The sequence below is a fragment of the Lederbergia sp. B243.17 genome, assembly GCF_057657925.1.
In genome coordinates this window covers 1-55755 of record NZ_JBWBKF010000029.1, presented here as the reverse complement: position 1 = coordinate 55755, position 55755 = coordinate 1, and the positions used below count along the sequence as shown (strand labels likewise).

72 protein-coding genes (1 of these 72 only partly in view) are annotated in these 55755 nt (G+C 41.8%); 65 read left to right on the top strand and 7 right to left on the bottom strand.

What is annotated here, in order from left to right; genetic code table 11:
- The 29 genes from rplP to rpsI all read left to right on the top strand — a co-directional run.
- On the top strand, positions 1 to 193 hold the end of the coding sequence (gene rplP / locus AC0TWI_RS04550; protein WP_488125153.1) for a 50S ribosomal protein L16. It extends 242 nt beyond the left edge of the window; 193 of the gene's 435 nt are visible here — the last part of the coding sequence; the start codon falls outside the window, past its left edge; it ends in the stop codon at positions 191 to 193.
- A complete protein-coding gene (rpmC, locus tag AC0TWI_RS04545) occupies positions 183 to 386 on the top strand; it encodes a 50S ribosomal protein L29 (RefSeq protein WP_488125152.1) in 204 nt (67 codons plus the stop codon). The genes rplP and rpmC overlap by 11 nt, the downstream gene beginning before the upstream one ends.
- 19 nt (positions 387 to 405) lie before the next feature.
- On the top strand, positions 406 to 669 hold the full coding sequence (gene rpsQ, locus AC0TWI_RS04540) for a 30S ribosomal protein S17 (RefSeq protein ID WP_488125151.1): 264 nt from the start codon (positions 406 to 408) through the stop codon (positions 667 to 669).
- Positions 670 to 712: 43 nt separating this feature from the next.
- On the top strand, positions 713 to 1081 hold the full coding sequence (gene rplN, locus AC0TWI_RS04535) for a 50S ribosomal protein L14 (RefSeq protein ID WP_488125150.1): 369 nt from the start codon (positions 713 to 715) through the stop codon (positions 1079 to 1081).
- A gap of 38 nt (positions 1082 to 1119) precedes the next feature.
- Positions 1120 to 1491, top strand: a complete 372-nt coding sequence (rplX, locus tag AC0TWI_RS04530; RefSeq protein WP_488125149.1) for a 50S ribosomal protein L24 — start codon at positions 1120 to 1122, stop codon at positions 1489 to 1491.
- 25 nt (positions 1492 to 1516) lie between these two features.
- On the top strand, positions 1517 to 2056 hold the full coding sequence (gene rplE, locus AC0TWI_RS04525; protein ID WP_488125148.1) for a 50S ribosomal protein L5: 540 nt from the start codon (positions 1517 to 1519) through the stop codon (positions 2054 to 2056).
- 24 nt (positions 2057 to 2080) lie between these two features.
- Positions 2081 to 2266 (top strand): 30S ribosomal protein S14, encoded by a 186-nt coding sequence (gene rpsN, locus AC0TWI_RS04520; RefSeq protein ID WP_488125147.1) that lies wholly within the window; start codon positions 2081 to 2083, stop codon positions 2264 to 2266.
- Between the two features lie 29 nt (positions 2267 to 2295).
- Positions 2296 to 2694 (top strand): 30S ribosomal protein S8, encoded by a 399-nt coding sequence (rpsH, locus tag AC0TWI_RS04515; protein ID WP_488125146.1) that lies wholly within the window; start codon positions 2296 to 2298, stop codon positions 2692 to 2694.
- A 30-nt stretch (positions 2695 to 2724) separates the two neighbouring features.
- Entirely contained in the window at positions 2725 to 3261 is a 537-nt protein-coding gene (rplF, locus tag AC0TWI_RS04510) for a 50S ribosomal protein L6 (protein ID WP_488125145.1), read from the top strand.
- Positions 3262 to 3294: 33 nt separating this feature from the next.
- On the top strand, positions 3295 to 3657 hold the full coding sequence (gene rplR / locus AC0TWI_RS04505; protein ID WP_488125144.1) for a 50S ribosomal protein L18: 363 nt from the start codon (positions 3295 to 3297) through the stop codon (positions 3655 to 3657).
- A 21-nt stretch (positions 3658 to 3678) separates the two neighbouring features.
- Positions 3679 to 4179 (top strand): 30S ribosomal protein S5, encoded by a 501-nt coding sequence (rpsE, locus tag AC0TWI_RS04500; RefSeq protein WP_488125143.1) that lies wholly within the window; start codon positions 3679 to 3681, stop codon positions 4177 to 4179.
- 13 nt (positions 4180 to 4192) lie between these two features.
- Positions 4193 to 4375: a 50S ribosomal protein L30 gene (gene rpmD, locus AC0TWI_RS04495; RefSeq protein WP_488125142.1), complete on the top strand. Its 183-nt coding sequence runs from the start codon at positions 4193 to 4195 to the stop codon at positions 4373 to 4375.
- A gap of 29 nt (positions 4376 to 4404) precedes the next feature.
- Entirely contained in the window at positions 4405 to 4845 is a 441-nt protein-coding gene (gene rplO, locus AC0TWI_RS04490; RefSeq protein WP_488125141.1) for a 50S ribosomal protein L15, read from the top strand.
- Positions 4845 to 6137, top strand: a complete 1293-nt coding sequence (gene secY / locus AC0TWI_RS04485) for a preprotein translocase subunit SecY (protein ID WP_488125140.1) — start codon at positions 4845 to 4847, stop codon at positions 6135 to 6137. Before rplO ends, secY begins: the two co-directional genes overlap by 1 nt.
- 66 nt (positions 6138 to 6203) lie before the next feature.
- Positions 6204 to 6857: an adenylate kinase gene (locus AC0TWI_RS04480; RefSeq protein WP_488125139.1), complete on the top strand. Its 654-nt coding sequence runs from the start codon at positions 6204 to 6206 to the stop codon at positions 6855 to 6857.
- Positions 6854 to 7600: a type I methionyl aminopeptidase gene (gene map, locus AC0TWI_RS04475; RefSeq protein WP_488125138.1), complete on the top strand. Its 747-nt coding sequence runs from the start codon at positions 6854 to 6856 to the stop codon at positions 7598 to 7600. Before AC0TWI_RS04480 ends, map begins: the two co-directional genes overlap by 4 nt.
- Before the next feature lie 15 nt (positions 7601 to 7615).
- Positions 7616 to 7951: a KOW domain-containing RNA-binding protein gene (locus AC0TWI_RS04470; protein WP_488125137.1), complete on the top strand. Its 336-nt coding sequence runs from the start codon at positions 7616 to 7618 to the stop codon at positions 7949 to 7951.
- Positions 7929 to 8147 (top strand): translation initiation factor IF-1, encoded by a 219-nt coding sequence (infA, locus tag AC0TWI_RS04465; protein ID WP_163241668.1) that lies wholly within the window; start codon positions 7929 to 7931, stop codon positions 8145 to 8147. The genes AC0TWI_RS04470 and infA overlap by 23 nt, the downstream gene beginning before the upstream one ends.
- Before the next feature lie 35 nt (positions 8148 to 8182).
- Positions 8183 to 8296 carry a 50S ribosomal protein L36 gene (gene rpmJ / locus AC0TWI_RS04460; protein ID WP_003156543.1) on the top strand — a complete coding sequence of 38 codons (114 nt, stop codon included), beginning with the start codon at positions 8183 to 8185 and terminating at the stop codon, positions 8294 to 8296.
- 19 nt (positions 8297 to 8315) lie between these two features.
- Positions 8316 to 8681, top strand: a complete 366-nt coding sequence (gene rpsM, locus AC0TWI_RS04455; RefSeq protein ID WP_488125136.1) for a 30S ribosomal protein S13 — start codon at positions 8316 to 8318, stop codon at positions 8679 to 8681.
- Positions 8682 to 8706: 25 nt separating this feature from the next.
- Positions 8707 to 9096, top strand: a complete 390-nt coding sequence (gene rpsK, locus AC0TWI_RS04450; RefSeq protein ID WP_488125135.1) for a 30S ribosomal protein S11 — start codon at positions 8707 to 8709, stop codon at positions 9094 to 9096.
- 178 nt (positions 9097 to 9274) lie between these two features.
- On the top strand, positions 9275 to 10219 hold the full coding sequence (locus AC0TWI_RS04445; RefSeq protein WP_488125134.1) for a DNA-directed RNA polymerase subunit alpha: 945 nt from the start codon (positions 9275 to 9277) through the stop codon (positions 10217 to 10219).
- Between the two features lie 51 nt (positions 10220 to 10270).
- Complete coding sequence (rplQ, locus tag AC0TWI_RS04440; RefSeq protein ID WP_488125133.1) at positions 10271 to 10633, top strand: 50S ribosomal protein L17; 363 nt, start codon at positions 10271 to 10273, stop codon at positions 10631 to 10633.
- Positions 10634 to 11042: 409 nt separating this feature from the next.
- Complete coding sequence (locus tag AC0TWI_RS04435) at positions 11043 to 11882, top strand: energy-coupling factor ABC transporter ATP-binding protein (protein WP_488125132.1); 840 nt, start codon at positions 11043 to 11045, stop codon at positions 11880 to 11882.
- On the top strand, positions 11858 to 12727 hold the full coding sequence (locus AC0TWI_RS04430; protein ID WP_488125131.1) for an energy-coupling factor ABC transporter ATP-binding protein: 870 nt from the start codon (positions 11858 to 11860) through the stop codon (positions 12725 to 12727). Before AC0TWI_RS04435 ends, AC0TWI_RS04430 begins: the two co-directional genes overlap by 25 nt.
- The gene (locus tag AC0TWI_RS04425; RefSeq protein ID WP_488125130.1) at positions 12724 to 13524 is read left to right on the top strand and encodes an energy-coupling factor transporter transmembrane component T family protein; all 801 of its coding nucleotides are present in this window, start codon (positions 12724 to 12726) and stop codon (positions 13522 to 13524) included. The genes AC0TWI_RS04430 and AC0TWI_RS04425 overlap by 4 nt, the downstream gene beginning before the upstream one ends.
- Positions 13525 to 13537: 13 nt before the next feature.
- The gene (truA, locus tag AC0TWI_RS04420; RefSeq protein ID WP_488125129.1) at positions 13538 to 14284 is read left to right on the top strand and encodes a tRNA pseudouridine(38-40) synthase TruA; all 747 of its coding nucleotides are present in this window, start codon (positions 13538 to 13540) and stop codon (positions 14282 to 14284) included.
- 160 nt (positions 14285 to 14444) lie between these two features.
- Complete coding sequence (gene rplM, locus AC0TWI_RS04415) at positions 14445 to 14882, top strand: 50S ribosomal protein L13 (protein ID WP_488125128.1); 438 nt, start codon at positions 14445 to 14447, stop codon at positions 14880 to 14882.
- 19 nt (positions 14883 to 14901) lie between these two features.
- The gene (gene rpsI, locus AC0TWI_RS04410) at positions 14902 to 15294 is read left to right on the top strand and encodes a 30S ribosomal protein S9 (protein WP_488125127.1); all 393 of its coding nucleotides are present in this window, start codon (positions 14902 to 14904) and stop codon (positions 15292 to 15294) included.
- 244 nt (positions 15295 to 15538) lie between these two features.
- Here rpsI and AC0TWI_RS04405 read toward each other — a convergent pair whose 3' ends face one another.
- Entirely contained in the window at positions 15539 to 16246 is a 708-nt protein-coding gene (locus AC0TWI_RS04405; RefSeq protein ID WP_488125126.1) for a M23 family metallopeptidase, read from the bottom strand.
- Between the two features lie 385 nt (positions 16247 to 16631).
- On the opposite strand from AC0TWI_RS04405, the gene AC0TWI_RS04400 reads away from it, so the two are divergent.
- Positions 16632 to 17411, top strand: coding sequence for an alpha/beta fold hydrolase (locus tag AC0TWI_RS04400; RefSeq protein WP_488125125.1), 780 nt, complete (start codon positions 16632 to 16634; stop codon positions 17409 to 17411).
- Between the two features lie 228 nt (positions 17412 to 17639).
- On the opposite strand, the gene AC0TWI_RS04395 is transcribed toward AC0TWI_RS04400, so the two are convergent.
- Positions 17640 to 18164, bottom strand: coding sequence for a GNAT family N-acetyltransferase (locus AC0TWI_RS04395; RefSeq protein WP_488125124.1), 525 nt, complete (start codon positions 18162 to 18164; stop codon positions 17640 to 17642).
- 424 nt (positions 18165 to 18588) lie between these two features.
- Here AC0TWI_RS04395 and AC0TWI_RS04390 point away from each other — a divergent pair, with 424 nt between their 5' ends.
- The 11 genes from AC0TWI_RS04390 (at position 18589) to AC0TWI_RS04340 (ending at position 25623) form a co-directional block, all read left to right on the top strand.
- Positions 18589 to 19509, top strand: coding sequence for an ankyrin repeat domain-containing protein (locus tag AC0TWI_RS04390; protein ID WP_488125123.1), 921 nt, complete (start codon positions 18589 to 18591; stop codon positions 19507 to 19509).
- 9 nt (positions 19510 to 19518) lie between these two features.
- Positions 19519 to 19644 carry a hypothetical protein gene (locus tag AC0TWI_RS04385; protein ID WP_488125122.1) on the top strand — a complete coding sequence of 42 codons (126 nt, stop codon included), beginning with the start codon at positions 19519 to 19521 and terminating at the stop codon, positions 19642 to 19644.
- 49 nt (positions 19645 to 19693) lie between these two features.
- Entirely contained in the window at positions 19694 to 20011 is a 318-nt protein-coding gene (locus AC0TWI_RS04380; protein ID WP_488125121.1) for a hypothetical protein, read from the top strand.
- Between the two features lie 33 nt (positions 20012 to 20044).
- Entirely contained in the window at positions 20045 to 20437 is a 393-nt protein-coding gene (locus tag AC0TWI_RS04375; RefSeq protein ID WP_488125120.1) for a DUF6508 domain-containing protein, read from the top strand.
- Positions 20438 to 20511: 74 nt separating this feature from the next.
- Positions 20512 to 20688: a hypothetical protein gene (locus AC0TWI_RS04370; RefSeq protein ID WP_488125119.1), complete on the top strand. Its 177-nt coding sequence runs from the start codon at positions 20512 to 20514 to the stop codon at positions 20686 to 20688.
- A 389-nt stretch (positions 20689 to 21077) separates the two neighbouring features.
- The gene (locus AC0TWI_RS04365) at positions 21078 to 21764 is read left to right on the top strand and encodes a DUF1963 domain-containing protein (RefSeq protein WP_488125118.1); all 687 of its coding nucleotides are present in this window, start codon (positions 21078 to 21080) and stop codon (positions 21762 to 21764) included.
- Between the two features lie 556 nt (positions 21765 to 22320).
- Complete coding sequence (locus AC0TWI_RS04360; protein WP_488125117.1) at positions 22321 to 22800, top strand: hypothetical protein; 480 nt, start codon at positions 22321 to 22323, stop codon at positions 22798 to 22800.
- 49 nt (positions 22801 to 22849) lie between these two features.
- Positions 22850 to 23653, top strand: coding sequence for a hypothetical protein (locus AC0TWI_RS04355; RefSeq protein WP_488125116.1), 804 nt, complete (start codon positions 22850 to 22852; stop codon positions 23651 to 23653).
- A gap of 74 nt (positions 23654 to 23727) precedes the next feature.
- Positions 23728 to 24168 (top strand): DUF6678 family protein, encoded by a 441-nt coding sequence (locus tag AC0TWI_RS04350; protein WP_488125115.1) that lies wholly within the window; start codon positions 23728 to 23730, stop codon positions 24166 to 24168.
- A gap of 92 nt (positions 24169 to 24260) precedes the next feature.
- Positions 24261 to 25184 carry a DUF7638 domain-containing protein gene (locus AC0TWI_RS04345; protein ID WP_488125114.1) on the top strand — a complete coding sequence of 308 codons (924 nt, stop codon included), beginning with the start codon at positions 24261 to 24263 and terminating at the stop codon, positions 25182 to 25184.
- A gap of 37 nt (positions 25185 to 25221) precedes the next feature.
- Entirely contained in the window at positions 25222 to 25623 is a 402-nt protein-coding gene (locus AC0TWI_RS04340; protein WP_488125113.1) for a hypothetical protein, read from the top strand.
- Positions 25624 to 26039: 416 nt separating this feature from the next.
- On the opposite strand, the gene AC0TWI_RS04335 is transcribed toward AC0TWI_RS04340, so the two are convergent.
- Entirely contained in the window at positions 26040 to 27005 is a 966-nt protein-coding gene (locus AC0TWI_RS04335) for a glycine-rich domain-containing protein (protein ID WP_488125112.1), read from the bottom strand.
- Positions 27006 to 27211: 206 nt separating this feature from the next.
- On the opposite strand from AC0TWI_RS04335, the gene AC0TWI_RS04330 reads away from it, so the two are divergent.
- Complete coding sequence (locus tag AC0TWI_RS04330; protein ID WP_488125111.1) at positions 27212 to 27907, top strand: DUF4274 domain-containing protein; 696 nt, start codon at positions 27212 to 27214, stop codon at positions 27905 to 27907.
- A gap of 109 nt (positions 27908 to 28016) precedes the next feature.
- The gene (locus AC0TWI_RS04325) at positions 28017 to 28697 is read left to right on the top strand and encodes a hypothetical protein (RefSeq protein WP_488125110.1); all 681 of its coding nucleotides are present in this window, start codon (positions 28017 to 28019) and stop codon (positions 28695 to 28697) included.
- 169 nt (positions 28698 to 28866) lie between these two features.
- On the opposite strand, the gene AC0TWI_RS04320 is transcribed toward AC0TWI_RS04325, so the two are convergent.
- Together AC0TWI_RS04320 and AC0TWI_RS04315 are read right to left on the bottom strand one after the other, a co-directional pair.
- Entirely contained in the window at positions 28867 to 29955 is a 1089-nt protein-coding gene (locus AC0TWI_RS04320) for an SMI1/KNR4 family protein (protein ID WP_488125109.1), read from the bottom strand.
- A gap of 3 nt (positions 29956 to 29958) precedes the next feature.
- Positions 29959 to 30249 (bottom strand): hypothetical protein, encoded by a 291-nt coding sequence (locus AC0TWI_RS04315; protein WP_488125108.1) that lies wholly within the window; start codon positions 30247 to 30249, stop codon positions 29959 to 29961.
- A gap of 221 nt (positions 30250 to 30470) precedes the next feature.
- Here AC0TWI_RS04315 and AC0TWI_RS04310 point away from each other — a divergent pair, with 221 nt between their 5' ends.
- From AC0TWI_RS04310 to AC0TWI_RS04300, 3 genes are all read left to right on the top strand, one after another.
- Complete coding sequence (locus AC0TWI_RS04310; RefSeq protein ID WP_488125107.1) at positions 30471 to 30851, top strand: Imm10 family immunity protein; 381 nt, start codon at positions 30471 to 30473, stop codon at positions 30849 to 30851.
- Between the two features lie 238 nt (positions 30852 to 31089).
- Positions 31090 to 32151 carry a suppressor of fused domain protein gene (locus AC0TWI_RS04305; protein ID WP_488125106.1) on the top strand — a complete coding sequence of 354 codons (1062 nt, stop codon included), beginning with the start codon at positions 31090 to 31092 and terminating at the stop codon, positions 32149 to 32151.
- Positions 32152 to 32209: 58 nt separating this feature from the next.
- Positions 32210 to 34474 carry a hypothetical protein gene (locus tag AC0TWI_RS04300; RefSeq protein WP_488125105.1) on the top strand — a complete coding sequence of 755 codons (2265 nt, stop codon included), beginning with the start codon at positions 32210 to 32212 and terminating at the stop codon, positions 34472 to 34474.
- A 196-nt stretch (positions 34475 to 34670) separates the two neighbouring features.
- Here AC0TWI_RS04300 and AC0TWI_RS04295 read toward each other — a convergent pair whose 3' ends face one another.
- Positions 34671 to 35432 (bottom strand): DeoR/GlpR family DNA-binding transcription regulator, encoded by a 762-nt coding sequence (locus tag AC0TWI_RS04295; protein ID WP_488125104.1) that lies wholly within the window; start codon positions 35430 to 35432, stop codon positions 34671 to 34673.
- A gap of 367 nt (positions 35433 to 35799) precedes the next feature.
- On the opposite strand from AC0TWI_RS04295, the gene AC0TWI_RS04290 reads away from it, so the two are divergent.
- The 7 genes from AC0TWI_RS04290 to AC0TWI_RS04260 all read left to right on the top strand — a co-directional run bounded on the left by AC0TWI_RS04290 (position 35800) and on the right by AC0TWI_RS04260 (position 42903).
- Complete coding sequence (locus AC0TWI_RS04290) at positions 35800 to 36891, top strand: alcohol dehydrogenase catalytic domain-containing protein (protein ID WP_488125103.1); 1092 nt, start codon at positions 35800 to 35802, stop codon at positions 36889 to 36891.
- 35 nt (positions 36892 to 36926) lie between these two features.
- Positions 36927 to 37970: an ABC transporter ATP-binding protein gene (locus AC0TWI_RS04285; RefSeq protein ID WP_488125102.1), complete on the top strand. Its 1044-nt coding sequence runs from the start codon at positions 36927 to 36929 to the stop codon at positions 37968 to 37970.
- A 3-nt stretch (positions 37971 to 37973) separates the two neighbouring features.
- Positions 37974 to 38852, top strand: a complete 879-nt coding sequence (locus tag AC0TWI_RS04280) for a carbohydrate ABC transporter permease (RefSeq protein ID WP_488125101.1) — start codon at positions 37974 to 37976, stop codon at positions 38850 to 38852.
- Positions 38853 to 38940: 88 nt separating this feature from the next.
- Complete coding sequence (locus tag AC0TWI_RS04275; protein WP_488125191.1) at positions 38941 to 39717, top strand: carbohydrate ABC transporter permease; 777 nt, start codon at positions 38941 to 38943, stop codon at positions 39715 to 39717.
- A 35-nt stretch (positions 39718 to 39752) separates the two neighbouring features.
- Positions 39753 to 41060 (top strand): ABC transporter substrate-binding protein, encoded by a 1308-nt coding sequence (locus AC0TWI_RS04270; RefSeq protein WP_488125100.1) that lies wholly within the window; start codon positions 39753 to 39755, stop codon positions 41058 to 41060.
- A 14-nt stretch (positions 41061 to 41074) separates the two neighbouring features.
- Positions 41075 to 41842 (top strand): glycerophosphodiester phosphodiesterase family protein, encoded by a 768-nt coding sequence (locus AC0TWI_RS04265; RefSeq protein ID WP_488125099.1) that lies wholly within the window; start codon positions 41075 to 41077, stop codon positions 41840 to 41842.
- A complete protein-coding gene (locus AC0TWI_RS04260; protein ID WP_488125098.1) occupies positions 41839 to 42903 on the top strand; it encodes a phage baseplate protein in 1065 nt (354 codons plus the stop codon). Before AC0TWI_RS04265 ends, AC0TWI_RS04260 begins: the two co-directional genes overlap by 4 nt.
- 177 nt (positions 42904 to 43080) lie before the next feature.
- Here the strand turns inward: AC0TWI_RS04260 and AC0TWI_RS04255 are convergent, their stop codons facing one another.
- Complete coding sequence (locus tag AC0TWI_RS04255; RefSeq protein WP_488125097.1) at positions 43081 to 43434, bottom strand: YkgJ family cysteine cluster protein; 354 nt, start codon at positions 43432 to 43434, stop codon at positions 43081 to 43083.
- 811 nt (positions 43435 to 44245) lie between these two features.
- Between AC0TWI_RS04255 and AC0TWI_RS04250 the strand changes: the two genes are divergently transcribed.
- The 12 genes from AC0TWI_RS04250 (at position 44246) to AC0TWI_RS04195 (ending at position 55609) form a co-directional block, all read left to right on the top strand.
- Complete coding sequence (locus AC0TWI_RS04250) at positions 44246 to 44512, top strand: YesK family protein (protein WP_488125096.1); 267 nt, start codon at positions 44246 to 44248, stop codon at positions 44510 to 44512.
- A 440-nt stretch (positions 44513 to 44952) separates the two neighbouring features.
- Positions 44953 to 45324 (top strand): DUF956 family protein, encoded by a 372-nt coding sequence (locus tag AC0TWI_RS04245; RefSeq protein WP_488125095.1) that lies wholly within the window; start codon positions 44953 to 44955, stop codon positions 45322 to 45324.
- Between the two features lie 153 nt (positions 45325 to 45477).
- Entirely contained in the window at positions 45478 to 46455 is a 978-nt protein-coding gene (locus AC0TWI_RS04240; RefSeq protein WP_488125094.1) for a mannose/fructose/sorbose PTS transporter subunit IIA, read from the top strand.
- 32 nt (positions 46456 to 46487) lie between these two features.
- Positions 46488 to 47288: a PTS mannose/fructose/sorbose transporter subunit IIC gene (locus AC0TWI_RS04235; RefSeq protein WP_488125190.1), complete on the top strand. Its 801-nt coding sequence runs from the start codon at positions 46488 to 46490 to the stop codon at positions 47286 to 47288.
- Between the two features lie 19 nt (positions 47289 to 47307).
- The gene (locus tag AC0TWI_RS04230) at positions 47308 to 48219 is read left to right on the top strand and encodes a PTS system mannose/fructose/sorbose family transporter subunit IID (RefSeq protein ID WP_488125093.1); all 912 of its coding nucleotides are present in this window, start codon (positions 47308 to 47310) and stop codon (positions 48217 to 48219) included.
- A 135-nt stretch (positions 48220 to 48354) separates the two neighbouring features.
- Positions 48355 to 49371, top strand: coding sequence for an oxidoreductase (locus AC0TWI_RS04225; RefSeq protein WP_488125092.1), 1017 nt, complete (start codon positions 48355 to 48357; stop codon positions 49369 to 49371).
- Between the two features lie 145 nt (positions 49372 to 49516).
- Positions 49517 to 50029 carry a sigma-70 family RNA polymerase sigma factor gene (locus tag AC0TWI_RS04220; protein WP_488125091.1) on the top strand — a complete coding sequence of 171 codons (513 nt, stop codon included), beginning with the start codon at positions 49517 to 49519 and terminating at the stop codon, positions 50027 to 50029.
- Positions 50022 to 51065: a DUF4652 domain-containing protein gene (locus AC0TWI_RS04215; RefSeq protein ID WP_488125090.1), complete on the top strand. Its 1044-nt coding sequence runs from the start codon at positions 50022 to 50024 to the stop codon at positions 51063 to 51065. Before AC0TWI_RS04220 ends, AC0TWI_RS04215 begins: the two co-directional genes overlap by 8 nt.
- A 267-nt stretch (positions 51066 to 51332) precedes the next feature.
- A complete protein-coding gene (locus AC0TWI_RS04210) occupies positions 51333 to 52382 on the top strand; it encodes a DUF418 domain-containing protein (RefSeq protein ID WP_488125089.1) in 1050 nt (349 codons plus the stop codon).
- Positions 52383 to 52552: 170 nt separating this feature from the next.
- A complete protein-coding gene (locus AC0TWI_RS04205; protein ID WP_488125088.1) occupies positions 52553 to 53308 on the top strand; it encodes an ABC transporter ATP-binding protein in 756 nt (251 codons plus the stop codon).
- Entirely contained in the window at positions 53309 to 55234 is a 1926-nt protein-coding gene (locus tag AC0TWI_RS04200) for an ABC transporter permease (RefSeq protein ID WP_488125087.1), read from the top strand.
- Between the two features lie 15 nt (positions 55235 to 55249).
- A complete protein-coding gene (locus AC0TWI_RS04195) occupies positions 55250 to 55609 on the top strand; it encodes a YxeA family protein (RefSeq protein WP_488125086.1) in 360 nt (119 codons plus the stop codon).
- The last annotated feature ends 146 nt before the right edge of the window (positions 55610 to 55755 follow it).

The window sequence follows — 55755 nt, the reverse complement described above, 5'->3', positions numbered from 1 at the left end:
ACGGATGGGTTCCGGTAAAGGGGCACCTGAAGGCTGGGTTGCAGTTGTAAAACCAGGCAAGATCATGTTTGAAATTGCCGGTGTATCTGAAGAAGTAGCACGCGAAGCACTACGCCTTGCAGCTCACAAGCTTCCGGTAAAGTGCAAGTTTGTTAAACGAGAAGAAATTGGTGGTGAACGAAATGAAGGCTAATGAAATCCGTGAATTAACCACTGCCGAAATTGAACAAAACGTAAAATCCCTGAAGGAAGAACTATTTAACCTTCGCTTCCAATTAGCTACTGGACAACTTGAAAACACAGCTCGCATCCGCGAAGTACGCAAGGGCATTGCCCGTCTTAAAACTGTTATTCGTGAAAGAGAGCTAGAAGTTAACAACCGATAATTGAGAGGAGGTTTGCAGGATGAGCGAACGCAACCAGCGCAAGGTTTACACTGGACGTGTTGTTTCTGACAAAATGGATAAAACCGTCGTAGTTATGGTTGAAACATACAAGAAACATTCACTTTACGGCAAACGCGTTAAATATTCAAAGAAGTTCAAAGCACATGATGAACAAAACGAAGCAAAAATCGGCGATGTAGTCCGCATTATGGAAACTCGGCCGCTATCAGCAACAAAACGTTTTCGTCTTCTCGAAGTCGTTGAGAAAGCTGTTATTATCTAATTGATTAGTTTCGGATGATGTTTTCCGAAAGGAGGTAAACAAGATGATTCAACAGGAATCCCGTTTGAAAGTAGCTGACAACTCTGGTGCCCGTGAGGTTTTGACAATCAAGGTGCTTGGCGGATCAGGACGCAAGACCGCTAACATTGGTGATGTGATCGTTTGTACAGTGAAACACGCAACACCAGGAGGCGTTGTCAAAAAAGGCGACATCGTCAAAGCGGTTATCGTCCGCACAAAGAGTGGTGCACGCCGTGCAGATGGCTCTTATATCAAATTTGATGAGAATGCTTGTGTAATTATCCGTGATGATAAAGCTCCTCGTGGAACTCGTATCTTCGGACCTGTAGCGCGCGAACTTCGTGACAACAACTTCATGAAAATCGTTTCTCTTGCTCCAGAAGTTCTTTAATACTATTTTGACTCGGTTATTCAAGGAGGTGCGACCAGATGCACATTAAAAAAGGTGACAAAGTAAAAGTGATCACTGGCAAAGACAAAGGAAAAACAGGTACTGTTTTGGCTGCCTTCCCTAAAAAAGAGCGTGTGCTAGTTGAAGGAATCAACGTCGTTAAGAAACATGCGAAACCTTCCCAAGACAACCCTCAAGGTGGAATCATCAGCAAAGAAGCAGCTATCCACGCTTCCAACGTTATGGTGATTGACCCTAAAACTAATGAGCCGACACGCGTAGGATACAAGAAAGTCAAAGTTCTCGTTAAAGTCGATAACGAGAAAAAAGAAGTGTACAAATCTGTACGTGTATCCAAAAAGTCCGGCGAAATTTTAGATAAAGATATGGAAAAAAAGATCATTAAGTAAAGAAAGATGAAGGGAGGTACACAGTATGAACCGCCTAAAGGAAAAGTTCCAAAAAGAAATCACTCCTGCTCTCATGAGCAAGTTTAACTATAAATCGGTCATGGAAGTACCGAAGCTCGAAAAAATCGTAGTAAACATGGGTGTCGGCGATGCCGTTCAAAACGCGAAGGTACTTGACAACGCAGTTGAAGAACTAACACTCATCACTGGTCAGAAGCCAGTAGTCACTAAAGCGAAAAACTCAATCGCAGGGTTCCGTCTACGTGAAGGAATGCCGATTGGCGCGAAAGTTACTCTTCGCGGCGAGCGCATGTATGAGTTCTTTGATAAATTGGTCTCTGTATCACTTCCACGTGTACGTGACTTCCGCGGAATCTCGAAAAAAGCTTTCGACGGCAGAGGCAACTACACGCTGGGTGTCAAAGAACAACTCATCTTCCCTGAAATTGATTATGATAAAGTGAGCAAAGTTCGGGGCATGGACATTGTCATCGTAACAACAGCAAACACTGACGAAGAAGCTCGTGAACTACTGACTGCGTTTGGAATGCCATTCCAAAAGTAATCGATAAAAAAGGGAGGCTAAATCGTGGCTAAAAAATCAATGATCGTGAAACAAAAACGTACGCCAAAGTATAAAGTGCAAGAATATACACGCTGCGAACGTTGCGGCCGTCCACATTCTGTGATTCGCAAATTTAAACTTTGCCGTATCTGTTTCCGTGAACTTGCATACAAGGGTCAAATTCCTGGCGTCAAAAAAGCCAGCTGGTAAGACCGAATTTGGGAAGGAGGTAAATATAAATGGTTATGACTGATCCAATTGCAGATTTGCTTACTCGTATCCGTAACGCAAATATGGTCCGTCACGAGAAATTGGAAGTTCCTGCTTCCAATATCAAAAAAGACATTGCAGAAATCCTCAAGCGTGAAGGTTTCGTCCGTGACGTAGAATATATTGAAGACAACAAGCAAGGCATCATTCGTATTTTCCTTAAATACGGTGCCAACAATGAACGGGTTATTACTGGCCTGAAACGCATCAGCAAGCCTGGTCTGCGTGTATATGCTCAAGCAACTGAAGTGCCGAAAGTACTTAACGGACTTGGCATCGCACTTGTTTCTACTTCTCAGGGCGTATTGACTGACAAAGAAGCTAGAGCGAAGCAAGTCGGCGGCGAAGTACTAGCGTACGTTTGGTAATATTCTTCTAAAGAACGGAGGTGCAATGAAATGTCTCGTATAGGTAAAAAACCAATTGAAATTCCAAGTGGCGTAACCGTTACTCAAAACGGCCAAACTGTAACAGTGAAAGGGCCTAAAGGCGAACTGACAAACACGTTCAATGCTGATATGCAAATCAACATTGAAGACAACGTGATTACGATTGTCCGCCCATCCGATGCGAAAGAACACCGTTCTATCCACGGAACAACTCGTTCACTTCTTTCAAACATGGTAGAAGGTGTCTCCCAAGGTTTTGAGAAGTCCCTTGAGCTTGTCGGTGTCGGTTACCGTGCACAAAAACAAGGCAAGAAACTCGTATTGAACGTAGGGTACTCCCATCCGGTCGAATTCGAACCTGAAGAAGGCGTGGAAGTTGAAGTTCCTGCCAATACAAAGATCATTGTCAAAGGCTATAACAAGGAAAAAGTCGGTGCACTTGCATCCAACATCCGTGCGGTACGTCCTCCAGAGCCATATAAAGGCAAAGGAATCCGTTACGAAGGTGAAGTTGTTCGCCGCAAAGAAGGTAAAACAGGTAAATAATGCCGCTTAGGCACCGAAAGGAGTGACTCGTAAATGATCACTAAGCAGGATAAGAACAAGGTACGTAAGAAAAGACATGCACGTGTACGTTCTAAACTGAGCGGAACTGCTTTGCGTCCACGTCTTAACGTGTACCGTTCCAATAAAAACATCTACGCCCAATTGATCGATGATGAAAAAGGCGTAACAATTGCAAGTGCTTCAACACTTGATAAAGAATTGAACCTCGAGTCTGCTGGCAATGTAGATGCTGCTCAAAAAGTTGGGGAGCTCGTCGCTAAGCGTGCAGTTGAAAAAGGAGTTTCAAGTGTAGTTTTCGACCGCGGAGGCTATCTATACCATGGCCGCGTTAAGGCTCTTGCTGATGCAGCGCGTGAAAACGGACTTGTATTTTAATAAGAAGGAGGGACATACAATATGCGTCATATTGACCCAAATAAACTGGAACTTGAAGAACGCGTAGTAACGGTCAATCGTGTTGCTAAAGTTGTTAAAGGTGGACGTCGTTTCCGCTTTACGGCTCTAGTAGTCGTGGGTGACAAGAATGGACATGTCGGATTTGGTACAGGAAAAGCACAAGAAGTTCCTGATGCGATCCGCAAAGCCATCGAAGATGCTAAGAAAAACCTTGTTGCAGTGCCAACAGTGGGTACAACAATCCCGCATGACATCATCGGTCGTTTCGGCGGCGGACAAATCTTGTTGAAGCCGGCTTCTGAAGGTACAGGTGTTATCGCAGGCGGACCTGTCCGTGCGGTACTTGAATTGGCAGGTATTGCTGATATCACTTCTAAATCCCTTGGATCTAGCACACCGATCAACATGGTGCGTGCTACAATCGAAGGAATCAAGAACCTGAAGCGTGCTGAAGATGTAGCGAAATTGCGTAATAAAACAGTTGAAGAACTGTTAGGTTAAGGAGGGAATGACCATGGCAACAAAACTCGCAATCACCCTCAAAAAAAGCTTGATCGGACGTACAGAAGGCCAGCGTGAAACTGTGAAGGCATTGGGCCTGCGCAAACTTCACCAAACAGTGGAACATGAAGACAATGCCTCAATCCGCGGCATGATCGAAAAAGTTTCCCATCTGGTTTCCGTTAAAGAACAATAATTAATTTTCAACATAAGGAGGTGCCAACAATGAATCTTCATGAGTTAAAACCTGCTGAAGGATCTCGCAAAGAACGCAACCGTGTTGGCCGAGGCATCGGTTCCGGTAACGGAAAAACAGCCGGAAAAGGCCATAAAGGTCAGAAAGCCCGTTCAGGCGGCGGTGTTCGCCTTGGTTTTGAAGGTGGTCAAACACCACTTTTCAGACGTTTGCCAAAACGCGGCTTTACGAACATCAATCGCAAAGAGTTTGCAATTGTGAACCTTACTGAGCTAAATCGCTTTGAAGACGGTACAGAAGTAACTCCAGAACTTCTTATCGAAACTGGTGTTGTACGTAATCAGAAGTCAGGTATTAAAATTCTTGCTAACGGCAACATCGAGAAAAAGCTGACTGTTAAAGCTAACAAATTCTCCTCTGCTGCTATTGAGGCAATTGAGGCTGCCGGTGGTAAAACTGAGGTGATTTGATGTTCCGTACGATCTCCAATCTTATGCGCGTGGGTGATATTCGACGAAAGATCCTATTCACCCTCTTAATGCTAGTAGTATTTCGAGTAGGTGCGTTTATCCCGGTTCCCGGTGTAGACGCCAACGTACTCAAAATGCAGGATCAGGCGAGCCTGTTTGGATTCATGAATATCTTTGGCGGCGGCGCGTTGAAAAACTTCTCCATCTTTGCTATGGGGATCATGCCGTACATCACAGCATCGATCATCGTCCAGTTATTGCAGATGGACGTCGTGCCGAAATTCACAGAGTGGTCCAAACAAGGAGAAGTGGGGCGCAAGAAGCTTGCTCAGTTCACGCGCTACTTCACCATCATACTTGCTCTCTTCCAATCAATGGCAATGGCATTCGGTTTTAACCAAATGACTCAATTGCAGTTGATTAAAGATCCCGGCTTCTCTACGTATGCAACCATTGCAATCGTATTGACGGCTGGTACAGCTTTCCTCATGTGGCTTGGTGAGGAAATCACCTCCAAAGGGGTGGGCAATGGAATATCCATCATTATCTTTGCCGGTATTGTTGCTGGTATTCCTAGTGCTGTAAACCAAATCTACGCTCAACAACTTCAGGGAGCAGGCGACCAACTCTTTTTGAAGATTGTCGTTTTGCTTTTAATCGTTTTGGCTATCATTGCGATTATTGTTGGGGTCGTATTTGTTCAGCAAGCTTTGCGTAAAATTCCGATTCAGTATGCAAAACGAGTGGATGGCCGCAGCCCTGTTGGCGGACAATCGACTCACTTGCCATTGAAAGTAAACGCGGCTGGAGTTATTCCAGTTATTTTTGCGAGTGCCTTTATTGTTACTCCGCAAACGATCGCGACTTTTTTTGCGTCAGGTGAGACGGCAAGTAAGATTCAAGGAATCTTCGACCATTCCAAGCCAATCGGCATGCTTGTTTTCGTAGCACTGATTATCGCTTTTACGTATTTCTATGCTTTTGTTCAAGTGAATCCTGAACAGGTGTCTGAAAACTTAAAGAAGCAAGGCGGATACATTCCGGGAATCCGGCCGGGTAAAAACACACAAGAGTATTTAACACGGGTTCTATACCGTCTAACTTTTGTCGGTGCCATTTTCCTTGCAGGCATTTCCATCCTTCCGGTTTTCTTTGTTAAGTTTGCCGGACTTCCGAGTTCAGCAACAATCGGCGGAACGAGCTTGTTGGTTGTCGTCGGGGTTGCGCTTGAAACAATGAAACAACTGGAAGCCCAGCTGGTGAAGCGTCACTACAAAGGCTTCATTAAATAATCGAGATGGTTTTAGGAACAATCAGCTTGTTCCTGAAACCCATTGAGATGCTCGGGGGCGAAACGATTGAATCTAGTACTCATGGGTCTTCCCGGTGCCGGGAAAGGCACACAGGCAGATAAGATTGTAGAAAAGTATGGAATACCTCATATTTCTACAGGAGATATGTTCCGTGCTGCCATCAGCGAAGGCACCCAGCTCGGTTTGAAAGCCAAGTCTTTCATGGATAAGGGCGAATTGGTGCCCGATGAAGTTACAATCGGCATCGTTCGTGAACGACTGGATAAGGAAGATTGCCGCCAAGGGTTTCTGCTGGATGGTTTTCCAAGAACCGTCGCGCAGGCAGAAGCACTTGAGGACATTCTCAGCCAATTGAACAAGAAAATCGATTACGTCATCAATATCGAAGTGGATCAAAGCATTTTGATGGAGAGGCTGACAGGCCGCAGGATCTGCCGAAACTGCGGAGCCACTTACCATCTTGTCTTTAACCCGCCGGCTGTTGATGGAACGTGTGACCGGTGCGGAGGCGAACTGTATCAGCGTCCAGATGACAATGAAGAAACAGTTCAAAACCGCCTTGATGTGAACATGAAACAGACAAAACCGCTTCTGGACTTTTATCAAGGCAAAGGCTATTTGCGAAATATCAATGGCCAACAGCATATCGATGAGGTATTTGCAGACGTCGACCAGCTTCTTGAGGGGCTGAAAGGATGATCATTTGCAAAACTCCTCGTGAACTTGAAATCATGAGAGAAGCCGGCAGGATTGTTGCTTTGACACATCAGGAACTGCAAAAGCATATCAAGCCGGGAATCACGACAAGAGAGCTTGATCAAATTGCCGAGAAGTTCATTAAGCAGCATGATGCCTATCCGTCATTCAAAGGATATAACGGCTTCAAAGGCAGTATTTGTGCATCTGTTAATGAGGAGCTCGTGCACGGGATACCGGGTGACCGCGTATTGCATGCAGGAGACATCATTAGCTTGGATATTGGGGCCAAGTACAACGGATACCACGGCGATTCGGCTTGGACATATGCAGTCGGAGAGATCAGTGAGGACGCACAGAAACTGCTGGATGTCACAGAGAAGTCTCTCTATATCGGCCTGGAAGAAGCCAAGCCGGGTGAACGTCTTTCAAATATATCCCACGCAATTCAGTCCTATGTGGAACCGCATGGCTTCTCGATTGTCCGAGAGTATGTCGGACATGGGGTTGGGCAAGACTTGCATGAAGCTCCGCAAATCCCCCATTATGGACCGCCCAATAAAGGACCCCGTCTTCGACCGGGCATGGTGCTGGCTGTTGAACCGATGGTGAATGCAGGCAGCCGCTATGTCAGAACGCTGGCGGATAATTGGACTGTCGTTACAGTGGACGGAAAGAATTGTGCGCACTTTGAGCATACTGTAGCCATTACGGAAGCAGGTTATGAGATTTTAACAAGAATTTGAGCGCAGGTGATCCCTTTGAACGAGTCTGATTCGGCTCCCCGTATCGGTCAAGTTGTCCTTGAAAATAAAGGAAGAAACGCTGGGCAGTTCTCAGTTATCATCCAATCCATTGATCAACGGTTTGTTCTTATTGCTGATGGTGATAAAAGAAAGTTTGATAATCCAAAGAAGAAGAACATCCAGCATCTTGTGTGTTACGACTATGTATCTCAAGAAGTGCAAAGCAGCATACTCGAAACTGGACGGGTTACAAATGGCAAGATTCGCTGGGCGCTCACCAAGTTTGCGGAGGATGAATTGAAAGAACGAGAGAAGGGAGACGGATTTAGTGGCGAAAGACGATGTAATTGAAGTAGAAGGCACGGTAGTTGATACTTTGCCAAACGCGATGTTTAAGGTAGAATTAGAAAATGGCCATACTGTTCTTGCCCATGTATCCGGCAAGATCCGCATGCATTTCATACGCATTTTGCCTGGAGACAAAGTAACAGTGGAACTTTCTCCTTATGACCTGACACGCGGCAGAATCACCTATCGCTTTAAATAAACAGGCACTCCGGACTACTAAGGAGGTTATAAACAATGAAAGTCAGACCATCAGTGAAGCCCATCTGCGAGAAATGCAAAGTCATCCGCAGAAAAGGGAAAGTAATGGTTATTTGCGAAAACCCTAAACACAAACAAAAACAAGGATAAGAGGAGGTGCACCTATACAATGGCACGTATTGCTGGTGTAGACATTCCGCGTGAAAAGCGCGTAGTCATTTCATTAACTTACATTTACGGAATCGGCAAAAACACTGCTTCCAAAATCTTGGCTGCAGCCGGTGTCTCTGAAGATACTCGCGTTCGCGACCTGACAGATGACGAGCTGAACAAAATCCGTGATATTATTGACACTTACAAAGTTGAAGGGGATCTTCGCCGTGAAATCTCCCTGAACATCAAACGCCTGATGGAGATCGGATCATATCGTGGTCTTCGCCATCGCCGCGGCCTTCCTGTTCGTGGTCAAAACACTAAAAACAATGCTCGTACTCGAAAAGGTCCTCGTAAAACGGTAGCGGGCAAGAAAAAATAATAGGTAAAGGAGGTTATTTGTTACCATGGCACGTAAAACTAATACTCGTAAACGTCGTGTGAAAAAGAATATCGAAACTGGTATTGCACACATCCGTTCTACTTTCAACAATACAATCGTAACGATCACAGACTCTCAAGGAAATGCACTTTCTTGGTCTTCAGCCGGAGCACTTGGATTCAAAGGTTCACGTAAATCCACTCCATTCGCAGCACAGATGGCTGCTGAAACAGCTGCAAAGACATCTATGGAACATGGCTTGAGAAGCCTTGAAGTAACCGTTAAAGGTCCAGGAGCCGGCCGTGAAGCTGCAATCCGCGCATTGCAAGCAGCTGGTTTGGAAGTTACAGCGATCAGAGATGTAACTCCAGTTCCTCATAACGGATGCCGTCCGCCAAAACGTCGTCGTGTATAATTATTCCGGTGTATAAAATGTGTATGGCCTGTCTATAATGGGGTATTATATACATTTATGCGTAACGGAGTAAATTCTTCATCCAGTTGTTGCACAAATGGGATTGTAACATGGGGAATTTCAGCTGTTTCCTTGCGGGAACCTGGAGTTTCGACGTTTTGAAGGAGGGTATATTTGAATGATCGAAATTGAAAAGCCAAAAATTGAAACGATTGAGATCAGCGATGATGCCAAATATGGAAAATTCGTTGTCGAACCACTAGAGCGTGGGTATGGTACAACTTTGGGTAACTCCTTGCGTCGTATCCTGCTATCGTCACTCCCTGGTGCGGCCATCACTTCCATCCAAGTGGAAGGTGTCCAGCATGAATTTTCAACGGTTGAAGGCGTCGTCGAAGATGTTACCACTATCATCCTTAATCTTAAAAAGCTTGCGTTAAAAGTGTATTCTGACGAAGAGAAGACATTGGAAATCGACGTTCAAGGCGAGGGTGTCGTCAAGGCATCTGATATCATGCATGACAGTGACGTGGAAATCTTGAATCCTGACCTGCACATTGCGACACTTGGCAACAATGCCAACTTCCGCGTGCGGATGTCAGCAAGACGCGGACGCGGCTATACGCCTGCCGACCACAACAAACGTGATGACCTGCCAATCGGCGTTATTCCAATTGATTCCATTTATACACCTGTATCGCGCGTCAACTATCAAGTTGAAAACACGCGTGTCGGACAGAGCACAAACTACGATAAGCTATCACTTGATGTTTGGACAGATGGAAGCATTGGTCCGAAAGAAGCCATTTCTCTTGGTGCAAAAATCCTGACGGAACACTTGAACATCTTTGTCGGCCTGACTGATGAAGCACAAAACGCTGAAATCATGGTTGAAAAAGAAGAAGACCAGAAGGAAAAAGTACTGGAAATGACGATTGAGGAACTTGATCTTTCCGTTCGTTCCTACAATTGTTTGAAACGTGCCGGAATCAACACAGTCCAAGAGCTTGCAAGCAAGACAGAAGAGGACATGATGAAGGTCCGCAATTTAGGAAGAAAATCCTTGGAAGAAGTCAAAGCGAAGCTTGATGACCTTGGTCTCGGCCTGCGCAAAGACGACTGATAAGATGACAGACAAATACTAAACATATCAACAAAAAAGGAGGGAAACTTGATGTCTTATAGAAAACTAGGACGTACGAGCTCTCAACGTAAAGCCCTGCTTCGCGATCTAACTACAGACCTGATCATCAGCGAACGCATTGAAACAACAGAAGCACGCGCGAAGGAACTTCGCTCCGTTGTTGAAAAAATGATTACACTTGGTAAACGCGGTGACTTGCATGCACGCCGTCAAGCTGCAGCATATGTCCGCAATGAAGTTGCCAACGAAGAGACAAAGCAAGATGCAGTTCAAAAGCTTTTTGCTGATATTGCTCCTCGTTATGCAGAGCGCCAAGGCGGTTACACTCGCATCATGAAGGTTGGCCCACGCCGCGGCGATGGTGCACCTATGGTGATTATCGAATTGGTATAAGATTGTAAAGGCTGAAAGGGCAGGGCAGTTAGTTTCCCACTGACGGCTTATGCCCTTTTTTCCAAATGACGGTGTTGAAAACTGCACCTGGCCATCCGTTGCAGCGGCTGGACAGGCCACAGCCTGGCAGGAGGGCCGCGTCCCGCGGATTCCGGCCGACACCGAAACATTTTCAAATAGACGTAAAAGCTAAAAAGAGCGTTACGATAGGCATCCGGTATATGGGTGATCCTGTCTAGCTCCATGCACCTCCTCCCTCACGGAAAAGTTGAGAAAATCCCGGCAGATTGTAACGGATTGGAAGCGAAGATTCGCCTTTGCTTCTTGGAGTGAGGTGCAGGCTTTTTTTCTATTTATAGGGGTTTTTTAGCAGGAGAAGAGCAGAGCAGAGTAGAGAGGGGGAGAGGACATGGAGGCAGAAATGATAACGCTTCAGGATGTCACGTTTAAGTATGAAGGACAACATACATATGCGCTTCAGGACGTATCTTTCTCCGTTAAAGAGGGGGAATGGCTCGCCATCGTCGGGCATAATGGTTCAGGCAAGTCAACGCTTGCCAAAATCTTAAATGGCCTGCAGTTTCCTGAAAAGGGAGAAGTCAGCATTAAAGGTATCAAACTTGGTGAAGAAACGGTCTGGGATATCCGGAGGTTGATTGGCATGGTTTTTCAAAACCCGGACAATCAATTTGTCGGGACGACTGTACAAGATGATGTGGCTTTTGGCCTGGAGAATAACGGGGTTCCTCACGAGCTTATGGCAAAAAGAGTGCGAACTGCGCTTGAACGGGTCAGGATGGAGGACTTTCTTGACCAAGAGCCGCATCATCTTTCCGGCGGACAAAAACAGCGTGTCGCAATAGCGGGTATAATCGCGCTGCAGCCGAAGGTGATCATTTTGGATGAAGCGACTTCGATGCTGGACCCTCTTGGCAGAGAAGAGGTCCTCGGAACGATCAGGGAATTGATGCGCGAAGAAGCAATTTCGGTCATTTCGATTACGCATGATCTGGAGGAAGCAGCAAAGGCTGACCGGATCATTGTAATGAACAAAGGACAGGTCTACAGAGAAGGGAGCCCGAAAGAAATTTTCCGGATGGGCAAGGAACTGACAGACCTGGGTCTTGATATCCCTTTCCCGGTGAAGATGGGGAATGCCCTGCAGGAAGCTGGTCTGGAATTGCCGGGTACGTATTTGACAGATGAAGAGTTGGTGAATGAATTATGGACATTGCACTTCAGCAAGTAGAATATAAGTATTCAGCAAATACCCCATTCGAGCATCTTGCCTTGCAAGACATTAACCTGACGATTCCAAGCGGTACATTTCTGGCGATCATCGGCCATACAGGCTCGGGCAAGTCGACGGTTTTACAGCATCTCAATGCACTATTGAAACCGACAAGGGGACAGGTAGTGATTGGAGACCGTGTTATCGATTCGCAAAAGAAGGAAAAAAACTTGCGGCCGATCCGGCAAAAGGTCGGCATCGTCTTCCAATTCCCCGAACATCAATTATTCGACGAAACCGTTGAGAAAGATATTTGTTTTGGTCCGATGAACTTCGGCGTCAAGGAGGAAGAGGCAAAGGAGCGGGCAAGAAGGCTGATTGCGGAAGTGGGCCTGCCAAATGACGTTCTGGACAAGTCACCCTTTGATTTATCCGGGGGGCAAATGCGCCGGGTGGCAATCGCCGGGGTGCTGGCGATGGAGCCGGAGGTACTCGTCCTTGACGAGCCGACCGCAGGATTGGATCCAAGGGGCCGTACAGAGATTATGGATATGTTTTACCGTCTTCATAAAGAAAAGGGCCTGACGACGATTCTCGTGACCCACAGCATGGAGGACGCAGCCAAATATGCGGATGAAATTGCGATCATGCAAAAAGGCCGGGTCAAAATGGAGGGAAAACCGAGGGAGATTTTTTCTAAGCCAACTGAATTGCTTGAGCTTGGTTTGGATGTTCCGGAAGTGGTCAGGTTCCAGTACATGATAGAAAAAAAACTTGGCCGCGCGCTCGGCAAAACATGCCTGTCGATAGAGGAAATGACCGCCGCCCTGACAGACTTCAAGAAGAGGGGTGAGGGCCAATGATGGAAAAGATGATATTCGGCCGCTACATCCCGGGAAACTCGGTCATCCATCGGCTTGATCCCCGCGCCAAGCTTATCTTTGTTTTCGGCTTTGTTATCGTTATTTTTCTGGCGAATAACCCATGGGCATACGGAGCGTTGCTGCTCTTCGTGCTGCTGATCATTGCCATGTCGAAACTCAATCTCAAGTTTTTGATCAATGGATTGAAGCCCGTCATCTTTCTTGTCTTGTTCACGTTCATCCTGCAGCTGTTTTTTAACAAAGGGGGAGACTTGATTTTCTCACTCGGCCCGATTCATATTTTTGAAGATGGGTTGAGACAGGCGATATTCATCTCTATTCGAATCCTGCTGCTCATCTTTGTCACGTCGCTGCTTACGTTGACAACGACGCCGATCACATTGACGGACGGACTGGAAAGCCTCATGAACCCATTGAAAAGGGTGCGTTTCCCTGTCCATGAGCTTGCGTTGATGATGTCGATCTCCCTCCGGTTCATTCCGACTCTGATGGATGAGACCGACAAAATCATGAAGGCGCAAATGGCGAGAGGGGTCGAGTTTTCAAGCGGACCGATCAAGGATCGGATCAAGGCCATCATTCCGCTGCTCATTCCCCTGTTTGTCAGTTCATTCAAACGGGCTGAAGAGTTGGCGACAGCGATGGAAGCACGCGGATACAGGGGAGGAGAAGGCAGGACCAAGTACCGGCTGCTCACCTGGTCCGCTAAAGACACGGCTGCCGTCGCGTCGATCGTTCTGATGGCAATCCTCCTCATTTATTTGAGGACAATTTGAGGTGGTTGCAGATATGCAGCGTTATAAAGCAATCGTCGCCTATGACGGATCTGCGTACTCCGGCTATCAAATTCAGCATAATGGCCGCACCGTACAGCAGGAGCTGGAAAAGGCGCTTGGAAAAATGCACAAGACGGACCAGATTAAAGTGACCGGTTCGGGAAGGACAGACGCAGGGGTGCACGCGAGAGGGCAGACGATCCATTTTGATTCGCCCCTCCGTCTTCCGTCAGAACGCTGGATAAAGGCGCTGAACGGCCTGCTCCCTGATGACATCTCCATCCGGTCTGTCGAGAAGGCCTCAGAAGGCTTCCATGCGCGTTTCGATGCGAAAGGGAAGACATACAAGTACTTCGTATACACAAGCGCTGCAAGGGACCCTTTCCGCTGCAGGTACGCGTCCCATTATCCGCATCCGCTCGATTTGGAGAGGATGCGGCAAGCGGCAGTTTTATTGACGGGAACACATGACTTCACAAGCTTTTGTTCCGCCAAGACGGAAATGGAGAATAAGGTCCGGACCGTCTATGAGATCTCGATCGAAAGGGAGAGAGACGGCATTGCGTTCACATTCAAGGGAAACGGCTTCCTATACAATATGGTAAGGATCATCGCCGGCACCCTTCTGGACGTCGGAGGCTGGCGAACAGAGCCTTCTGCCGTTATGTCGATGTTAGAGGCAAAAGACCGCGCGGCAGCGGGAAAAACGGCGCCGGCGAACGGGCTTTTCCTCTGGGAAGTCGACTACGGAGAGGAATGACAACTTATCCGCGTGTTTTTCAATTTTCTCTTGACTTTACTTGTCATAAAGGATAAGATATCCTATGGTATTGTTTTTAACCCCACGATAAGCCCCGGAAACTTATTGTGATGAAAATAAATACGAACATGAAATTTTTTACTTTTTGGGAGGGTACTAAATGCGTACTACGTATATGGCAAAAGCCGGCGAAATCGACCGCAAATGGTTGGTTGTAGACGCTGAAGGCAAAACACTTGGCCGTCTGGCTTCTGAAGTGGCGTCCATTTTGCGCGGCAAACATAAACCAACTTTCACTCCGCATGTTGACACTGGCGATCACGTAATTCTTATCAATGCAGAAAAAATCGAATTGACAGGCAAGAAATTGACTGACAAAATCTACTACCGTCATTCAGGCTATGCAGGCGGTTTGAAAACAAGAACAGCTCTGGAAATGCGTACGAAGCAACCTGAAAAAATGCTCGAATTGGCTATCAAAGGCATGCTTCCTAAAGGTTCCCTTGGACGCCAAATGTTCAAGAAACTGCATGTTTACGCTGGCGCTGAGCATCAGCACCAAGCACAAAAACCGGAAGTATACGAACTTCGCGGATAATTAAAGGGAGGGCATTATATTGGCACAAGTTCAATACTATGGTACAGGTCGCCGTAAAAGCTCTGTTGCCCGCGTACGTCTAGTACCAGGCGAAGGCCGTATCATCATTAACGATCGTGAAGTAGAAGACTATATCCCATTCGCCGCTTTGCGCGAAGTAATCAAACAGCCGCTTACAGCTACAGAAACTGTCAGCAGCTACAATGTTCTTGTAACCGTCAAAGGAGGCGGCTACACAGGACAAGCAGGAGCAATCCGCCACGGCATCGCTCGTGCATTGCTCGAAGTGGATCCTGAATACCGCACAACTCTTAAGCGCGCAGGATTGCTTACACGTGACCCACGTATGAAAGAACGTAAGAAATACGGACTTAAAGGCGCACGTCGTGCACCACAGTTCTCAAAACGTTAATCAACGTTTACAAAGTATTTTCAAAAAAAAGCATCGGCATCTTGCCGGTGCTTTTTTTCTAGCATTGTTTCTAAATAATAATTCTGTGTAGTTTGAGCATTAATGTAACCTAATCGATTAGATACATAAGTAATATTAATATCTTGAGCAAATAGAAATAATGCATGTGTATATATCAATCCATAAAATGTTATTTTATCAATGGTTAATGTCCCTAATAGTTTATTTTCCTGACGGTACCCCTTTATGGAGTTTCATCAGATTTTTGAAATCTTATCCTATCCTTATTAGTTGGTATCCCATTACTTACTTTTTCCCATATACCGTTTTTAAATAATTCGTATCTTTCAAAAGCAAATGGCAATCCGTTTGCAGCAGCTATATCACTACTATCCATAAGTTGAAAATGCAGATGTGGAGCAAAGGAGTTACCTGAATGACCAACTCTCCCAATAACCTCTCCTTTTTTTACATGTTGACCGACTGAAACCTGAATGGACCCTGTTTGAAGGTGGACTAATGCAGCATATACATTGTCGCTGCATTTTATAATGATATAGTTGCCAGCAACGGATTGTATATCATCTTTCTTAGGGTCAAAATAACGAGCATTTTTATAAGCGTTAGAGATATCTGAAAGCAATTTTGTGCTTGTTCGTTCTTTATAACCATCCTCTGCTTGGACAATGATCCCTTCGCAAGGAGCATATACATCTTGCCCCCAACAATAAAATTCATCTAAGGGAACTCCAAAAAGTAGATATTGCGCCAAACTAACGCGATAGGCGGGCCAACCCTTTCTTTCCCAATCCACTTGTACAAAGTCATAAGCATATCTTGATCCTAACTTATTTGTGCCGTGACTCGGAATTTTTGTACCTGGGGTGTTAGGAGAGTGCCATTCTCCTCTCAAAGGGAACTCTACAATTAGCGGCTCACGCGCATCAATCATCTCATATCCCTCCTTCGCCGATTATTTACATAAGAAAATGACAAGTGCTACAAGGGCAGATCCCAGCGCAGTCACACGATTGTTTAGGGTTGAAACTCAAGGGCCTTTTCATCTTTTTTATTTTTCCAGTTATATTTCTTTATATTTCCATATTAACATCAATACTCTTTTATTCGAACTGTTTAATAATTTATGGTTGGTATGTAACTCCTTTCCGTTTTAGTGATGACTTCATCACTCTATATGTCGTTTATTTTAATGTATTTCTCCATTATTTGAGTAGTTACCCGTCCTTGTTGACTTTACATCTAGGATAGGTGCTCATCTATGTTAACTAAAAAGAATATCTTACTAATGAAATCATATAAACCAGGGAGGAATCTTCATGGGGTACTTTGTTACTGTAGAGCCAGGGGTAAATTTATATGTAGAAGATATTAACCCGGGGGGAAATAAGACCATTGTATTTTTACACGGCTGGCCGTTAAGCCATAAACAGTTTGAATATCAGTTTAATGTTCTTCCTGCCATGGGCTATCGCTGTATTGGTATAGACTGGAGGGGCTTTGGAAAATCGGATAAACCTATGAGCAGCTATACTTTTAACAGACTTGCAGATGATATCCGCATAGTAGTGGATTTACTTCAAATAGACAATTTTACTCTTGTGGGTCACTCTACCGGCGGGGCTATCGCAATTCGATACATGTCCCGTCACAACGGTTCAGGGGTATCAAAGCTTGTACTTGTTGATGCGGCTGCTCCAACTGGATTTACCGCAGAAACTGCTAATAAATTTCTTAAAGAAAACGTAAATGATCGACCTAAAATGATGCAGGATGTAACAGATGGCTTTTTCTTTCAGTATATAACGAAACCATTTTCGGACTGGTTTCTACAAATGGGATTACAAGCAGCCAGCTGGTCGACAGCTGCGATTATCATTACATTAAGAGATGAGAAGTTGTATGCAGATCTTCCAAAAATTAATGTTCCTACGTTAATCATTCACGGCATTCATGATAAAGTTATTCCATTTTCACAAGCTCAGGTACTGAATGAGAAAATAAGAAATTCACAGCTTGTTCCGTTTCAATATAGTGGTCATGGTGCTTTCTGGGAAGAACGGATTAAGCTTAACCAACTATTGACTCAATTTATTTAGTTACACTTTGATCAAAACCAAATATGTCCTTGTTTTTCAAAAGGCACAGTAACCTTAAGCACAAACCATGGGGTAAAAAGAAAAGGATAGATGGTTCCATCTATCCTTTTTGTACAAAATATGACCTCATTCGTCATGGTCTCAGTAAGTACATATGGCAAGTCCTTATCTGACAGGCTTACGGTCTCGTTATATATTGAATGAGCTTATATTTCTATCCAGAAGTTCCTATTCCACAAAGGATCCCGGTATTTTCTCATCTAGTTTTTTTATAGCCAACATCGAATTATTATCCTGAATGATGCCTGTATCTATGAAACCAAATGAAGCGTATAATCTTTTAGCTTTAACATTATTTGTCCGGTAAAAGAGGACTGCATACTCTGCTTCCCCATCTGGCATTGTTTTAATATCCATCAACATCTTTTCAAAGGCAAGTTTGCCATATCCTTTTCCCTGATGACTTTTATCAATCATCATATGCCAAATAAAATAGCTCTTTTTCCCGTAAAAAACTTCATTTTCAAATGATTCATGATCCAACGTATCATAAACATACATCAAAAATCCAACCGCAACCTCATCGGCATAAATAGCAAAAGGAGACGCCGGTATGCCATCTGTGTTCAACATATGAGCGTCTGCAAAGCTTCTGAGATTCGTAGTTTCTATAAAGTCTTTTTGATTGTCTTCAACTTCAAGTGCTATTACTTCCTCAATGTTTTCCCTGGTTATTTTTCGTAATTCAATCATTTTTTTCCTCCCCTCAGAAAAGCCATTTCGACACATGGCCTTAAACACTCCGAACTACATTTCCAATATTCTAAAAATGTGATACGCAAAATATTCCCAATGCTAAACTATTCTTCTAATCTCTATTCCGCAAAATGCCCCGTTTGCTGTATACTGACTCAATTATTTCCATATTACATCAACTCCTTTTTATTTGAAATGAAATTCATGTATAAGCTTTTATTAATTGTATGGAACTGTACACCATTTACAATTTGATGTTTCCTATAGAAGCATCCTGCTCCGGTTTCAGACTTAGGGACTAAAATGAGCCTTTGTCTTTTTTTTGACAGGAGGATAGGTTTTTGGCATGTTGTACCTGATCTATTTGATAATATAGAAAGATCTAGTGATAAAGTGAAATCTGGGTTAGGAGAGATAGCGTATGGGAAGGAAAAGAAAAACCCTACCAAAAAACTTCGATGAACTGATTAAAGCAGGCGACATATCAGCATTGAAAGAGGTATTTACCAAATGCGAACTGGATGCCCGAGGCGGCTACAGTAAATCAACTGCCTTGAGCTTTTTCAATATTCCGGATGAATTGGTTATCTGGCTCGTGGAACAGGGGGCTGATATAAATGCCAAAGATAATTACGGAAGTACACCCCTGCATAAACAGGCAATCAGTTGGTGTGGAAATATAGAATTGCTGCTTGATTTGGGTGCAGATATAGAAGCCGTTGATTATCAAAACGAGACACCTTTATTTGCCGCTGCAGGTTCATTTAAACCAAAAGCGGTTCATACGCTGGTTGCGAAAGGCGCAAATATCAGCGCAGAAAATAGGAGGAAACAGACTCCTTTAGCAAAAGCATTGGCTGTGTGCAGAAACATTGATATCGCCAATATGGCAGAAGTTGCCGATATTTTGCTTAACGCTGGAGCAACGGTGACGCCGGAAATGAAAGATTCGGTTAAGCGAGTCGGAAACGAGTTTGAATTTCACAGAGAAGGCTTTAATAAAGAATATTTGAATCAAACAGATGAGGGGTTATACCGTTTATATGAGCTATTTGATGTTCCCCCAGTAGGGAAACGAAAGATTCACGACGGCACCTCTCCAATAGCAGTATCAACTAAGGGATGGCAGGCGCAGCACCATGAACTCTGGAGTTTATTAATTCCTTCACAGGGACATGCGAACACCGTGCAGGGTGAGGTGATACGTATTACTGGTAAAGTGTCATATGAAATATTAGATAACGGCGGGATCAACTGGGATAACCAATTTCGCCAGATGCTCAAAAGTCTGATCGATTACTATAGCATGGGCACCCCACTGCATCCCGCTGCACTTCAATAGGCAGTAACATTGGTAAAGGAACTTCACAACGGCCATGGCAGTGAGGAACCTGCAAGACTATGCGAACTGGCCGTGCATTGGGTGCTGAACAATCCGAACCCTATTGCTTTGGAACAGCCGGACTATAAGCGGTAACTTATGCTCTGCTTTATACCAAATCCATGATATTAATAGGGGGGATTTTATGTTCCGTCCGCATAGGAATTTTGCAGAACCATGGATGCCCGAAACTTCAATGATTTTCCTTGAAGAATTACATAAAGAAGTATCTGAAAACCATATTCTATATGGGGCCGATCTTGAAGTCATTGCCAGAAGAGAAGATAAAGACGAAGTATTATACCAATACAAAACGAATCCAAATAAGTATGTACAAGTACATCTAACATGGAAGATGGATAAAGAAATAGACGCAAGATGGCCAAAAACACGAGAATTCAACTCCTTGGATAACTGGGTAAATGAAGTTATGCTGATCGATCATAAAGTATATGAAGAATAATTTAGTAAATAGATATGAATTGAGAGGAAACTGATGACCCATATTTCAGAAATAAAAAATGAAGAGCTACATAAGCTGGTAAAGTTTCTTGGCTTTTTTCAAAGATTAGACGCATTGGCTAGTGAAGAGGAAAAAAAGCAAATGCTTGAGTGCGAAGAAATTCAAGATTTCCACGAGGAATTATGCAATTCAGATTTTCTCATTGTATTTGATTGGAAGAGTTGGTTGAATGAAAATGAAATTTTTAAGGATATAAGAAACGATATCGAAGAGCAGGTAATGGAGGCAGATGTAGATACTCTCAGAAAATTGATGACAAGCTATATACGTGGAGACCGATTTACTGAAGGGCTATTCGAAGGAGTCATCATAAACGGACATGTAACAAAGATACTATCGAGACTTAGGGAATTAATGGATAGGTAGCAGTAAACCAAGCAATGGGAGGGATACGAGTGTTCAGCCAAGCGGACCTCAAAGCTTAGGAGGAAGCAGGAGATATGGACGAAATAAACATAAAAATGGAAACCTATTTTAAAACAAAGGATATTGCTAAACGAAATGCTTTGTTAAAGCAATTCGTTTTAGATCTTCCAAAGGACGGAAAGGACTTTTTTCTAAAGGCCTTTAAAAAAGAGCGGTATTTGGATATGCGGCTTACTGCCATTCGTGGATAGGCTGCCTTTGCAAGTGAAGAAGAAGTTGCCGTTTTGATGAAAAGGATGTTGGAAATCTTAAAAAAACGCCCCGAGAGTACCCCTTATAATTATGAGGAATATGAGATCTTGCGGTCTGCTTTTTTGATGCCCTACCTGTTGGAGAAATATTCTTATGATTGTTTCAAAAAATTTCATGAACAGCTGCAGAAACAGTACGATGCCATGCCTGAAGCTTTCAAAGGGATTTTCACCTGCAACGATAAAGGTGAACATATCCAACTAATTCCCTCAGCGGTAGTACGGAGACGAATTGAAGATTTCCGGCGTAGGTGAAAGGTGAACGAGGTACAATACTACGCAACGTTTTATTTGAACCCTCACTAAAAAAAGATTAGAAGGTGAATTTGTTGAACGTTACGCAAATTAAAAAATCCCTGTTTAAACAGGCCACAATCTTTCAAACAGGTGGATTTCGGCCAACAGAGGAAATAGGGGAAAGCTGGATTGGCAAGGTTTTATGGGGAAAAGAAGGGGAGACGATACCTTCAAATTTTGATCCTGTTTGCACAATGTTTCTGTACAATTTACCCCATGTACCGAAAGAATTAACAAGTTATCAGTTAGTAACGATTTATATGGATTTTGATGTATTTAATCATCTAAATGTGGATGATTTATCTCCTTTTTTCAAGATAAATTGTTATAAGGAACTGGATGAATTACAAAAGTTAAATAAACAATCTAAGATGATAAAAGCTTTTCCATTAACACCTTTATTAGTTTATAATGACTCACCTTCTTGGGAGGATTCTGATAGCATTGCTCCTGAAATAGAAAATGAAATACTACGGCTTGAATCAGAGGAAGGGATTGAGTATTACGAAGATATTGTAGAAAAAATCTATCCCACCCATAAAGTTGGAGGGTATCCTTCTTTTACTCAAGGTGGAATCTCTTTTGGGGAAAGTTACCCATTTGTCTTTCAGTTAAGCTCTGATGAAAAGGCTCTTTTCAACATTGTGGATAGTGGCAGCTTTTATTTTTTCTTCAATCAAGAAAAACAGGATTGGATGGTGTATTGCGATTTCTATTAATGTTTATTGTTGAGGAAGAAACAATGGAAGTTGAACAAGCATATAGAGTTTGCAAGGATATCCGAGATAGCCCACACAATATGGAGGTATCAATGAATAGTCGATTCAACGATACAGGAGCAACAATATATAACTTCTTTCAAGACTACGACAAGCTATTGGAATGTACCGAATGTCAAAGAATGATTGTATTGAAACATAATAGTTGTACCATCTCCTGCCACGATTGCGGATACATAAAAGATATCAGGCGTCTGGAGAACGGTATGGAATCTTGGCGACGAAATGAAGGGATCTGCTATGATCACAAGCTCTGGTTGAGAACCTCTTGTTGCGGTAGAGAGTTATGGGCCTTTAATAAGGAACATTTACTATTTTTGGAGAGTTACATCACATCGAAAATAAGAAGCAGAATACCGAATAGTAACCAAAAGTTTAGCGAGTCGACTTCCGAGGTGGATAAAGGATGCGAGTAATAAAAATGAATTGGTAAAAGCGATAGAGAGATTAAAAAAGAAATTACAATAAATATTCACCAAAGAACTCGGAGGAGCCCATGAATATATCTACAACTCAAAAAAGGTTAGAAGATTTGAGTGACCTTACATATGAAGTTCATATTGGTAAATCAAGCGAAGTAAATTTTTGCGACATCATGATACTAAAGTTTATTGGAGAGTATGGATTTGGTTCACGAGGTAATTCAGATGCGCGTTTTATGAGAGCCATTGGTGAAGCCGTTTTAGAAGCCTGGAATCCGCGTGGATTAATTATCGATTTAAGTGAATTGTCCTATGAGTGGGGAGATCAATTGGAAGATGTATTCTATATTGGCAGCTACAAGTACAGAGATAGGCCATTTCCCGTTGCCATACTTGTCGGGGAGAATTCTGAGGAAGCGGTCAGAACCCTGATTGTTGGGCCATGGGGGACGAAAAAAATAGATGAAATTGATTGGGTCTTCAAGGATGTCTCAAGTGCTTGGGCTTTCATTGAAGCGAAATTAAAGGAGTATCATTCAAAAAAAATGTTATAAAACATTAGCAAGCTTTACTCCTTATCCTTGAAAATTGGAGGTGAATATCTTGATCACGGGAATTGCAATCTATGGTACAGAGATGATTAGCGCGACCGACTCTTTGGACATAGGATTGTCTTTTTTTGAGGCGATCGGTGCCAGTGCGAACGCCGCAGCATATTACAAATTATTAAGCAATGGAGATCATGCAGGGGATCATCAGCTGTTCGACATTTCTCTCGATCATTTACAAGAGAATGTGTCAAACGGAGCTTGTGATGCGTTCTGGCTATATCATGAGCGAGAGGGTTCGACACCTTGGTATGCGGCATTCAGCCGAGAAACCGCGGATTACGGAAGCTTTCCTCATTTCACAGCGTGCTGCGAATGCTCACTTGGAGAAGTGTATGCCCCTTTGACAGCGTGGCTTACAGACGCAGCAAAGCGATTTCCCCGCTTTTCCTATGGAATTATCTATTCCGCAGATAAAATGACTCGTGCCTATCAATATGCGGCAGGAATTAATGGGGCAACTTTATTTCCATATGAGAACGGTTTTGCATTTAACAAAGAGACACCCGGATTGTATAAGGGCAAGGGACGGTACTCGGGGGAAAAGCTCCGGATGGTTTACCCCTGTAACTTGGTGAACAGTCAGCATTTGCGGCTCGGAATCGATGGAGTAAAGCTGGGAGAATGGATTGGCAGGAGCAAAGAACACGGCAAGTTAACGAATCTCGGGGAGGGGCTCTGGCTATGGGAAGTGGAGCCGGCACATCTCGATCAGGTCAATCAAGCTTGTGGAGAAGCGGGACATCTGCTGGGCTGTAGACCATTGCTTTCCGAGAAGCCGAGACGAAGGCTGCCTTGACAATGTTGCGGTCAATACATAATCCGAAATCTATTTTACTTAAATAAATCAATTATCGAACTGGGGTTTTCAAAATGGTACCAAATCAAAACAAATTGAAAGTCATTGAAGCCATTACTGAACGAAATTTGGTTTCTATCATGAATGATACAAAGTGGCGAGAACTCCAAGATGCTGTTCTAAATACGCTGTCATTTCCGCCTCCATACCAAATCAAGTATGTTTTAGAGGATAGAATACAACCAGAAGAATTTGAAACGGATGTTTGGTATTGGGGGGATTGGATAGAGGGCATTGTACCATTTTACAGAGTTGAGTGGATTAGAGTAAGGCCACGCTATTTGAAACATCGGGGCCAGCTGATATCACCCGAAGTAATTGATATTACAAATGACTTCGTTAGTATATTAAAGGAATTATCCATTCCATATCGACTCGATAACGATACCTATTACATTTACGGTTACATATACGATACAAGCCTATTAACATTTGAAAATGAAAGGAATTTATAAAGTCTATTAAAGAGATGCTGTATACCATTTTCGTTAATATAGCACCGTACCAGTTCCTGCCGGGTCACAACAATTTGGAGGTATAAATAAAGATGCAAAAAGTCAGAAGAAAAAAAGAAGTTGAAGGCACCACTATGCCGGGCATCATTCATAATGGGGGCCAATATTTCTTTATCAATCTCGATATTTATGAAGATGGTATGGCGAATTGTTGGGAGCTTGTAGATTTAAAAGGGCTTAAAGAAAAAATAGACGTAGGCTGGTTAACGCCGATTGTGCCTTTGGATAAAACGCTTTCCATCCATGGATTAGGCGCATATAAGATCGAATCGGCGAATTGGCTGTACGATCAGGATACATATTATGAAAATGTGGTAAATAAAGTAAAACAACTCAATCCGGAGTTCGAAAATATTTTTACCATAACTAAGACTCAAAAAGAGGTAAATGAAAGAAGAAAGATTGTCCATTCACCGACAGCTGTTGATTTCCATGTGGTGCGAGAAATGTTCTATGAGACAGTTGAAGGTAAAGGCTTTTTTATTTTTATGAGAGAAAATGAAAAAAATTATCTGGTTAATATGGTCGTATACGAAAATGGTCTTGTTGGAATATATAATTCAGACTTCGAAAAGTACTTTCAAATTGATGAAGTTGCCACGTTGTTTGAGAAGAGAATATTATTTACAGAATTCACTCAGACCTTAGAGGTTACGATCGCAGGATTAGGTGAAGTGTCTTTATCAGCAGTGTTGTATGCGGCAGGCAAAGAAGAAAAACAAAAAGAACTGTTCGATGCGTTCAATAAACTAAGAGGAGAGAAAACAACATTAGAAATCTGCAGAGAAGCGTACTATCATTATCTAGCCGATCCAAGTGATTTCAATCGAGCCAATTTAAAAGAAAAATACGAGCTTGTTCCTGAGCATGAACGGATGTATTTAGGGGATATGGATTCGAAAGACTGGGATTACCAACGGATTATTTATAATCCAAGTGAGAAACGAGAAGTATAACTACTTCTAAAAGGCACAAATTGAAAGAGTGAATGAAATGAATAAAGAAGAAAAAATTTTAGATGAATACGGATTAGAGCCTGACAGTAAACATAGGACGGAATTAAGAGGTTTGTTGAAGGATGAAATTGATAATGAAGATGCCGAGGACAATGAATACCTTAAAACCCTTTGTATCATGTTGTTTTCTATTGGGGAAGTTGAAGACAGTTTAATTATCTGGGAAGCAAAGCAAAAAAACTTTGATACAAGCTGCTATATTGATGTTCAGCTCTTATGCGGCGCAGGATTTGATAATACAATCGATTATCTAATGACCATAGCAAGTAAAGAAGCGGATCAGGAAATGAATTATCTAAAGAAACGTAAAGATACTGATTTTGCTGGCTTCTCGAAGATTGAAATGATGAATAACTATAAACACTATTACGGAATATAAATATATGGGATTTGCTAATACATACAATCTCGCAACGAGGAGAAATAGATCTGAGAGATACGTGTACGGAAGGATGCTATAAAGATTATCTTAGAAAATGATATTACAACTTGGTCCGAAGAGTATATACCGGATCTTAAGAAAATGTATGAAGTCATTAACCGTCCTGTCATCTGCAGCGGTTATTTGGGGAAAGAGTATTTGGATACTGCACTGCTTCGTGATATGTAAGCATTCGGGAACCAGCAGCCCGTCTGCAGTTTGGGCTGTCGATTTTTTGCACTATCGAGATACCCTATTAATATCCATCACTGCCATTAAAATCAGCCAGGCTTGATGGCCTGGCTGCAGCTGACTAGTTTCTCTGTTCAAGATATCAAATCATTGAAGTTCATCTGAGTATCATCAACCATCATTTAACTGCTGCAGCCGCTGCCGCAACTGGAACAGCTTGATCCTCCTGAGTCTCCGCCAGAATCACAGGAAGAACTGCTGCATGAAAATCCAGAACAGGTAGCTCCGCCGCCGGCAGCGGATATCTTATAATATTCATTAGGAATTACATCAGCAATTTGATCTTGGAACATGTCAGAATCCGGATCACTCAATGAATAAAAGACGGCTGCACCAGCGGCTAAATAAAACAATTGCGATTCAGGTGTTGATGATGGTATGGGATTTGGTTCATTGTCTTCTTTCATCATTTGTTCGGATGCTAAAATTTCATTTTTAAGTTTCTGAATCAAATCCTTCTTAAGAGTAAGCTCCTCATTGTTATTCCGAAAATACTTCTGCAACAGTTCTTCTTCTGATAGGTTTCGGAAATCATCCATTATCTCATGTCCAATTGGATTTTTCAGAAATCCTCCCCAAATGGTCCTGCTATTAGGGGTAGATTCAAATAAGCTTAAATAAACCCAATCAAAAAATCCTCTTTCACCAGGAATAGGGGTTACATCCATATTTGGCGCATGGTGCAGTAGTTCTCCATAAAAGTCTTTGGAAAATTTATCGTAGTCTCTCGTAAACATAAGCATCTCATGCCAAATGTCATCCACAATTGGGCTGAACATTGGCACTGATTTCAGTAAACGATTCATAATAAAGTATCGTTTTAATTCAAAGAAAACCCATTCAAACTCATACTCTTTTACCTTTGGATTTTCTTGCATGAAGCGGTTTTTCACATCAGAAGCATAGGAATTCGTTAAAGCATTTCCTAAGTGTTGGACGGGTAGCTGTAAACCATCCATCTGTATGCCAAGGTTTTCTGGAATAGGCAGTTCTTCAATTCGTAATTTAAATCTTTTTCTAGAGGCCGCAATCATTCGAATAGCGAAAGCTGAAATAATAATGATAATAGCTGTAATAAAGATATTCATCGCTTTCCCTCCTTCTATATTATAGGTATACGTTTTTTGCCAAGAAACGTTTCAAAGTTTTTGTGTGTTTCAATTACGCACACTTTCTGGTTCAATAATATCATTGATGCTGAAGGTATCTGCTATCTATTCATATGCAACGTAATACGAGTGAAGGTGAATAACGAGCATGTTTTAAATCGCAGCTTGTCAAAGGGGGAGTACGCTTGAATTGGAAGGAAGTCAGCAAGACAGATGATCTGGCAATTGTACAGAAGGCAGCAGAGGAATTGGATGTGAATGAACGGGACGAGCGGGGGAGAACGCCGCTCATGCTTTTCCTGACCAATCGCATGCCTGTTCAGGCAATCGAGATATTGATCGAGCATGGAGCAGATCTTGAGGCGCAGGATAAACTTGGTGATACACCGCTAAAGAAAGCTGTGAAGTTTAAGCAAATAGAAGCCTTGTCAAAGCTCATCGAAGCAGGGGCCAAACTGGACTCACCACTGGGCATACTAGCTACAGCCTGGAATGCTGCCCGTATGGATAAAAAGCTCGCTGACCTTCTGATCGGAACCACAGGAGCCGTTCGCCTTTCTTTGACAAAGGAAGAACAAAAGCTTGTTGATGAGGTTCTGTATGAAGAATCGCAGGACAAGATGTGCGAAACGCTAGAACGGATCAACTCGCAGGAAATTTTACATGCCATTGTGAACGGATACAACTGGGATGACGGCCCAGAGCCGATGCTGTCCGTTTTTCATAATCCAGCCACTCCGGAAATTACCCTTCTCGACATGTATGAATTGTTGGAGGGGGAGTACTGGATGAATAGGGATGATTTGGATACGGAAGAGGAGAAGCGCTTTAAAGAACTTGCGGTTGCACTGAATGAGAGATTGGAGCAGAACTCCCGCTGAATAGTAGAAGAGCCCGCTATGAAAATTCCGGTTACCGGGAAAAGTTAAAATAATTGACTGAAGAAGTAAATTAAAATGAGTACGAAAATAACGGCTGGGAGTGACGAAGTTGTTTGGTTTTTTTCGTAAAGAAAGATCTGCTGCAATTGATATTGACAGCTTTAATAAAATGCTGATAGCAGTTTTAGAAAAACTGCCAGGTGAATATTCGGTTTATCTAAAACAAATAAAGGAAGGGATCTTGAAAGATGTTTTTCCTGTAACCGGATATTCAGATCATTATTTTGGTGTTTCCTATCAAAGGGAAGTCATAAGAAAGTATGAAAAAAAAGGTGAGAAAGATTATTCTATCACTGATGTTAAAATATTTAATGAAAAGATAGGCAAAGATGTCCAACTTGAGGTTTTTTTTAACTGCGGAGTAATTGCAGGTGTTTCCTCCGATGTTGAATTGATTCTATCTGATTTAGATCTTAATAGAATCAACATTGACTTTATGAAAGTGAAAGAAAAGCCTTTGGATGCAACCGTGAAGAGGGGATTGTTATCTATGGGAATCCAAAGCTTTAATGAGAGTGAAGTATTTGAAGTTGAAGTAGAAGACCGTAGAATGTTGCACGTAAGAGAATTATCTGATGGTGATTTCTTGGCTATTGAAGATGGTGATTTCTATTTGATCAGTGTTTCCCTTAAAGAGGTAGTAAAGATTTCATCTGCACATTACGAAACGATTAAGATGAAGTTATTTGATCTTACTGAGGACGATATTTATTCCTTTATCCAAGAGTAGGAAATTAACAACTTGGATTTTTATTGCTTATCTCCTTCAGATTACATAATAATATGTAGTAAATGTAAAACGGAGCCAATGCAGGCTCCGTTTGTTGTTAAACATCTGTAGATGGAATTGTTTTGTATTTTTCTACTCAGCAACTAAACAGCCATAAACCTGACCTGGATTAGGCTTCTTTTAATTCCTTAATCACTGCCTCAGCATATGAATCGGTAAACCGGATCATCCCATGATCTTGTAAGATCCGCCCTTCTTTCATGCGGGCATCAAGCCAATCTGTAATGAAGGCCGGAGCATATCCCTGTTGGCCGAATTCACCGCCAAAGGCGATTATGTTCTGGTAGGCTGCCAAATATTGATCGCGGCTGGTGTTTGGATAGGATTTCGTATACAACCAAAACTGCACATCATACATGAGATAGGATAATTCATCCGCATGAAACGAAAAATAGCCTTTCGCTTCGACAATCCGTGTACAGATGCTGCGGATTTTCTGTTCAACCTGGTCCATTTCGGTTACCCGCGAGCACAGCTCCTCAAGCAGCGGAGAAAATTTGCCGTGCGCCACTTTATCCAGGGCTTCTTCTTTGTCTTCCTCAGAAGTATCATATTCTTCATCGTTCACCAGGCCCTTGATAAACTCCTCAAAATTATCGGCAAGGAAGGTAATTTCATAATCATCTTCTTGATCGACATGGATAACCTCAGGTTCACCATCTTTACCGCATGCTCGATAGTCCAACATGACGACATCATGGCCGGCTGAGGGACAATCACAGATCACTACGCCGATATCAGGATATCCCCATTCTTCAATCATAAATTGGCTGCCCATGTCCCCACATAAGGCGTAGCTTTTCTCCCGGCCAATTCCACTGATTCCTGTAATCGCAATATGATCCTCCGCCCAGGAAGTCGGTTCCTCTGTCGGGAAGTTGGTGTTTTTCGGTATCCCGCCATTCTGATGCTTCATCAGCTGAATATAAGAGGAGGGAAGCTTGTACCCAAGCTCTTTCTCGATTGAATCAATCAGTTCATCCGTAGGCGGCTCAGATTGATAATCTTCTCTTGCATACTCGCTATCCTCCCAGAAATCAGCTAAAAACGCTTCTGAAAATGCAACCTTCTCTAATGCCGGACCACTGCGTTCAAAGGAAGCTTTTTTCTTGGCAAGACGGAGTTCTTCTTTTTTCTGTTTCTCCGCTTTTCGAATGCTTTGTCTTAAAAAGTACTCCGTGCTTTGATCACCAGGCACTAATTAATCCGACCTGCTGAAAGCTTGAGCTGCTTCCTCATAGCGCTTTAAATAATAAAGAGCAAAACCTACCCGATAATGCCAGAGAGGATCCTGCTTGCCAGCCTCAGAAATTTTATCAAAATGAGAGAGCCCTTCTTCGTAAAGCCCCAAATTGTTATAGGCTCTGGCCAAATGGGTGATTGATTCATAGTCCTGGTCTTCATCAGGAATTGTTAAAAGCGAATCGACAATTCGCTGATGTTCGTCTGCTTCATACCACTCGTTCAATTGATCAATAAGCCTTTGTTCCATGTCTGCCTCCCAATAATTATTTAAAAATTACTTCATATGTATCTGGTAGTCTCTGCCTTTAAAATAGTAACATCAAGATATGAAGGATACTAGAACTTTCCCACATGCTCCCATTAAGCGGAATTTACATTTTGATCAATTGATACAGGCCGGTTAATGACAAAGAATTGTTCCATCCCTGATAAGTCACCAGGAATGTATCGGTGAGAGAGGAGTAATACATGTCGATCTTACTAAAAGCATCATTCGTTTATGTTGGTATTGAGGATGAGACAGTATTAATTGGATTTGCTGATGATGAATTTCAGACCAAGGAATATGTGTTATTTCAAAAGTCATTATGGATTGAAGATATACCCGTTCTAAATAAGGTTCAAATTACCCTTAATAGTGAAGATAGATCTGCATACGGGGGGATAGTAAAGATCATACTTAGTCGAAAATTAACGTCAATCTATTTATCTGAAGAGACCGCAATATCACTAGGGGTAAAGGATTCAATAGACATTGAGTTCGAATTAGATGATGAAAGATATAATGAGTTAATAAGCCAGTTTGAAAAGCTGAATGCAGATCAAGAAATTGTAATTGAGCTTCGGTAGAGCTGAGCCCCTGGTCCGTAGTTATGAAAACAGTACAAAGCCGCTGATTAGGATCAGTGGCTTTTTTTATTTCTTTCATTTTTTAGTATAATGAATAGATTGCGAGAGCGAGGAATGCATATCTTGTGATTATATTTACAATTTAGAACATGACAAAAAAGACTTTGCTGAACTCTAAAATAACATCAGTACAATTGAGTCTAGTTTATTTTGTACGATACGAGTTGGAGGGGAAATTATGACGGAAGAAGTAAACACGACTGGATGGGATGCAATTGAAGAAGCAGTAACGAAGCTTTACGGGGAACAGGAACCGAAGCATTATGGCACTGCGATTCCTTATATGCTTGGCGGGCAGGACCCATTGGATGGTCTTAGCGCATATAAAGCGGAAACGCCTTCTCCGCACTGGCATATTGTAACGTTTGGGTTCTCCGAGCTTTATGAGAAGGAATTGGAAGACCTTGATCATAGCGGCTATGGATTTGAACTTACTTTTCGGGTGGCCCGCAGCAAGGATGAGGAGGAGCCTCCAGCTTGGGCGTTGAACCTGCTTCAAAACATGGGGCGCTATGTGTTTAACAGCGGTAATATATTCGCTTCAGGTGATTATTTGGATGCAAATGGACCGATCTGCTTGGGAGCCGATACAGAGCTAACCGCCCTCGCCTTTATCCACGATCCGGAACTAGATACGCTGCAAACGCCTAACGGGCGCGTTGAATTTCTTCAAATGGTTGGAATTACTGAGGATGAGCTTGAAGCTATGAAAATATGGAATACAAAAGGTTTACTTGAAGCTGGAAAAGCAGAAATTCCGGGTTATATTACAGATTTATCCCGAAATTCTATGCTGCGAGTCCCTGCTATTCAAGAAAGTGTTCAGATCGGAATAGATCGTGACGGTTCGAGCACCGGATTTTTATTTGTGGATCAACTGAAATGGGAATCTGGTAAGACTGGTTTGTTCAAAAAGAAGCCGGCTGTCCTCACACTGGGAGCAAAACAAGCTGATACAGTCGGAAAGCTGCTGCGCGCCCGGCTGCTTAAGGGGAAAAATTTAACGTTAGCAAATAGAGAGATAAGCGTATCATTAGAGCCCGCTGCAACGACTGGAATTGAAGCAGATGAGCATACGGTCGTTTTAAAACTTGATGAAGCGGTTGTCAGTGAGCTCATGCACAAACTTCTCCCGGAAGAAGGAGAAATTCGTTTGTCTTCTTATAAAGACTTGATCATACAGGTCGTTAAAACGTACATCAAAGACCAGGATGGAAATGTGGTATCCACCATTGGGTAAACGAGATCTTTACCTAACAGATAAATTTCCGAATGGGATGTAACGGGAGGACAACGGAATGAGAAAAAAGCGAGCGATACCTCTCGTCAATTTGGTATTTTTGATTCCAGTACTATATTTGAGTTTTTCTATGTGGAAAGATTATTTGAGATATGTTGATGTCTCCACACCATCCTTGGAGAGCGCTTATATGCTGGATCAGGGAAAGAAGTTGGTCGGCTTTGCAAACGATGACCGATTTGGTGAACAATACGACGTTTATCTTTTTGATACCGATAAGGAAACGATCATTAACAAGACCACTGTACATACTGATTTCCAAGGGGGACTGGGGCCGGCGACTTATCAAAAGGATGGAATCATCTTCCCAACCTACGACGATTCACGTGGGCTGCAAGTAAACTACTTCCACGCAACAGGTGAGGTCGAAGAGTTAGCGCAGGCAACGATAGACATCCCATCCTCATGGCGTTCTAATGTGTATTCCTGGCGAGGCAGACTCATTGCAGCTTGGGAATCGCCACATGCGTTTTTTGTTGCGCAAGTAAAAGATGGAAAGCTGGAAGAAGTGAATTTGGGCGAAGAGGGTCTGCTTCCGGCCAGGCCTGTCCGAATCGATGAAGTGCATGGGAGTTTTGAGAACGACCAGGCAGTCCCATTATTTTCGGTAAGTTTGCAAAACGGTCGAACTGCGTTAGTCAGCGGGATACTAGACAAAAATGGCGATGTATCCATACTGATTCAAAACGAGGATGAAGGGACGTTCGCTGCACAGGATCGGGCTGGCGCTCAGTTCGCAGACAACTTCGGTTTCAATAATCGTAAGCTGGTGCGTGAAAATGGGAACTACCCTGAAGAAGCATCATTTTATGACGCGAACGAGAACCATTGGGGGACAGCGGTTCCTACACCAAAGCCGGTATATCAAGCCCGTGTATTCTTATTGAATGACGAGGAAGTTCTGATCGCCGGTTCTACGGCAGAAGATGAAGTAAAAGGATCGGTGATTGGATATGTATTCAATGAGAAATCCGGAGAATTTCAAGATGCCACGGTTTTTTTGAAGAAACTGAATTACGAGAATCTGAAAAATAGCGAGACTCAGTTTTACAAACAATTGGGCAGTAACGACCTTTACTATCGCGGAGGGGATCTGGCGTCGGGTTTTATGGATCTGAACAACCAGGAGGCTCAACTGATTTCGAGCGATCAGGTCGAAGGATGGATGCTCAAAGAAGAAGAAAACAAAGTCTCCCTTCAAAGTTTCTGGAATTATGTAAAACAAGGTGGAGCGATCGTCATTAACTGGGTGGCTTGGGTCTTTATCGTTCTAGTGTTATTCCTGGGCGCCGCAATCGCCCCTGGCATGTTAGCAAGATCAAGCATGAAAAAAGTGCGAGATGGCGAGCATATTCAAGGCCGGATTATCGATATGGAAGAAACGGGTACCTATGTGAATGAACGTCCGCAAGTCCGGTTTACCGTTCAATTCGAGGATGAAGGCCAAGTGAAAGAGGTTGAGATCAAGAAGATCATCTCCTATTTGAATCCTATACAAATTGGCGATACCGTACTGATCAGTTACAACCGTAAGAAACACAAGGCAGTGTTCATCACAGAAGAGGATCTAAAAACTGTGGCGCAGGATGCTGCACCGGTTCATATTAAAGATGCGGTCCTCACCAGTATCGAATGGTATGGAAATGTAAACCGGGGACAAGCCCTTCAGCTTCGCTTCACAGCCGAAGGACGTGATTATAGGATCCCTGTCGTTCAGCCTGTTGGATTTGAATATCGTACTGGTGAACGAGCGGACCTTATTCTGATTCAAGGAATGCCTAGAATTTTCAGGTACGGTTATAAAAGCACAGTCAAGGCATCAGACCAACTCTCCTTGCAGGGTGAAGTGATCGATGTAGAGAAAATGCTGGTCAAGATTGAAAATAAGCAGCTTATTCTTATGGAAGTCATGATTACGAGCGGGACAGACAGAATTCGTAAGGTCAATAGCATCTTTGCGCCAGAAAATCTGTCTGTTCAAGTGGGCACAGTCATTCCAGTCAGCATGGAGATAGACGATTTACAGAAGGAAGCCCGATTACTCCAAGGCAAGCAGGGGGCGGCTAAAGTGCTCTCCGTACATTTTGACGGGACAAGGGGAGAACGCCCATTTGCCAATATTATTGTAGAAAAGGATGGCAGTACCTACCATATTACACAGACGATTGAACCCGTATATGGTGTAGTCGTTGGAGATGAGTTGTGGATCGCTTACGATGAAGGTACGAAAGAAGCCATGATTATTCATTATTCTAAAGGATAACTTGAAGAAAGAGCTTGAATAAGTCAAATAGGCCTGTCGTTCAATAAAAGATTATCTGAAAGGGTAGAATAAGCGAAGATAACGCAGGTGTTGAATTGGTACCGCACATCGATTTTTACATACCGAGAGAAGAGGAGCTGTCCAAAGGACAGCTCCTTTTTTTATCGATGACCCCACCGAATGTCTTGCTATCACTTTATGCCAAGTGTATGCGGACCCCTTGTTCCTCCCAGAGATGTAAATCTAAATCTTTAGCTTCTATTCCCGTAATAATATCGTCGATCTGTTTAATGCCGGCTACCTTATGCAGAGAGACGCTGCCAATCTTTGTGTGATCTGCAACGACAATAACTTGTTTAGCAGCGCGGATCATCCCCCGTTTAGCAGAAACAAGAAACTCATCAAAATGTGTCAGACCTTTTTGGGGGTGGAGGGCTGGTGTCCCTAAAAATGCCTTGTGAACATGAATGGTCCCTAGAACTTCATCGGTAATCATCCCATTTAACATAAAGCTATCGGGAAATAAGATTCCTCCAGTGACAATCACTTTGATTGATTTTGCAGATCGAAGAATCGCCGCGATGTTTATATCATTTGTTATGACAGTTATATTTTTTTTATGAATGATGGCATTGGCAATATGAAGGGTCGTTGTCCCTGAATCTAAAATGATGTTTTCTCCATCCTTTATCAGCTCAGCTGCCTGCTTGCCTATCCGCGATTTTTCCTCGTATTGGACGGCAGTACGTTCCTGAAAAGAGGGCTCAGAATGTACTTCCTCATCGATCATGACGCCTCCATGTGTTCTAATGAGAAACTTCTTTTTCACTAATAAACGAATATCACGCCTAATTGTTGCTTCGTGTACGTTAAAATGGCTCGCTAAGTCTGAAATGGAGGTAGCGGTGTTATTTCTAACATACTTTAATATTTGTTGTTGTCTTTCCAACGGTAACATTGAATGCACCTCTCAAATGAATAGAATAAAAGCTCTTTATTCTATTATGCCCTTTATTTTGCTTGTATTTGTTCACTTGTGCTCAATTATAACAAGAACTTTACATGAAAGTAATCAAAAATACAATCATTGTTTATAAACCGAATGTAAAGTAATACATGAATCTAGCGTTTTGTTCATTATCAATAAAAGTGAATGAATATGAAAAATTACCTATGCGTTATTTGAGTATTTTTAAATAAAATGTTCATTTGTGTTCAAATGGGCATTGACAAACATTCCGTTTCTTTGTATCTTTTAATTAAATATTCAAAAATCATATACTTATTTGAATGTTCAAATGTATTGCTGGAAGGAGCTCGATAATGTGTTAGAAGTGAGTGATCATATTGTATCAACGGTTTATCGATTGATAGGTCCTGGCGTTTTTGAAGAAGTAAACATGTCCCATCCCATACAAGACTGGGAAGTAGTCGTTGAACCGATTTTGGGGAGTATCTGTCACGCAGACCTTCGTTACTTTTCCGGCGATAGAAGGCCGGAAGCATTAAAAGAAAAGCTTCCAATGGCTTTGATTCATGAAGGAATCGGAAAAGTAGTGAAAAGCAAGTCAGAGCGACTGCCTGTAGGAACCAGGGTTGTAATTGTTCCAAACATTCCCGGCTATAGTCTGGAAGGAAAGGAAGCAGATACTTGCTGCCCAATATGTCAAAAAGAAAATGGCCCTAATTATTGTGCACATAGGATCTTTTTGGGAAGCGGATATGATGGGTTAACCCAAAGCAGGATTGTCATGCCTTCTGCTTGTGTGATTCCCATACCAAAAGAAGTTCCTGATGAAATCGCCGTTTTAGCAGAATTATGTACAGTATCCTATCAAGCACTTCTTTCGATTAAGGATAAGTTACAAAACGCAGCGGTTGCTGTTTTTGGAGACGGACCGGTTGGTTATATCACAGCTACGATGCTGAAGTACATATATGGTTTGGACGAAGATAGACTGACTGTTTTTGGGGCAGACCCCGAGAAGCTGAAACACTTTGAGTTTGCCAAATGCTTCAATGTCCTACGTTATAATTTCGCGGAAGGAAATCGTTATGATATTGCCATTGACTGTACAGGAGGGAAATTCTCAGAAAGTGCAATCAATCAAGCGATCGACATATTAAATCCGTTGAGTGAAATCCTTTTAATGGGTGTTTCAGAGGAAAAGGTTCCAATTAACACGAGGGATGTTCTGGAAAAGGGAATTTCATTGAAAGGAAGCAGCAGAAGTTCAGTTCAGGATTATCCGCCTGTTTTAGAAGCGATGAAAAATCCTTCCTACCAAAAGGTATTAAGCGAATTGCTTCCAAATAAGAAAACAGCGATCAGGTCGGTAGATGACTTAAAAAATGTGATGGACTATGCACATAAAAAACGCGGGTGGGAAAAAATCTTATTGGAGTTTCACTGGTAATGCAATCAAAAGAATGATGTAAGGAGGTATATGAATTGGCGTCAATCGAATTTAATCAAGTTACGAAAACATTTAACCAACATGTCGTTATCGAAAATTTAAATTTAAGGATTAAAGATGGATCTTTTACTGTGTTAGTAGGGCCCTCCGGTTGTGGAAAAACAACGCTTCTTCGAATGATAGCAGGAATTGGCCCTCAAACCTCTGGACAAGTCATTATCGGTGAAAAAGACGTGACCAATATTCCGCCAGGCCAGCGTGGCGTCTCCATGGTGTTTCAAAATTACGCACTTTATCCGACGATGACGGTCAAGGAAAACATTGAATTTGGACTGGTCAATAACAAAGTCAAAAAAGAAGAAAGGAAGCAACTGGTAGATAGTATCAGTAAAAGTGTCGGTCTCTTTGAATACCTTGATCGCATGCCGTCAACCTTATCTGGAGGCCAAAGACAGCGTGTTGCATTGGCACGCGCCATGGTGAAAAATCCATCCGTCTTTTTAATGGATGAACCATTATCAAATTTGGATGCTAAATTAAGGGCGCAGATGAGAATTGATCTGATCGAATTACACAGGAAATTGGGGACGACCTTTGTATATGTAACGCATGATCAAGTGGAAGCAATGTCGATGGCAGACACAATCGTTTTAATGAATAGAGGAGTGATACAGCAAGAGGCAGCTCCGGAAGTGATGTATCGTGATCCGAACAATCTATTTGTTGCCCAATTTATCGGGGTGCCGCCTATGAATATCGCGGATTTGGGTGTCGATGAAGTTAAATTCGGTTTTCGTCCAGAGAAAATCGTATTGTCTACTTCTCCGATTGAATCCTGCTTCTCGATCAAAGGGAAAGTCGTTACACGTGAAATGTTAGGTTCAGAAACCATATATCAGATCAGATATAATGATGCCTCTTTTATGGCTAAAAGTACCGAAGATAAATACCAGGTCGATCAAGACATTAACGTTGGGGTCCATGAAGAAAATATATTTTTCTTCGGAAAAAACGAAGAGCGGATTAGATCAGACCACTCAAACTTCCAAAGCTATTTGAAAAAGTTAAGGGAGTTTTAGGAAATGAATAAACAAAAGGTTTGGGAGAAACTACGTCCGTATGTGATGATTGGGCCTGCGATGATCGGGATATTCATTTTCGTTATTTATCCGATTTTGAATTTAATCTACTTGAGTTTTTTTAAGTACAACTTGATGAACCCGGCAAAAAGCAAATTTGTAATGTTCGATAATTATATTCAAATCCTTTCGCGAAGTGATTTTTACAAATCTCTAAGCAACACGTCTTTATACACTTTAGGTGTTGTCGCATTAACCATGACCATCTCGATCCTGATGGCATTATGGCTTAGTAAACAAACGAAACTTAATTTTATTATCCAAGCTGGGTTGTTTACACCGCATATTGTTTCCATTGTTTCGATTGCGCTCATCTGGTTATGGCTGATGGAGCCGAATTTAGGATTTCTCAATTATGTTTTGAAAACCTTGGGCTTACCAACTTCCCAATGGCTGCAAAGCTCTAAAACAGCGCTGATTTCCATCATTATTGTCTCCGTGTGGCAGGCAATTGGATATTACACGATTATTATCGTCGCAGCGTTGCAAGGAGTGTCACCTAGCATTTATGAAGCAGCTGCATTGGATAACGCGAGAAAATCCAAGGTATTTTATAAGCTGACTTTACCATTAATTTCACCGCAGCTCTTTTTCATCTTGGTTATTATGACGATTGGAACATTTAAAGTATTCGATACCGTCCGGATCATGACGGGCGGGGGACCAAATAATGCAACCAATACGCTAGTTTACTACATCTATCAATACCGAACTACAAATATTGGGTATGCTTCTGCCACCGGTGTCATTTTAATGTTAATTATTGGCCTATTAACATTCGTTTATTTCCGGCTGCTGTCTAAAAAGATTTTCTATCAATGAGGCCAACATGCACTAGAAGGGGGGAGTATGCTTGAATTCAGGATTCTTTCGGCGGTTCGGGGGATCATTAAACATTCTTTTAAAGATCATGGTAGTCATGATTTTTATATTTCCATTTGCTTGGATGGTTTCGACATCACTGCAAACCTTCCAGGAAACGATGACATTCCCGCCAACGATGATGCCTAAAATACCGCAATGGATTAACTTTGTGGATGCGATGCGAGCAGGGCCGTTTTTAACCTATGCCAAGAACTCAATCATCATTACGACATCCATCATCGTCATTCAGTTGATCATCATGATTCCGGCTGCCTATGCGTTTGCCAGATACAATTTTTTCGGGAAGAATGTATTATTCGCTCTCGTATTGCTTGCCTTTATGATACCGGGACAAGTAACTTTTATTCCTGTGTATTTAATGATGGCGGACTGGGGGCTTATAAAGACATTATTGCCGCAAATACTTCCTTTCATGACTAATGCTTTCGGAATATTTTTACTACGGCAGTATTTTATGCAAATCCCAGATGAAATAATTGAAGCAGCGCGTCTCGATAATGCCAATGAGTTTAAAATCATGTGGAAAATCATGACTCCCATGTCAAAACCGGCGCTTGCAACCATTGCGTTATTTAGTTTTGTCAGTCATTGGAATGATTATTTCTGGCCGCTTGTCATGACGGATTCTACTGAAGTTCGCCCTTTAACATTAGGAATTTCCATGCTTAGGCAAACAGAAGGAATAAGTAATTGGCATATTATCATGGCGGGTAATGTAGTGCTCGTCATACCGATTCTACTTATTTATGTATTTTGCGCCAGGTATATTGTTAAAGCGTTTGTTTATTCAGGAATTAAATAATTCCTTAATAAAATACAATTTTTGGAGGGGAAGTAATGAAAAAAAACATTTTTACGGCAGTGATTATTGCCATGATTTCAGTACTGCTAATTGCATGCAGCGCTGACGGGACCTCTACAGAAGCTGATGGCAAGAAGGGTAGCAATGGAGAGAAAAAGAGTGGGGAGAAAACGACGCTTCAGTTTTGGCATTCATTAGGCGGTGCGAATGGAGAATTAATTGATGCAATGCTAAGTCGCTTTAACAACTCGCAAGATGAAATAGAAGTTGTTGCTTCTTTTCAAGGAGGGTATGATGAAGCATCCACGAAATTACAACAAGCGATTTCAGCCAATACGGCTCCTGATATTGCGATGATCGAACGCGCCTATGTAGAAATGTTTGCTGATTCGGAAGTTTTGGAGGACTTGACACCTTACTTTGAATCAAGTGATGTAAAGATTGATGATTTTGCTGAAGGACTAATGGGTCATTCCTATTTTAACGATGAGCTTCTATCCCTTCCATTTAATCGTTCGACTCCAATATTACATGTTAACAAGTCCATGCTGGATGAAAATGGCTTGGAGATTCCAACTACATGGGAAGAGCTAAAAGAAGTAGCTAATGCGTTGGTTGTTAAGGAAGGCAATGAATTTAAGCGTTATGGATTCAGTATGCCTTATGATACTTGGTATCCAATCGCCATGATTACTCAGTCAGGCGGAACATTTTTTAATAAAGATCATTCGTCCGATGGATTTATTGATAACGGAATAGGAGAAAAAGTATTTTCATATTTAAAAGATGTTCAAAGTACGGGTGCAATGTACTATCCGCCTGCCCAAGATTCAGGTAATATCGTTAACCAAATGTTTATGAGCGGTAATATTGGGATTATGTATCAATCGACAGGTACAATCGGTACTTTAATGGAAAACGTTGATTTTGATTACGTTACAACATTCCTGCCTAAAAATGATGTATATGCCACTCCTACCGGTGGTGGAAATATTTCAATGATGGCTGGTTCAGAAAATAAAGAAGCTGCTTGGAAATTTATCGAATGGATGATGAAAGAGCCGGAGGGACTATTGCAGTTTGTCATTGATTCAGGTTATCTTCCATTTACAAAAACGATGGCAGAATCACCAGCAATGCAAGAGCTTTGGGAAAGGGAACCAAATCGTAAAGTAGCCTATGAGCAGCTTGAATATGCAATCGATACGAATAAGGATGTTGAATGGCCGGTAATTATGCATGAGTTCTTCTCCGCGATCGAGGCGATTATGTATGACAATGAGGATATTAATTCTACATTGGAAAAGTTTAAAAATGAATCGGATCGAATTTTGAAGAAGTAAGGAAGTAGATCAATATGATGAGAGAACAACTTCAAGCACAGTCCGGTATAATTGTTGCAGCCCATCGGGGATATAGCTCTGAGTATCCTGAAAATACCCTGCTGGCATTTCAAAAAGCAGTTGATATTGGTGTGGATATGATTGAGTTTGATCTACGACTATCCAAAGATCAAACAGTAGTAGTCATACATGACGATACTGTCGATCGGACTACGAATGGGACAGGAAAAGTAAATGATCTTACGGTAAAGGAACTAAAGCAATTGGATGCTGGTGAAGGGGAAACAATCCCTACACTTGAAGAGTTTTGTGAATTAGTAAAATCCTATCCGACATTATTGTATAACGTTGAGATTAAGCCTTGCGCTCATGCGATTGAAGTTGCGGATCGTACTATTGAAATGCTTAAAAGATATGACTTTCTTGATAGATGTGTATTCACGAGCTTTGATGCGGAAGTGGTTACGCATCTCCATGACAACTACAATGTAAAAACACAAGGCTTTCCCGGGGAGAAAATGTTGAATTATCTCCCCGGCGAAGCCGGCACCTACTCCAAACTATGGGCAGTGGCGCTTAGCATGGAGTTATTGAATCCTGAAATTGTACAAAAGTACAAGGCGGAAGGCAAACAGGCATGGTGCTATTGCCCAGATGATAAGGATCAAGTCAAATACTCATTGGATTGTGGTGCGACATTATTGACATGCAATGACCCATTACCTGCATTAAAGCAAATTAAGGAGAATTCGGAGAAAAAGAAGGAGTGTCATCGGATATGACGAGGTTGTTTCAGTTATTTAGAAAAATCCCCATGATACTATGCGGTGTAATTCTTATTTCCGCTTTCCCTCTTACGACAAATGCAAAACAGCTAGTGATTAGCAGCAAAATGTTTGTTTTGTCGGATGAAGGAAAGGCATTTATCCAGGACAAGCCGTTACACAATGGAACAGTGCTCCAGTCATTTGCCTTTGATGATGAGAAAAAGCACATCTATGTTGTACAGCTGATGGCTGGCGGTCAGCAGCTTCCGGATGAAGATGGACCGGTCAGTGGTGCAATTAGGGCTAAAAATGGTGATTTAACCTTAACCAAATTAGACCGGGATGGAAATAAGTTAGGCCATATGTTCCTTAAGGGATTCGGCCATGGAGTACAAATTGGCGTTGAAGTCGATAAGGGTGTCACGTATCTGTGGACAGAAACAGATGCCGTTACAGAAGGAAATGACGGTTGGGGAACACAGATTGCGAGATTTCCATTCGAAGCCGGTGCTATTTTAACTCCTGATTCTCCAGTCCTTGAAAAACATAGGCTGATTGAAGGAGCAGATCGAACAACTGTTAACATCGACAAAGCTCAAGGTATATTGACGATGCGGTACAGACTGGATGGAAGTTTTCGTTATGGCGTGTTTGATTTAGAACAAGTGAAGAAGGGAATCTATCAATCCATTGCTGATGTTCCTCAACCTATCGTTGGAACTTTCCAGGGCTTTGCCTCATACGGAAACTATCTGTATTTACTGGAGGGGAATGCATATGGGGCGAACGGCTCCGTTGCACCTTATGGTAATACGTATATAACAGCGGTCGATTTAAATACGGGCAAGGCAGTGGCCCGACAGTTGATTTCAGCGGGTAACTCAATGACGTTTAGAGAACCCGAGGGATTGGCCATTAGAATCCCTAATCCAAAACAGCCCCATAAAGCTCAGTTGCATATTGGCTTTGCATCAGACTTTACACCGAATAGATTAGCCAATATCTATTATTTAGAGCGCCTCATGCCGATAACGAGTAACCATCATCAGGATTCGTTGCTGGAGGGATATAATTAAAAAATGAAATGAATAGCAGCTGGTGGGAGTTTTTCTCCTCCTTAAGCAACAGATGAAACAAGAATCTGTTGCTTAAGGGGAGCTTTTTTTATGTTCGAAAAGACTTATATCATTGAAAAAATATACTCCAACCAAGGCATGATTTTTTCAAAAGAACAATATTCCCCTTTTAATCAATCATTTGATGAAATCTTTCCAAGTAAAATCTAACGTTAACATTCCAACATGTTTTCCTTTATCAGAGTGAACGATGGTTTTTGTCGCCAATTCTGGTTTTCTAAAACAAGCTAGCCCCTTATAATATCCGAACATACGACAAATGTCAGGTCTAACAGAATGGATTCCACATTGATCTTTGTTTAAATCATAGAAGATACAGGTTCCATAATATCTTTTTTGTTCCTGCAACTCTAAACGGGTTTTAGAAGGCATTGATTTTATCTTCTTTTTTATTCTCTTTAGTTCTCTGTCAGTAATAGGAACAGGCCCGCAGCACAATCCTTTACACCCTTTGCATGGTAAAGTTTCCATACGTACACCTCTTGAAAAAGTTTTTGCTTGCTAATATTCCCAATCAAAAAAAGCCTCGCATAAATGCGAGACTTTAAAAAGAGCCAATTAATACCGAGGCTTATAATTACTGTATGAAATCGAAGTGAATCTCTTGTCCAATTGAAATGCAAATACTCACTAAATTTATTATAGCAAAAATTAGGGTGAAAATCAAAGCGTGTGCTACCCTTATAAGATTTTTTCATTTTATTGAGGATAGCTCCATTTTTAGGACGGATGTTCTCTCCAAAATAAATAAGCAAACGAATGAACAATAGAACGGAAATTTATGTGCCCTTGCTTATAAGGCTGGAATGGTTTCTTTGTTAATGAGTCTGAAATATTTGAAGATGATGAAGGGGACAATGAATGTTGTGCTAAAATAGATTTGCAAGGAGTAAACTTATCCCATATATGGGGTATTTTATGGAGTTCTGCAATTGTTGTATTGGCTAAATCAGATACAAAAAGGAACGGGCAGGTAGTACAATACGGTCTTTTTAAGGGGGATGAATTTGTTATATATCAAGCTATTTGCTTCGGTTATAGTTGCACTTAATTTATATTTTTTGATTGAAAAGAAGCTCAAGGATAAAGAACGCTTATTGGGATACCTTGGTATAGCCCTCTTGCTATTTATACTATCAGCATAACGTTGATCTATATTTACAGTCGTTATTCAATGACGCTATTCCTCTAACGGGCGCGATTGTATTATAAGCGATTGTGTCTATATCGCAATCGGACCATTTTCTTGACTAAGTATATTATGTACAAAGGTGGTGAGAAAATGGATGCATTAATGTTAGATGGTTGGACACCGATACTGCTTACTGGGGTCATTGTTGCGATTATCATCTTTTTACTATCTCGGAAAATTTCTAGGAATGCTCTATTACTGACTTCTCTTGTCTTGAGTTTCGTCTGTGTCGGAATTGTAATTTACAGCATGAACGTTGTTGGAGGTTGGGAAGGTATGGGATTAGGAGTTTTCACGTTTAGTGGTTTTCTTGGGGTATGGATTGGTGCAATAAGCGGGATGTTTACTAAAAGTTAATATGAATATTTTTATTCAATTAGCGGGCGCAATTCTGGAACATGGATTTGCGACCGTTTTTTTTTGACGAGAAGTATATGAGTGAAAAAGGCAATCAGCATAGTTAGTGAATGTTAAGGGCAATTTTCACTCTCATGTAATTATTGCTTAGATAGAGTTTTGCTATACAGATTTTTACATTTTACTGGCTATAAATCTATACCTTTCTGCTTTTAATCAAAATTTTTGCCAAAGAGGCCCTGTTTTGGTTGAAGTTTTGTTTAAACCTTATTAGGTGGGGACATATGTATGTTAGGGCAGTTTTCTTATATTGCAAATCGGTATTTTCGTCTGCTCTAATTGCCGTCCAATTATTCTGTTCCATGATGTGTTCGTCCGGTTCCATCAAGGTCCTCTATTGGGGCTCGAAAAATAAATAATAAGGAAAGGGAGCGGGTCAATTGGTCCAATCAATTAATACAAAGGTCGATTTAGTTATGAATGCCACGTCCCACCTTGGGCTTTCAGAGTACGGTAAAGTCATGATCGGGGATAAAGGCTTTGAATTTTATAATGACCGCGACGCAAGAAAGTTTATTCAAATTCCGTGGGAAGAAGTGGACTGTGTAATTGCCTCCATCATGTTTAAAGGAAGATGGATTCCGCGCTATGCCATCAGAACGAAGAAAAATGGGACATTTACCTTTTCTTCTAAAGATCCGAAGGGGGTTTTGCGGACCATTCGTGAATATGTTGATCCGGATCGCATGGTCCAATCATTAAGTTTTTTTGATGTAATAAAACGCAGTTGGAAGGGTAAAAGTAAAAGGTAAAGTTTTTACATTAAACATATAGGCGCTGGTTTTCCTTCTTATCGTTCCACAAAGCAATACATATTGTGAATTTTCCCGGAAAGGCGAGTTTGGATCTTGGCTTTTTGGGGTGAAATATATTTTCATTAAAAATTATATGAAGGGGGCAGAAGGATGGTAGGAATAATTCTCGCCAGTCATGGTGAATTTGCCAATGGCATCCTGCAATCTGGAGAGATGATCTTTGGAAAACAGGATAATTTGAAAGCTGTTACAATCATGCCGAATGAGGGTCCGGACGATCTCAGAGCGAAAATGAAAGAAGCGATCGCCACTTTCGACAATCAAGAGGAAGTATTGTTCTTGGTCGATCTCTGGGGCGGAACACCGTTTAACCAGGCGAACAGCTTATTCGAAGAACATAGCGACACATGGGCGATCGTTGCCGGTTTGAATTTGCCGATGCTGATTGAAGCATTTGCCTCACGTTTGTCGATGAACACGGCCCAAGAAGTTGCTGCTAGCATTTTGAACACGGCGAAGGAAGGCGTTAAGGTAAGACCTGAAAAGCTGGAACCGGCAGAAACAACTCCAGCAGCAGCCCCTGCTAATAAAACAGCAAACGCAGGCACCCCCGGTACATTCAAATATGTGCTGGCCCGTATCGACACTCGCTTACTGCATGGACAGGTGGCTACTACGTGGACAAAAACGACAAATCCTACACGCATCATCGTCGTATCCGATGCCGTAGCGAAGGACGAGCTTCGTAAAAAGCTGATCCAACAAGCTGCACCTCCGGGAGTGAAGGCACATGTTGTTCCTATCAATAAAATGATCGAGCTTGCAAAGGATGATCAACACTTTGGGGGCCAGCGGGCGCTGCTTCTTTTTGAAAATCCGCAAGATGTACTTAGAGTTGTTGAAGGCGGTGTTCCACTAGAGACCATCAATGTTGGATCCATGGCGCATTCTCCTGGAAAAGTCCAGCCGAATAAGACGTTAGCCTTTAACCAAGAGGATATAGATACTTTCGCGAAATTAAAAGAACTTGGATTGAAGTTCGATGTACGGAAAGTTCCAAGTGATTCAAAAGACAATATGGACGAAATTCTCAAGAGGGCTCAACAGGAGCTGAATAAGAAATCCTGAATGGGAAAGATAAGGGAGGTTTCATCATGGACTTGACGATTATTCAAATAATATTAGTCTTGCTCGTAGCGTTTTTAGCCGGAGTAGAAGGGATTTTGGACGAGTTCCATTTCCATCAGCCCATTATCGCCTGTACATTAATCGGCTTAGTTACAGGAAACTTAGTACCATGTCTTATTTTAGGCGGAACCCTGCAATTGATTGCTCTGGGCTGGGCAAACATTGGAGCTGCTGTAGCACCGGATGCAGCATTGGCAGCGGTCGCATCTGCAATTATTTTGGTTTTAAGCGGAAAAGGCGAAGCTGGCGTTGCTTCTTCAATCGCTATTGCGGTCCCCCTTGCAGTGGCAGGTTTATTGTTGACGATCATCGTCCGTACAATCGCAACAGGAATCGTACATTTAATGGATGCGGCAGCTAAAAATGGGGATATCAGAAAAATTGAGATGTGGCAGATTATCGCAATCTGCATGCAAGGGCTGCGTATTGCCATCCCAGCTGGATTAATCATCGCTGTTGGTGCAGCCCCTGTTAGATCTTTACTCGAATCGATGCCAGCTTGGTTGACAGACGGATTGGCGATTGGCGGCGGAATGGTCGTAGCCGTCGGTTATGCAATGGTCATTAACATGATGGCTTCGAAAGAAGTATGGCCATTCTTTGCGATCGGATTCGTATTGGCAACTGTTTCAGAAATTACGCTTATCGGTCTTGGTGCGATCGGTGTGGCCCTGGCACTTATTTATCTTGCTCTTTCCAAAATGGGCGGATCCGGCGGTGGCGGCGGAGGCAACACGGGAGATCCAATCGGCGATATAATCGATAATTATTAAAAAGGAGGCAACGAAGAACATGGCAGAACAATTAAGGTTAACGAAAAGAGACCGGATCGCCATTTGGTTACGTTCAATGTTTCTTCAAGGCTCTTGGAACTATGAACGCATGCAAAACGGCGGCTGGGCATTTTCAATGATTCCTGCAATCAAAAGGCTATATAAATCGAAGGAAGACCGGGCAGCTGCTCTTCAACGGCACTTGGAGTTCTTTAATACACACCCGTATGTAGCCTCTCCTATTATCGGTGTAACGTTAGCGCTTGAAGAAGAACGTGCAAATGGTGCACCTGTCGATGACGTCGCCATTCAGGGGGTTAAAGTCGGCATGATGGGACCTTTAGCGGGTATCGGGGATCCAGTCTTCTGGTTTACGGTTAAACCGATCCTTGGTGCGTTAGCGGCTTCTCTTGCCATGAACGGTAATATTCTTGGCCCTATTATTTACTTTATTGCGTGGAACCTGATTCGTATGTCATTTATGTGGCATACGCAAGAAGCCGGCTACAAAGCCGGTTCCAAAATAACGGAAGACTTATCTGGCGGAATCCTCCAAGATATAACGCGGGGAGCGTCGATACTGGGTATGTTCATCCTCGGCGCATTAGTTAACCGGTGGGTGTCGATGACCTTTACGCCTGTTGTGTCATCCGTTAAACTCGATGAAGGGGCGTATATCGATTGGGCCAATCTGCCTGCTGGAGCAGCAGGGATCAAAGCGGCTTTGGAACAGCAAGCCGCCGGCCTTTCGCTAAGTGATGAGAAAGTGACCACTTTGCAGGACAATCTGGATGTCCTGATTCCCGGTTTGGCTCCCTTGCTGCTAACGTTATTATGCATGTGGCTGCTTAGGAAAAAGATTTCTCCAATATTGATCATTCTTGGTTTGTTTGTGGTTGGTGTTGGTTTCCACCTATTGCACATCATGTAAGAAGAAACGGGCCCTTGCTGATTCGGATCTATCGCGGCCACCCGCAGGGGTGGCCTTTATCGTGCGGCAGGTTACTGAAAAAGCTCATAATCAAGCGTATCACCATCTTAAAACTCTACCTTTTGGGGGATGCTTATGTTAACAATCGGTTATATCGGAAATGGGAAAAGTACAAATAGATATCATCTGCCTTTTGTGCTGCAAAGGGATCATATTAAAGTGAAAACAATTTATCAGCGGAATCCGCAACATGAAAGCTGGGATCGGGTACCGGGAGTCCACTATACTTCTGACTTGGACGAGCTGTTACAGGACGAGGAAATCCAACTTATTGTCATCTGTACAACCATTAAAAGTCATTATGAATACGCGAAATTGGCATTGGAGCACAATAAGAATTGCTTGGTGGAAAAGCCCTTTATGGAAACATCAGAACAGGCAAAAGAAATCTTTGCATTGGCAAACGAGAAAAATTTACTTGTCCAGGCATATCAAAATAGACGTTTTGACAGTGACTTTTTGACAGTTCAAAAGGTCATCGAAGAAGGGAAACTGGGAGATCTGCTAGAAATGGAAATGCATTTTGACTATTATCGTCCTGAAGTGCCGGAGTCTGCCGATACCTTTAACATTACGCAATCCTTTTTATACGGGCATGGCTGTCATACACTTGACCAGGTTATCAGTTATTTCGGCAAGCCTGATGATATTCACTATGATGTAAGGCAACTACTGGGTGAAGGAAGAATGAATGATTATTTTGATTTGGATTTGTACTACGGCACCTTAAAGGTCTCTGTTAAATCCAGTTATTTTAGGATAAAAGAAAGACCAAGCTTTGTCGTGTATGGCAAGAAGGGATGCTTTGTAAAACAAACGAAAGACCGGCAGGAAGAACACTTGAAGTTATTTTATATGCCGGATCATAAAGATTTTGGTGTAGATACCTTACAACATTACGGCGTGCTGACGTATATGGATGAAGAAGGTACTATCCGTGAAGAGAAGGTAAAATCCGTAAATGGCGATTATGGTAGGGTATATGATGATGTGTATGATGCCATTATAAACGGAAAGGAGAAAACGATCACGGACGAAGAAACCTTATTACAGATGGAAATATTAGAAACAGGCATTAAAACCTTAAAATAACTGTTTACCCCCTTCCCAGAAAAATTGGGAAGGGGGTTTTTCGTGCAAAAACTCCTCTGCCGGCAGGTTGAAATGGAAGATTATTTAGAAAAATGAACTTTTACCCTTTGAGCCTCGTTTATACTTATGAAAGGGGGAATGATTCGTGAATAAAGAACAATTATTGGAAGAAATAATGGACCAATATACAGAATTGATGTTTCGAATTGCTTATTATTATACGAAAGATATACAAGTGTCTGAAGATATTGTACAAGAAATATTCGTGAAATTTTACCATTCGTCTCATTACGAGGAACGGGGTAACATAAAGGCTTACTTATCAAAGATGACGATAAATCATTGTAAAGATTATTTGAGAAGCTGGTCGTACCGAAAAATAATCGTACAAAAAAAGTTAACACAAAGACACTATTCTCATAAAGATGACCTCATTCAAAAGGATGAAACAACAATGCTTGATGAGGCAATCCTTGCTCTGCCGTTAAAAAAACGTGAGGCGATTATCTATTTTTATCTTGAAAACATGTCGATTAAAGAGATAGCGGCCCTTTTGTCTGTTTCCGAAAACACAGTGAAGTCGAGGCTAAGAAGCGGCAAGGAGATGTTGAAAGCGAGTTTGCAGCATATCGAGTGGGAGGTATTGTTACATGACTAACTACCGGATGAAACGTCTACAAAACATAGAGGAAAACAAAGAGAGAATTATGGTAAATACGCGACGAAAAATAACTGAGCCAAAGAAAAAAACAGTCAATTGGACATTCATTTCAACATCGATGGCTGTTATTGTACTTTGTTCATTTGGTGCGGGACTGCTATGGGATTCAATTGAGACTTCACATGTCAGCAATCAATCAAGCATGGTTATTGAACAGTCTGAAGTTGAGAAGATTGTAATCGATATTGAGGAAACCGGTGAATCCATTACAGTCGAAAATAGGGAAACAATAGGAGTATTGGCAGACTGGTTAAACGAAGTATCTTCTCAGCCTCAATCCAAACTAAAGAATGAACAGTCTGTTTTATATCAAATTAATATAATAAATACAGGCGATGATCCATCCGGAGCCATTTCTATCACAAATGAAAAATTGATTATGGGCGATAACTTTAACGAAATCTCGGAACAACAGTATGAACAGTTTTCCAGCCTATTATTTAAAATAATGGACGATGAACGTGATGTTGTGTATAACGACCTTTTTGAAATAAAGGTGGAGGCAAATTATGATATAGCAAATCCTGATTCCCATTCAGGCTGGAAAACCTCTCCTGAAGGTTTACAGCAAGCAACGATAGTTGGAAAAGGTAAGGATGCAGCTGAAGAAGGAGAAGCATTACTTGTTATAGAAAACTTGGAAACAAATGAATCAACTATATATAAGCTCAAAGATAACAGTACAGCTCAGAATACGCCTAAATATGTAGAATGGATAGATGAAAACCGTCTATTTGTGATTGTTGGTTTGGCTCATGGTACGGTAACGATGGGCGGTCAGCTTTATGAAATGAACATTGAGGACAATACCATTCTCCCAGTATTCGAGGATGTAACAGGCAAAGAAGAAATTATGTCGATTAAGGCCAATGGTGACGGTGCATTCACGTATCAGAAACATATATACCTTGATGATGATTTAACTGAAGGCCGCATAGAAGAGGGCACCCTTCCATTTCCGCCTGCAAAGTAATGAAAGGGTTAATAAAGCGAGGCAAAACGATTTTTAAATCAGGCTAGAACATATAGAAATCTTGTACGTTCAATTGTGGCAGCTGAATGTCTGTTCGTTAAAAACCACTTGATGCAAAGATGATTCCATTGCATCACGTGGTTTTTATTTCTAGAGTGTAATTCGATCCTTTTCCATTAATTTTAAGGTTTATGTAAGGGTGACTTTAAAGCCGTGTAAGGTTGAGGCTTTATAGTAAGCTTATACAAAATAAAGGAGTACTGAATCATGAATCCATCCATTACGCAAAAGGAAAGAATTATTTCCTTAGATATTATCCGTGGTTTCGCTTTGTTTGGGATTTTATTAATCAATGTTGGAGCCTTTAAGCTCCTTACCGAGGGGGTTCAGATACCAGATTATCACGGCATGAACGGGATCATTGAAAAGTTAATCGACATGTTTGTTGAGAAGAAATTCTTTTCCATTTTTTCTTTCCTATTCGGGGCTGGTTTTTTTATTTTCGCATCGCGTGCTGAAAGCCGCGGTGATAAGCCGCGCTGGCGTTTTGCAAGACGTTTGTTGGCACTCTTATTGATTGGTATCCTTCATATCTTTTTCTTTTGGGGATCCATTTTAGCGATGTATGCCATCATCGGTTTCCTTTTGCTTCCTTTTTACCGGGCAAAGGTTTCAACGATTGGCAAGTGGCTTGGTGGAATCATTATTATCCATATTGCAGCACTTTTATGTAAGATGATAGTCCCGGATATAAAGGGACTGTCAAATGTTTCTGCGTTTCTTGGAAATGATGCTGTATTGATCTTCATTATGTTTTTAACAGGGCTTCTAGCTGCTAAAGCGGATTGGTTTAGAAATATAGGCGAGTTGTCCAATCGTATTAAATGGATTCAACTGATCACATTGCCCATTTTTCTTGGCATCTCGGTCTGGATCTGGGTTACTCCTAAAGGGGATTATGAGCAAATACAATCCATTATCGCTTTAGGTTCCATACCGACAACCTATTTGTACTTATCGACCCTATTTTTAATATTGGAGAACAAGCGTATTGTAAGACTGCTGATGCCGGTTGCCCGGGTTGGCCAAATGGCGTTCACGAATTATTGGGCGCAAAGCTTTATCGGACTTGCCATTATCTCATTAATGGGACTGGAAGTTGTGTCGCCGATCAACATTGTCATAATCTCCGTCATCATTTTTGCGATACAAATCGTGTTTAGCGTCATTTGGTTTAAATTTTTTACAATGGGACCATTAGAAAAGGTATGGCGATTTATGACGTATGGAAGAAGAACAGCTTATAAAGGGAAATGACTCAAACCCGGGAATGCGGATGGAACAGCATTCCCGGGTTTTGTGTATTCCAGTTTTCACCGCTAAAAGTGGCCTTTCGGATGTTTAAGGTTTATGTAAGGTTTAGATTAAAACAGTGTAAGGTCGGCCCATTATAATCAGATTTGTAGTCATCAAAGGAGGACTTTTTTATGAAAACCATCTTACGCGCAAACAACATACAAAAGGTTTACGGTACGAAAGGAAACCAATATAAAGTATTGGAAGATATTGATTTAGAGATAAAAGAAGGTGAATTTATCGGCATCATGGGTCCTTCAGGGGCGGGTAAATCCACGCTGCTCAATATACTGTCAACAATTGATACACCGACTTCAGGGGAGATCATTATTGCCGATCAAAATATCGTCACGATGAGGGAAGAACAACTATCAGATTTTCGCCGCAACAATCTCGGCTTTATTTTTCAAGATTATAACTTGCTTGATACGTTAACGGTTAAGGAAAACATATTGCTGCCGCTGGCATTATCAAAAGTGCCTTCTAAAGAAATAGAAAAACGTGTCCGGGAAATCGCCAATACGTTTGGAATTCAAGAAATACTTGATAAATATCCTTACCATATCTCTGGGGGCCAGAAGCAAAGAACAGCTGCATCCAGGGCAATGGTGACAAAGCCGAGCCTCATATTGGCGGATGAGCCTACAGGAGCGTTGGATTCAAAATCTGCTACTGATTTGCTGGAAAGCTTAACAGAGCTTAACGAGCAGCATCATTCCACCATCATGATGGTTACACATGATGCCTATGCAGCAAGCTTCTGCAAACGGATTTTATTTATCAAGGATGGCGGAATCTATGCGGAAATTCAAAAGTTGCAGAATTCCCGTCAAGAATTCTTCCAAAAAATCATGGATGTCCTTGCTTCACTTGGAGGTGGGCATTAAATGACGCTATTCAGCATTGCCAGAAAAAATATCAGAAAAAACTTTACCAACTATTTCTTATATATCGGGTCAATGATTTTCAGCATTATCATTTACTTCACCTTTGTTTCCTTAAAATATGACCAAGCCATCCAGGAAGCAACAGAATCATCCACTAAAATCAGCACTGTCTTCAATGGGGCTTCCGTGGTGCTAATGATTTTCGTGGCGGTATTTATTTGGTACACCAATTCGTTTTTTATAAAGAAACGGAAAAAAGAAGTGGGGCTCTACTCATTGCTTGGTGTCCGCAAAAAGCAAATCGGCCGGATGTTATTTTATGAAAACTTTATCATGGGAATTATCGCCCTAATGATCGGAGTCATCCTTGGTTCGGTCCTATCGAAGTTTTTTGTCATCCTGCTAATGAAGGTCATGGGGTTTGACGCGATTGGAAATTTGGCTCTCTCTCCTCAGGCAATCGTGAATACAATTATCGTTTTTACTTTGCTTACTGCGGTTACTTCCATACACGGGTATCGCTTAATTTACCGCTTTAAATTAATTGAGTTATTCAAGGCCGAGCAGGAAGGGGAAAAGGAACCAAAGGCCTCAGTGATAAGCGCATTGTTTGCAGTCCTGTTAGTTGGAGTTGGATACTGGCTTGCACTGCAAAACATATTGGTATCAGAAGTGTGGAGAAAAATGGGGTTTTTAATTACTCCACTCGTCATCTTAGTCACTGTAATTCTTGGTACGTATTTATTATTTAGTACATTAACGGTTTATGTATTGAGGCTGCTGCGGAAAAATAAACACCATTTTTGGAATGGCATCAATATAATCAGTACATCTCAGCTTCTTTATAGAATAAAGGGAAATGCACGTACATTAACGATTATTGCTGTTCTGAGCGCTACGACATTAACCGCGGTTGGAGCTGCCTATAGTTTTTACTATAATAACGGCACGAATGCAAAGTTAGCGAATCCGAACAGCATGATGTTTATAGCAAATGACAGTCAGCTATCGGAAAAGATTGAAGAGCGGATTTCACAGGATAAAGAACATACTATCGTCTATCAAATGACCGTTCCTGCCATCATGCTGGATGTTGATATTACAAACCTTCACAGCAATAATTTACCGGATGAAATGGAATACAGCATTATCGACAATACAACCTTTAACCGATTAGCCAAATTGCAAAAAAGGGATGAATCCCTATCATTAAAAGGCAATGAGGCGGCCGCGCTAGAAGCCGGCTATTCCGAAGATTTCTCACCGAAGTATATCGGGGCGACGATTCCGCTAAATACGGATGACAAAAGCGAGAAGATTACTTTTAAACAGTTGAAGAAATATAACGTCCTCAATCTACAAACAGCGGGTATGACAGTAGTTATTAGTGATGAGTTATTCTCTCAGCTTGCAAGTGAAACAAACCGTGTAAACATGGAAGCATACGAATTGAAGAATGAAGATGATGCAAAAACATTAACGAAAGAGATCCAAACAATGTTACCGGAGGACGCAAACTTCTCCAGCTTCTATTCCAATTATGCAAGTGGGATGGAGACAACCGGTTTACTTATTTTTATAGGCGGCTTTTTGGGACTGGTATTCCTTGCTGCAACAGGAAGCATTATTTACTTTAAGCAGCTGACTGAAGCGACTTTAGATAAGGATCGTTATGTAATCCTCCACAAAATTGGCGTAAATAAGAAGGAAGTAAAAAAGTCCATTTCGAAACAGATCTCCTTTATTTTTGCCTTACCATTGGCAGCGGGTATTTCCCACTCCATTGTTGCTTTAACTGCTCTGTCTAAATTAATGCAAACGAATTTGATGATTCCTGTCATCATCTGTATAGGTGTTTATGTTTGCATTTACATTGCCTATTACTTCTTGACGGTAAGAAACTACTACAAAATAATCGTGAAATAGAAAGAGGAAAAAACAATGAAAAAACTAATTGGATTGATCGCAGCGATCGTCGTCATCGTTGGCGGGTTGGTTATCATTCAAAATGTAAACTTCAACAGGCTGGGAGCAAAAGAGTATTTTACTCAAATTAGTGACGAAGGAAAGGTGCTGAAAGATAAAGATGACAATGGACGCATCTATGAAAGCTATGAATACGTACTTGCGGCATATGACCAGGATGGACAGCAAAAGACATTGACATTTACTGCCCAAAAGCAGCTTCGGAAAGATGCGTATTTAAGTTTATTTGTAAAGGACGATAAAGGGGTCACCTCCTATCAGGAAGTGAAAAAGGGGGATATCCCAAAAAAGGCGAGTGAGAAGCTGGATAAATAATTTCTGAAGGGGCTGGGACAAAACCCATCTCTGATACGAAAAAAGCCGGCGGAATTTTACGATGAGTAAAATTCCGCCGGCTTTAATTGTCTTTCATGAAAGATAAGGACCACTTCTGATAAAATTAAGTCACCACAACAAAATAT

Coding starts and splice junctions, on each gene's coding strand:
- rpmC (WP_488125152.1), top strand. CDS start 183: ATGAAGGCTAATGAAATCCGTGAATTAACCACTGCCGAAATTGAACAA.
- rpsQ (WP_488125151.1), top strand. CDS start 406: ATGAGCGAACGCAACCAGCGCAAGGTTTACACTGGACGTGTTGTTTCT.
- rplN (WP_488125150.1), top strand. CDS start 713: ATGATTCAACAGGAATCCCGTTTGAAAGTAGCTGACAACTCTGGTGCC.
- rplX (WP_488125149.1), top strand. CDS start 1,120: ATGCACATTAAAAAAGGTGACAAAGTAAAAGTGATCACTGGCAAAGAC.
- rplE (WP_488125148.1), top strand. CDS start 1,517: ATGAACCGCCTAAAGGAAAAGTTCCAAAAAGAAATCACTCCTGCTCTC.
- rpsH (WP_488125146.1), top strand. CDS start 2,296: ATGGTTATGACTGATCCAATTGCAGATTTGCTTACTCGTATCCGTAAC.
- rplF (WP_488125145.1), top strand. CDS start 2,725: ATGTCTCGTATAGGTAAAAAACCAATTGAAATTCCAAGTGGCGTAACC.
- rplR (WP_488125144.1), top strand. CDS start 3,295: ATGATCACTAAGCAGGATAAGAACAAGGTACGTAAGAAAAGACATGCA.
- rpsE (WP_488125143.1), top strand. CDS start 3,679: ATGCGTCATATTGACCCAAATAAACTGGAACTTGAAGAACGCGTAGTA.
- rpmD (WP_488125142.1), top strand. CDS start 4,193: ATGGCAACAAAACTCGCAATCACCCTCAAAAAAAGCTTGATCGGACGT.
- rplO (WP_488125141.1), top strand. CDS start 4,405: ATGAATCTTCATGAGTTAAAACCTGCTGAAGGATCTCGCAAAGAACGC.
- secY (WP_488125140.1), top strand. CDS start 4,845: ATGTTCCGTACGATCTCCAATCTTATGCGCGTGGGTGATATTCGACGA.
- map (WP_488125138.1), top strand. CDS start 6,854: ATGATCATTTGCAAAACTCCTCGTGAACTTGAAATCATGAGAGAAGCC.
- rpmJ (WP_003156543.1), top strand. CDS start 8,183: ATGAAAGTCAGACCATCAGTGAAGCCCATCTGCGAGAAATGCAAAGTC.
- rpsM (WP_488125136.1), top strand. CDS start 8,316: ATGGCACGTATTGCTGGTGTAGACATTCCGCGTGAAAAGCGCGTAGTC.
- rpsK (WP_488125135.1), top strand. CDS start 8,707: ATGGCACGTAAAACTAATACTCGTAAACGTCGTGTGAAAAAGAATATC.
- AC0TWI_RS04445 (WP_488125134.1), top strand. CDS start 9,275: ATGATCGAAATTGAAAAGCCAAAAATTGAAACGATTGAGATCAGCGAT.
- rplQ (WP_488125133.1), top strand. CDS start 10,271: ATGTCTTATAGAAAACTAGGACGTACGAGCTCTCAACGTAAAGCCCTG.
- AC0TWI_RS04435 (WP_488125132.1), top strand. CDS start 11,043: ATGGAGGCAGAAATGATAACGCTTCAGGATGTCACGTTTAAGTATGAA.
- AC0TWI_RS04430 (WP_488125131.1), top strand. CDS start 11,858: ATGGACATTGCACTTCAGCAAGTAGAATATAAGTATTCAGCAAATACC.
- AC0TWI_RS04425 (WP_488125130.1), top strand. CDS start 12,724: ATGATGGAAAAGATGATATTCGGCCGCTACATCCCGGGAAACTCGGTC.
- truA (WP_488125129.1), top strand. CDS start 13,538: ATGCAGCGTTATAAAGCAATCGTCGCCTATGACGGATCTGCGTACTCC.
- rplM (WP_488125128.1), top strand. CDS start 14,445: ATGCGTACTACGTATATGGCAAAAGCCGGCGAAATCGACCGCAAATGG.
- AC0TWI_RS04405 (WP_488125126.1), bottom strand. CDS start 16,246: ATGATTGATGCGCGTGAGCCGCTAATTGTAGAGTTCCCTTTGAGAGGA.
- AC0TWI_RS04400 (WP_488125125.1), top strand. CDS start 16,632: ATGGGGTACTTTGTTACTGTAGAGCCAGGGGTAAATTTATATGTAGAA.
- AC0TWI_RS04395 (WP_488125124.1), bottom strand. CDS start 18,164: ATGATTGAATTACGAAAAATAACCAGGGAAAACATTGAGGAAGTAATA.
- AC0TWI_RS04390 (WP_488125123.1), top strand. CDS start 18,589: ATGGGAAGGAAAAGAAAAACCCTACCAAAAAACTTCGATGAACTGATT.
- AC0TWI_RS04380 (WP_488125121.1), top strand. CDS start 19,694: ATGTTCCGTCCGCATAGGAATTTTGCAGAACCATGGATGCCCGAAACT.
- AC0TWI_RS04375 (WP_488125120.1), top strand. CDS start 20,045: ATGACCCATATTTCAGAAATAAAAAATGAAGAGCTACATAAGCTGGTA.
- AC0TWI_RS04370 (WP_488125119.1), top strand. CDS start 20,512: ATGGACGAAATAAACATAAAAATGGAAACCTATTTTAAAACAAAGGAT.
- AC0TWI_RS04360 (WP_488125117.1), top strand. CDS start 22,321: ATGAATATATCTACAACTCAAAAAAGGTTAGAAGATTTGAGTGACCTT.
- AC0TWI_RS04350 (WP_488125115.1), top strand. CDS start 23,728: ATGGTACCAAATCAAAACAAATTGAAAGTCATTGAAGCCATTACTGAA.
- AC0TWI_RS04345 (WP_488125114.1), top strand. CDS start 24,261: ATGCAAAAAGTCAGAAGAAAAAAAGAAGTTGAAGGCACCACTATGCCG.
- AC0TWI_RS04340 (WP_488125113.1), top strand. CDS start 25,222: ATGAATAAAGAAGAAAAAATTTTAGATGAATACGGATTAGAGCCTGAC.
- AC0TWI_RS04335 (WP_488125112.1), bottom strand. CDS start 27,005: ATGAATATCTTTATTACAGCTATTATCATTATTATTTCAGCTTTCGCT.
- AC0TWI_RS04315 (WP_488125108.1), bottom strand. CDS start 30,249: ATGGAACAAAGGCTTATTGATCAATTGAACGAGTGGTATGAAGCAGAC.
- AC0TWI_RS04310 (WP_488125107.1), top strand. CDS start 30,471: ATGTCGATCTTACTAAAAGCATCATTCGTTTATGTTGGTATTGAGGAT.
- AC0TWI_RS04305 (WP_488125106.1), top strand. CDS start 31,090: ATGACGGAAGAAGTAAACACGACTGGATGGGATGCAATTGAAGAAGCA.
- AC0TWI_RS04300 (WP_488125105.1), top strand. CDS start 32,210: ATGAGAAAAAAGCGAGCGATACCTCTCGTCAATTTGGTATTTTTGATT.
- AC0TWI_RS04295 (WP_488125104.1), bottom strand. CDS start 35,432: ATGTTACCGTTGGAAAGACAACAACAAATATTAAAGTATGTTAGAAAT.
- AC0TWI_RS04280 (WP_488125101.1), top strand. CDS start 37,974: ATGAATAAACAAAAGGTTTGGGAGAAACTACGTCCGTATGTGATGATT.
- AC0TWI_RS04275 (WP_488125191.1), top strand. CDS start 38,941: ATGGTAGTCATGATTTTTATATTTCCATTTGCTTGGATGGTTTCGACA.
- AC0TWI_RS04270 (WP_488125100.1), top strand. CDS start 39,753: ATGAAAAAAAACATTTTTACGGCAGTGATTATTGCCATGATTTCAGTA.
- AC0TWI_RS04265 (WP_488125099.1), top strand. CDS start 41,075: ATGATGAGAGAACAACTTCAAGCACAGTCCGGTATAATTGTTGCAGCC.
- AC0TWI_RS04260 (WP_488125098.1), top strand. CDS start 41,839: ATGACGAGGTTGTTTCAGTTATTTAGAAAAATCCCCATGATACTATGC.
- AC0TWI_RS04255 (WP_488125097.1), bottom strand. CDS start 43,434: ATGGAAACTTTACCATGCAAAGGGTGTAAAGGATTGTGCTGCGGGCCT.
- AC0TWI_RS04250 (WP_488125096.1), top strand. CDS start 44,246: ATGGATGCATTAATGTTAGATGGTTGGACACCGATACTGCTTACTGGG.
- AC0TWI_RS04240 (WP_488125094.1), top strand. CDS start 45,478: ATGGTAGGAATAATTCTCGCCAGTCATGGTGAATTTGCCAATGGCATC.
- AC0TWI_RS04230 (WP_488125093.1), top strand. CDS start 47,308: ATGGCAGAACAATTAAGGTTAACGAAAAGAGACCGGATCGCCATTTGG.
- AC0TWI_RS04225 (WP_488125092.1), top strand. CDS start 48,355: ATGTTAACAATCGGTTATATCGGAAATGGGAAAAGTACAAATAGATAT.
- AC0TWI_RS04215 (WP_488125090.1), top strand. CDS start 50,022: ATGACTAACTACCGGATGAAACGTCTACAAAACATAGAGGAAAACAAA.
- AC0TWI_RS04210 (WP_488125089.1), top strand. CDS start 51,333: ATGAATCCATCCATTACGCAAAAGGAAAGAATTATTTCCTTAGATATT.
- AC0TWI_RS04205 (WP_488125088.1), top strand. CDS start 52,553: ATGAAAACCATCTTACGCGCAAACAACATACAAAAGGTTTACGGTACG.
- AC0TWI_RS04200 (WP_488125087.1), top strand. CDS start 53,309: ATGACGCTATTCAGCATTGCCAGAAAAAATATCAGAAAAAACTTTACC.
- AC0TWI_RS04195 (WP_488125086.1), top strand. CDS start 55,250: ATGAAAAAACTAATTGGATTGATCGCAGCGATCGTCGTCATCGTTGGC.